This is a genomic window from Actinoallomurus vinaceus (genome assembly GCF_039542055.1).
Classification (GTDB): domain Bacteria; phylum Actinomycetota; class Actinomycetes; order Streptosporangiales; family Streptosporangiaceae; genus Actinoallomurus; species Actinoallomurus vinaceus.
The window spans coordinates 286,454-344,124 of sequence record NZ_BAABHK010000010.1; the positions used below are offsets into that span (position 1 = coordinate 286,454).

47 protein-coding genes, 2 tRNA genes and 1 riboswitch (1 of these 50 cut by a window edge) are annotated in these 57,671 nt (G+C 71.3%); of the genes, 32 read left to right on the plus strand and 17 right to left on the minus strand.

Features of this window, described 5'->3' with window-relative positions; translation table 11 throughout:
- Positions 1–274: the 3' end of a hypothetical protein gene (locus tag ABEA24_RS32300; protein WP_345435341.1), read on the plus strand. Its footprint begins 362 nt before the window's first position; the window shows 274 of its 636 coding nt (coding positions 363–636); the start codon falls outside the window, past its left edge; it ends in the stop codon at positions 272–274.
- Positions 275–535: 261 nt separating this feature from the next.
- Entirely contained in the window at positions 536–889 is a 354-nt protein-coding gene (locus ABEA24_RS32305; RefSeq protein ID WP_345435343.1) for a hypothetical protein, read from the plus strand.
- A gap of 547 nt (positions 890–1,436) precedes the next feature.
- Here ABEA24_RS32305 and ABEA24_RS32310 read toward each other — a convergent pair.
- On the minus strand, positions 1,437–1,712 hold the full coding sequence (locus tag ABEA24_RS32310; protein ID WP_345435345.1) for a hypothetical protein: 276 nt from the start codon (positions 1,710–1,712) through the stop codon (positions 1,437–1,439).
- A gap of 639 nt (positions 1,713–2,351) precedes the next feature.
- Between ABEA24_RS32310 and ABEA24_RS32315 the strand changes: the two genes are divergently transcribed.
- Positions 2,352–3,026 carry a hypothetical protein gene (locus tag ABEA24_RS32315; RefSeq protein WP_345435347.1) on the plus strand — a complete coding sequence of 225 codons (675 nt, stop codon included), beginning with the start codon at positions 2,352–2,354 and terminating at the stop codon, positions 3,024–3,026.
- Here the strand turns inward: ABEA24_RS32315 and ABEA24_RS32320 are convergent.
- Positions 2,918–3,685, minus strand: a complete 768-nt coding sequence (locus ABEA24_RS32320; protein ID WP_345435349.1) for a bestrophin-like domain — start codon at positions 3,683–3,685, stop codon at positions 2,918–2,920. The genes ABEA24_RS32315 and ABEA24_RS32320 overlap by 109 nt on opposite strands.
- A 617-nt stretch (positions 3,686–4,302) precedes the next feature.
- Between ABEA24_RS32320 and ABEA24_RS32325 the strand changes: the two genes are divergently transcribed.
- A complete protein-coding gene (locus ABEA24_RS32325; protein WP_345435351.1) occupies positions 4,303–5,613 on the plus strand; it encodes a hypothetical protein in 1,311 nt (436 codons plus the stop codon).
- Positions 5,614–6,074: 461 nt separating this feature from the next.
- Here ABEA24_RS32325 and ABEA24_RS32330 read toward each other — a convergent pair whose 3' ends face one another.
- From ABEA24_RS32330 to ABEA24_RS32340, 3 genes are all read right to left on the minus strand, one after another.
- A complete protein-coding gene (locus tag ABEA24_RS32330; RefSeq protein ID WP_345435353.1) occupies positions 6,075–6,749 on the minus strand; it encodes a cutinase family protein in 675 nt (224 codons plus the stop codon).
- A 244-nt stretch (positions 6,750–6,993) separates the two neighbouring features.
- Positions 6,994–8,190, minus strand: a complete 1,197-nt coding sequence (locus ABEA24_RS32335; RefSeq protein ID WP_345435355.1) for a PucR family transcriptional regulator — start codon at positions 8,188–8,190, stop codon at positions 6,994–6,996.
- Positions 8,191–8,396: 206 nt separating this feature from the next.
- Positions 8,397–9,338, minus strand: coding sequence for an acyl-CoA desaturase (locus ABEA24_RS32340; protein WP_345435357.1), 942 nt, complete (start codon positions 9,336–9,338; stop codon positions 8,397–8,399).
- A gap of 367 nt (positions 9,339–9,705) precedes the next feature.
- On the opposite strand from ABEA24_RS32340, the gene ABEA24_RS32345 reads away from it, so the two are divergent.
- The 7 genes from ABEA24_RS32345 to ABEA24_RS32375 all read left to right on the plus strand — a co-directional run bounded on the left by ABEA24_RS32345 (position 9,706) and on the right by ABEA24_RS32375 (position 18,277).
- On the plus strand, positions 9,706–10,587 hold the full coding sequence (locus ABEA24_RS32345; protein WP_345435358.1) for an isocitrate lyase/PEP mutase family protein: 882 nt from the start codon (positions 9,706–9,708) through the stop codon (positions 10,585–10,587).
- 137 nt (positions 10,588–10,724) lie between these two features.
- Positions 10,725–11,591 carry an SIS domain-containing protein gene (locus ABEA24_RS32350; RefSeq protein WP_345435360.1) on the plus strand — a complete coding sequence of 289 codons (867 nt, stop codon included), beginning with the start codon at positions 10,725–10,727 and terminating at the stop codon, positions 11,589–11,591.
- Entirely contained in the window at positions 11,588–12,469 is an 882-nt protein-coding gene (locus ABEA24_RS32355; RefSeq protein WP_345435363.1) for an ROK family protein, read from the plus strand. Before ABEA24_RS32350 ends, ABEA24_RS32355 begins: the two co-directional genes overlap by 4 nt.
- Positions 12,466–13,563, plus strand: a complete 1,098-nt coding sequence (gene nagA, locus ABEA24_RS32360; RefSeq protein WP_345435365.1) for an N-acetylglucosamine-6-phosphate deacetylase — start codon at positions 12,466–12,468, stop codon at positions 13,561–13,563. Before ABEA24_RS32355 ends, nagA begins: the two co-directional genes overlap by 4 nt.
- Positions 13,560–14,492 (plus strand): 1-phosphofructokinase family hexose kinase, encoded by a 933-nt coding sequence (locus tag ABEA24_RS32365; protein WP_345435367.1) that lies wholly within the window; start codon positions 13,560–13,562, stop codon positions 14,490–14,492. The genes nagA and ABEA24_RS32365 overlap by 4 nt, the downstream gene beginning before the upstream one ends.
- Positions 14,402–15,229: a class II fructose-bisphosphate aldolase gene (locus ABEA24_RS32370; protein ID WP_345435368.1), complete on the plus strand. Its 828-nt coding sequence runs from the start codon at positions 14,402–14,404 to the stop codon at positions 15,227–15,229. Before ABEA24_RS32365 ends, ABEA24_RS32370 begins: the two co-directional genes overlap by 91 nt.
- Positions 15,230–15,346: 117 nt before the next feature.
- On the plus strand, positions 15,347–18,277 hold the full coding sequence (locus ABEA24_RS32375; protein WP_345435370.1) for a transglycosylase domain-containing protein: 2,931 nt from the start codon (positions 15,347–15,349) through the stop codon (positions 18,275–18,277).
- Positions 18,278–18,322: 45 nt separating this feature from the next.
- Here ABEA24_RS32375 and ABEA24_RS32380 read toward each other — a convergent pair whose 3' ends face one another.
- Complete coding sequence (locus ABEA24_RS32380) at positions 18,323–18,688, minus strand: hypothetical protein (RefSeq protein ID WP_345435372.1); 366 nt, start codon at positions 18,686–18,688, stop codon at positions 18,323–18,325.
- Positions 18,689–18,796: 108 nt separating this feature from the next.
- A riboswitch (SAM riboswitch) is annotated at positions 18,797–18,910 on the plus strand.
- Between the two features lie 35 nt (positions 18,911–18,945).
- On the opposite strand from ABEA24_RS32380, the gene ABEA24_RS32385 reads away from it, so the two are divergent.
- From ABEA24_RS32385 to ABEA24_RS32405, 5 genes are all read left to right on the plus strand, one after another.
- Positions 18,946–20,199 (plus strand): aminotransferase class V-fold PLP-dependent enzyme, encoded by a 1,254-nt coding sequence (locus ABEA24_RS32385; protein WP_425551258.1) that lies wholly within the window; start codon positions 18,946–18,948, stop codon positions 20,197–20,199.
- Between the two features lie 142 nt (positions 20,200–20,341).
- Positions 20,342–23,980 (plus strand): SseB family protein, encoded by a 3,639-nt coding sequence (locus ABEA24_RS32390; RefSeq protein ID WP_345435374.1) that lies wholly within the window; start codon positions 20,342–20,344, stop codon positions 23,978–23,980.
- The gene (locus ABEA24_RS32395; protein ID WP_345435376.1) at positions 23,977–24,345 is read left to right on the plus strand and encodes a hypothetical protein; all 369 of its coding nucleotides are present in this window, start codon (positions 23,977–23,979) and stop codon (positions 24,343–24,345) included. The genes ABEA24_RS32390 and ABEA24_RS32395 overlap by 4 nt, the downstream gene beginning before the upstream one ends.
- Positions 24,346–24,670: 325 nt before the next feature.
- Complete coding sequence (locus tag ABEA24_RS32400) at positions 24,671–25,480, plus strand: hypothetical protein (protein WP_345435378.1); 810 nt, start codon at positions 24,671–24,673, stop codon at positions 25,478–25,480.
- 216 nt (positions 25,481–25,696) lie between these two features.
- Positions 25,697–26,215: a HEAT repeat domain-containing protein gene (locus ABEA24_RS32405; RefSeq protein WP_345435509.1), complete on the plus strand. Its 519-nt coding sequence runs from the start codon at positions 25,697–25,699 to the stop codon at positions 26,213–26,215.
- A 337-nt stretch (positions 26,216–26,552) separates the two neighbouring features.
- Here the strand turns inward: ABEA24_RS32405 and ABEA24_RS32410 are convergent, their stop codons facing one another.
- Positions 26,553–27,770 carry an RNA polymerase sigma factor gene (locus ABEA24_RS32410; RefSeq protein WP_345435380.1) on the minus strand — a complete coding sequence of 406 codons (1,218 nt, stop codon included), beginning with the start codon at positions 27,768–27,770 and terminating at the stop codon, positions 26,553–26,555.
- 31 nt (positions 27,771–27,801) lie between these two features.
- Positions 27,802–28,215: a YciI family protein gene (locus ABEA24_RS32415; protein WP_345435511.1), complete on the minus strand. Its 414-nt coding sequence runs from the start codon at positions 28,213–28,215 to the stop codon at positions 27,802–27,804.
- Positions 28,216–28,553: 338 nt separating this feature from the next.
- On the opposite strand from ABEA24_RS32415, the gene ABEA24_RS32420 reads away from it, so the two are divergent.
- Positions 28,554–29,720, plus strand: a complete 1,167-nt coding sequence (locus ABEA24_RS32420) for an RNA-guided endonuclease InsQ/TnpB family protein (RefSeq protein WP_425551259.1) — start codon at positions 28,554–28,556, stop codon at positions 29,718–29,720.
- Between the two features lie 61 nt (positions 29,721–29,781).
- Here the strand turns inward: ABEA24_RS32420 and ABEA24_RS32425 are convergent, their stop codons facing one another.
- Together ABEA24_RS32425 and ABEA24_RS32430 are read right to left on the minus strand one after the other, a co-directional pair.
- A complete protein-coding gene (locus ABEA24_RS32425; protein ID WP_345435384.1) occupies positions 29,782–31,104 on the minus strand; it encodes a carotenoid oxygenase family protein in 1,323 nt (440 codons plus the stop codon).
- Entirely contained in the window at positions 31,101–31,670 is a 570-nt protein-coding gene (locus ABEA24_RS32430; protein ID WP_345435386.1) for a hypothetical protein, read from the minus strand. The genes ABEA24_RS32425 and ABEA24_RS32430 overlap by 4 nt, the downstream gene beginning before the upstream one ends.
- An 89-nt stretch (positions 31,671–31,759) precedes the next feature.
- Between ABEA24_RS32430 and ABEA24_RS32435 the strand changes: the two genes are divergently transcribed.
- Complete coding sequence (locus ABEA24_RS32435; RefSeq protein ID WP_345435388.1) at positions 31,760–32,308, plus strand: PadR family transcriptional regulator; 549 nt, start codon at positions 31,760–31,762, stop codon at positions 32,306–32,308.
- A 109-nt stretch (positions 32,309–32,417) separates the two neighbouring features.
- Here ABEA24_RS32435 and ABEA24_RS32440 read toward each other — a convergent pair whose 3' ends face one another.
- From ABEA24_RS32440 to ABEA24_RS32450, 3 genes are all read right to left on the minus strand, one after another.
- Positions 32,418–33,083: a C39 family peptidase gene (locus tag ABEA24_RS32440; RefSeq protein WP_345435390.1), complete on the minus strand. Its 666-nt coding sequence runs from the start codon at positions 33,081–33,083 to the stop codon at positions 32,418–32,420.
- 303 nt (positions 33,084–33,386) lie between these two features.
- On the minus strand, positions 33,387–34,061 hold the full coding sequence (locus tag ABEA24_RS32445) for a C39 family peptidase (RefSeq protein WP_345435392.1): 675 nt from the start codon (positions 34,059–34,061) through the stop codon (positions 33,387–33,389).
- 314 nt (positions 34,062–34,375) lie between these two features.
- On the minus strand, positions 34,376–35,047 hold the full coding sequence (locus tag ABEA24_RS32450) for a C39 family peptidase (RefSeq protein ID WP_345435394.1): 672 nt from the start codon (positions 35,045–35,047) through the stop codon (positions 34,376–34,378).
- Positions 35,048–35,321: 274 nt separating this feature from the next.
- Here ABEA24_RS32450 and ABEA24_RS32455 point away from each other — a divergent pair, with 274 nt between their 5' ends.
- Positions 35,322–36,248 (plus strand): DUF5996 family protein, encoded by a 927-nt coding sequence (locus ABEA24_RS32455; RefSeq protein ID WP_345435396.1) that lies wholly within the window; start codon positions 35,322–35,324, stop codon positions 36,246–36,248.
- Between the two features lie 169 nt (positions 36,249–36,417).
- Here the strand turns inward: ABEA24_RS32455 and ABEA24_RS32460 are convergent, their stop codons facing one another.
- Positions 36,418–37,266, minus strand: a complete 849-nt coding sequence (locus ABEA24_RS32460; RefSeq protein ID WP_345435398.1) for a TrmH family RNA methyltransferase — start codon at positions 37,264–37,266, stop codon at positions 36,418–36,420.
- A 451-nt stretch (positions 37,267–37,717) separates the two neighbouring features.
- Between ABEA24_RS32460 and ABEA24_RS32465 the strand changes: the two genes are divergently transcribed.
- The 6 genes from ABEA24_RS32465 to ABEA24_RS32490 all read left to right on the plus strand — a co-directional run bounded on the left by ABEA24_RS32465 (position 37,718) and on the right by ABEA24_RS32490 (position 48,441).
- Positions 37,718–40,315, plus strand: coding sequence for a substrate-binding and VWA domain-containing protein (locus ABEA24_RS32465; protein WP_345435400.1), 2,598 nt, complete (start codon positions 37,718–37,720; stop codon positions 40,313–40,315).
- A 178-nt stretch (positions 40,316–40,493) separates the two neighbouring features.
- On the plus strand, positions 40,494–41,993 hold the full coding sequence (locus ABEA24_RS32470) for a sigma-70 family RNA polymerase sigma factor (RefSeq protein ID WP_345435402.1): 1,500 nt from the start codon (positions 40,494–40,496) through the stop codon (positions 41,991–41,993).
- 140 nt (positions 41,994–42,133) lie between these two features.
- Positions 42,134–43,819, plus strand: coding sequence for an AMP-binding protein (locus ABEA24_RS32475; RefSeq protein WP_345435404.1), 1,686 nt, complete (start codon positions 42,134–42,136; stop codon positions 43,817–43,819).
- 185 nt (positions 43,820–44,004) lie between these two features.
- Complete coding sequence (locus tag ABEA24_RS32480) at positions 44,005–45,447, plus strand: RNA polymerase sigma factor (protein WP_345435406.1); 1,443 nt, start codon at positions 44,005–44,007, stop codon at positions 45,445–45,447.
- A gap of 519 nt (positions 45,448–45,966) precedes the next feature.
- Positions 45,967–47,436: a sigma-70 family RNA polymerase sigma factor gene (locus ABEA24_RS32485; RefSeq protein ID WP_345435408.1), complete on the plus strand. Its 1,470-nt coding sequence runs from the start codon at positions 45,967–45,969 to the stop codon at positions 47,434–47,436.
- A gap of 216 nt (positions 47,437–47,652) precedes the next feature.
- Positions 47,653–48,441 carry an isocitrate lyase/PEP mutase family protein gene (locus ABEA24_RS32490; RefSeq protein WP_345435410.1) on the plus strand — a complete coding sequence of 263 codons (789 nt, stop codon included), beginning with the start codon at positions 47,653–47,655 and terminating at the stop codon, positions 48,439–48,441.
- Between the two features lie 202 nt (positions 48,442–48,643).
- Here ABEA24_RS32490 and ABEA24_RS32495 read toward each other — a convergent pair whose 3' ends face one another.
- Positions 48,644–49,714 carry a phosphotransferase family protein gene (locus ABEA24_RS32495; RefSeq protein ID WP_345435412.1) on the minus strand — a complete coding sequence of 357 codons (1,071 nt, stop codon included), beginning with the start codon at positions 49,712–49,714 and terminating at the stop codon, positions 48,644–48,646.
- Between the two features lie 280 nt (positions 49,715–49,994).
- Here ABEA24_RS32495 and ABEA24_RS32500 point away from each other — a divergent pair, with 280 nt between their 5' ends.
- Positions 49,995–50,684, plus strand: coding sequence for a hypothetical protein (locus tag ABEA24_RS32500; RefSeq protein WP_345435414.1), 690 nt, complete (start codon positions 49,995–49,997; stop codon positions 50,682–50,684).
- Here ABEA24_RS32500 and pdxR read toward each other — a convergent pair.
- Positions 50,608–52,038, minus strand: coding sequence for a MocR-like pyridoxine biosynthesis transcription factor PdxR (gene pdxR, locus ABEA24_RS32505; RefSeq protein WP_345435416.1), 1,431 nt, complete (start codon positions 52,036–52,038; stop codon positions 50,608–50,610). The two genes, ABEA24_RS32500 and pdxR, sit on opposite strands and share 77 nt — an antisense overlap.
- A 47-nt stretch (positions 52,039–52,085) precedes the next feature.
- Here pdxR and ABEA24_RS32510 point away from each other — a divergent pair, with 47 nt between their 5' ends.
- The 6 genes from ABEA24_RS32510 to ABEA24_RS32535 all read left to right on the plus strand — a co-directional run bounded on the left by ABEA24_RS32510 (position 52,086) and on the right by ABEA24_RS32535 (position 55,414).
- Positions 52,086–52,757, plus strand: coding sequence for a pyridoxamine 5'-phosphate oxidase family protein (locus tag ABEA24_RS32510; RefSeq protein ID WP_345435418.1), 672 nt, complete (start codon positions 52,086–52,088; stop codon positions 52,755–52,757).
- A 26-nt stretch (positions 52,758–52,783) separates the two neighbouring features.
- Positions 52,784–53,689, plus strand: coding sequence for a DUF2510 domain-containing protein (locus ABEA24_RS32515; protein ID WP_345435420.1), 906 nt, complete (start codon positions 52,784–52,786; stop codon positions 53,687–53,689).
- Positions 53,690–53,709: 20 nt separating this feature from the next.
- Positions 53,710–54,306 carry an oligoribonuclease gene (orn, locus tag ABEA24_RS32520; RefSeq protein ID WP_345435422.1) on the plus strand — a complete coding sequence of 199 codons (597 nt, stop codon included), beginning with the start codon at positions 53,710–53,712 and terminating at the stop codon, positions 54,304–54,306.
- A gap of 47 nt (positions 54,307–54,353) precedes the next feature.
- Positions 54,354–54,429 (plus strand) — tRNA-His (locus ABEA24_RS32525).
- A gap of 285 nt (positions 54,430–54,714) precedes the next feature.
- The gene (locus ABEA24_RS32530) at positions 54,715–55,266 is read left to right on the plus strand and encodes a response regulator transcription factor (protein WP_345435424.1); all 552 of its coding nucleotides are present in this window, start codon (positions 54,715–54,717) and stop codon (positions 55,264–55,266) included.
- A gap of 75 nt (positions 55,267–55,341) precedes the next feature.
- A tRNA-Lys gene (locus ABEA24_RS32535) sits at positions 55,342–55,414 on the plus strand.
- A 262-nt stretch (positions 55,415–55,676) separates the two neighbouring features.
- Here the strand turns inward: ABEA24_RS32535 and ABEA24_RS32540 are convergent.
- A complete protein-coding gene (locus tag ABEA24_RS32540; protein WP_345435427.1) occupies positions 55,677–57,074 on the minus strand; it encodes a tyrosine-type recombinase/integrase in 1,398 nt (465 codons plus the stop codon).
- Positions 57,075–57,671: the final 597 nt, after the last annotated feature.

Below are 57,671 nucleotides of genomic sequence, written 5' to 3' on the forward strand. Positions count from 1 at the left end.
GATGTCGGAGCACCCGGACGACGGGGTGTTCGGGGGCGATCCGGGTTCCGACCCGCACGCCGACTCCGACATGAGGAACGCGGCCGGCGCGCGTATCCATCCGGACAAGCTGAAGCCCGGGGAGATGGTGGTCCTCGACGTGTGGTTCGAGAACACGAAGGACTCCTCGTCCGCGAGCGTCGTCAGCCCGATGGTGAAAAAGATCGGGACGGTGCCCCCCTGCGTCCGGGTACCGGGCGGCCCGCGGTCGGGCCCCGACGGCGTCGGCGGCTGACGAGGAAGCCGAAGCTCACCGACGGTCGGCGCGCCGGGTCACGATGCGCACCGACCGCCGGTGATCTTCAAGGACCGCCGGCCGGCCGCGCTCGGGAAACAGACCCTTGGCACTCCGTAGCGGCCCTTTGCGATTACCAATACCGACATAACGGGTAACCCGGACGATGCGCGGCGAATCTGCATAGGTCTCCTGTGGCAGCACGCGCCGAGGACCGCGGACGGTGACGCAGCGAAGCAACCGCGAAAACGGAGGTGCACGATGTCTCATCCGAAGCGGCTCCTGGCCGCCATGTCGTTCGGCGCCCTCGTCGGAATCACCGTGACCGCCGCGGCTCAGGCGCTCGCCACCCGGACCGGGACACACGGTACGGCCGGCGTCGGCGCGTACGCCATGGGCACGGTACCGACCGCCCGGAGCCAGCCGACGCCGTGGCCGACGCTCACACGGAGACGTCCTTTCAAACCCCGCCCGACCGCGAGTCTCCTGCGGCCCACGCGCACCCGGCCCCCGGTGATCCCCCGCCCGACGTGGAGCCTGCCGAAGAAGACGTACATCCGCCCGCCGGGACCGATCCGCAGACCCTACCGGCCCGCCGCCCGCCGCGAGCGGTAGCCGGCTGTGCCGATTTCGAAGACAACGCCATCCTCGATCTGGCGGTCGAGACGGGCTCCCTCTTAATCGTCTCCGACGACACCGACCTGACGAGCATGTCGCCATGGCGCGGTACGCCGATCCTCCGGCCGCGCGAGTTCGCGGCGAAAGTGGACGGCATGCGCCGTCATCGCCGCGGTCGACAGCGGGGACCGCCGAAGGGCGTACCGGCCGGACGTCAGGCGTCTTCTCGGACGGGAATGCCCACGACCTCACCGAACTCGTTCATCCGGACCTCGCCGTCGCGTACGAGACGAGGGCCAGGAACTCCGTGAGGCCGATGAGGTAAACACGGTGCAGAGATCGGTCGAGCTGGCATAGCCGGAATTAAGCACCTCCCCGTGGGTGGACGCCCGCCCCTCGGGCGCGCCGTACGGCTCTCCGTCACATGGCGCTCCGTCAGATGGCTGCGAAGGCGACCCCTGCGGCGACCGCGATCATCACGGCGAGGACAACGAGGACCGTGAGGGTGGCGAGCGGCCTCTTCCGCCGCGGCAGGCGCACGGCCTCAGGCTTCTGCGGCGGTGACGCCGGCGCGAACGACGACGGAGCCGGGCGTCGGCTTGGCGTGGCCCGCGGCGGCGTGGCCGCCGACCGTGCGGGGACCGGCCGCAGGGCGATCGGACGTGCCGGCGCGACCGGGGCGGTGGGTGCGGCAGGAGGCGGAGCGGTGTGCGGTGGCCGTACGGGCGGAGGCGTCGTCGGCGGAGAGGCCGGCGGAGGAGTGGGAGGAGAAGTGGGCGGGGGCGTCGACGGCGGCTCCGGATTGGCGGGAGGCGCGCATTCGCCGACGGCAAGACGGACGTCGATGGCGTGGAGCAGGTCGAGGTCGACGCAGATCGACAGACTCAGGGAGAGGATCGGCGTCGAGACCTCGTCCTCGGCGGTGGAAAGACGCCGGCGGCCGACGTTGCCGCCGGCGGCGAGAGGCCGATCGCTCGGCCCACTGAAGTCGCCACGCCCCCCGGAACGCCGATCGCTCGGCCCGCCGGAATCCCCACGCCCCCCGGAACGCCGATCGCTCGGCCCGCCGGAGTCGCCACGATCCCCGAACCGCCGTCCGCTCGGCTCACCGGCGTCGTCGGACGCGCGATCGCCGAGACGTGCGCCGCCTGCGCGAGCCGAACCCGGATGATGGCTCTGGCCCTTATGGAGTGGGTGGACCGGGTCTGCGGCGGCCTGCTGAGCGGCGGGCAGGTTCGACGAGGCCGGTGGCCGTACGAGACCGGCGGCGGATGGGCCTTCGAAGGGCACCACGGCGGAGATGGGCCACGCCGGGTCGGGCACCTCGGCCGCCGCGAGCGAGCCCCCGGTCTGAGTCGGCCACACGTCATCCGGCGTGCGAGGCACCCGCGAGCGCCCAGGCCGGGCGGCCCTGTCGGACCGAGCCGATCCGCCCGACTCCGTCGACGGGTGCGCCCCGATGGACGAGCCCGACCTGGCCGATCCGCCCGACCTGGCCGACGCGGCCGATGAGCTCGACCTGGTCGACTCCGCCGACCCGGCCGATGAGCTCGATCCGGTCGATGACCCCGACCTGACCGACCCGGTCGATCGCGCGGATCTACCTGACCCCGCCGACCCACCCGACCCTGCCGATCCGCCCGACCCGGTCGACTCCGCCGACCCGGCTGGCGAACTCGATCCAGTCGATGACCCCGACCTGACCGACCCGGTCGATCGCGCGGATCTACCTGACCCCGCCGACCCACCCGACCCTGCCGACCTGGCCGATGGGGCTGATCCGTCCGATGAGGTCGGGTCGGCCGATCGGCCCGACGAAGAAGTCCCGGTCGATCGGGCGGACGAGGCGGACCGGGCCGAGGAAGCGGATCGGGCCGACGGGGCGGATCGGCGGGTTGCGGGGGTGGATCGGGTCGGTGTGCGGGAGCGAGTGGACCTGGCGCCGTCGTCGGCCAGCGCGGGGGCCGATGTCAGCCCGATGAGAGCGCCCGTCGCGAGGAGGCTGATGCTGCGCGTGCGCATGGGTCACCGGCTCTCGGGGATGCGGGGGAACTCCTGCTGGGCCGCCGTGAAGGCGTCCGGCTTGACGCGCAGGGCGCCCCTGAACACGTGGGAGATGTCGAACGCCACGTAGATGCCGACGGTGAGCATGGCCGCCATCGCCGCCGCCGGGATGAGGGCCATGCCCCGGGGCCGGGCACCGGCCAGGAACGGGAACGCGCACACGAGGATCGCGGTGACGACCGTGAGGGCCATGAGGCCCTGCGGCGGCTGGGACTTGGCGTCCACCGCCCGCTGACCGCGCGCGGACGACATGTCGCGGATCCGGTCGAGGAAGGTGCTCCGGGCGGTCTCCGCGGCGGTGCCCGAGACGCGGAGGTTGGTGACCTGTGCCCGCAGGGCGTCCAGGCGCGCCCATCCTTCCTGGCTGAGGCGGCCCTTCGCCATGAGCTTCCACTCGTGGTCGACGACGAAGCGGACGTAGTCGCGCAGTGATGCCTGAACCTGGGTGCCCGCCGGGGCGGGGAGGGCGGCGGCCGCCCAGTAGGCGTCCACGATCGACTGGCTCTCCGCCTCGGTGTTCTGCCGGGCGGAGTCGGCCGTAGTCCACGGGACGACGATGGCGATCGCGAAGGCGAGCAGGAACAGGGAGGACAGCATCGAGCCCGCGTGGCCCGCGGTCGTGCTGGCCGGGCCCCGGTCTTCGGCGCCGTGACGTGACTTACGGAAGAGGAACGCGGCTGCGAACACGGCCCCGACGGCCGCGACTACAGCGAGGGTGAACACGAGCATGACCGTCTCCATGGCTTGCCGTTGACGAGACACGCATACGCGGACCTGCTGCGTACCGTCACATGACTATCACAGTACGTATCCATTTTGTAGCGCCCGCGCGAACTCGCTTCCGAGGACACGTCACGGCGGACCCGACAGCCGTGCCGGGGCACCTGATGGCCGTCTCGGCACGGATCCGGGGGCCCGTGCCGGCAGCGGCCGGGAGCCGTCGCAACGGATACGAGCGCCCCACCCAACGAAGCACATCCGACCCGAGAGCACCGCACTCCGCAGAGCACCCCACCCGGCAGCGCGGCAGCGGCTGCCGCCCGGACCGTACGGGAACAGCGAAGGGCGCCGGTCATCGGACCGGCGCCCTTCGAGAGGACGTCTCCTCAGGCTGACAGGTTTCCTAGGGGGGCGCCCTGATGTTGCGTAGCGGTCGTTGGAGAGCGTCGGGTTACTGTGGTTGCTCACGATGACGAAAGCGGAATGCACTCGATGACGCTTCGCCGGTAGGCGGTCAACGTTCTGACGGGCCGGCCTCGCTCTGATTTTCGAATCACCGAGCGGAATGCGGATCCGGATCGCTACTGTGCGTACATGTCTGGTCGCGTGTCATCCGGTCGTGTCGCATGAGCCGTAAGCTCGTGCTGGCCGCCGGTCAGGTGGCCCGGACCGCGACCGCCCGCGTGCTGCTGCGTGGCGGGGTGGATGAGAAAACCGGTGAGGCCCTGACGGCGCGGGTGGTGGCCGAGCGGGTGGGCTGGGCCGCGGACCTGGTCGCCGGGATGGCCGCTGGCCTGCTGGCCGGGCACTGGAATGCCGGCGACGTGGCGAGGCCGGCGGGTGGGGTGGATGACGCGGGCCGCGCTTTACCGTCTAATGCGTGGATGGCGTTGCGCCGCCTGGGCTGGGCCGTGAGGGTCCCCGGCGGGATCAAGGTCAATGACCGGATCGTGCGGATGGCTCAAGAACAAGCCGGGCGCATCCTGCGCGGCGCGCAACACCGCGCCGAGATGGTCGCTGGGATCCTGGCGACCTGGCCCGCCGACCCCGCCAAGCGCACGCCGGCCGAATGGGACGCCGTCCGCGAGACGATCCCTGAGGGCCGGTCCCTGCCCAGCAGTGTGATCAAAGCGCGCACGAGGCAGATCAGCGCCTTTCTCGACGAGAAAGGGCGGCTTCCGGTCGATGTGTTCGACCTGGAGGAGACGCCGAACGCGGCGCGGATGCTGGTGCTGGCCGCGGTCGACCGGCAACAGGCCACCCTGGAACGAGCCGAAGACGACCCGGCCAGGGCGCTGCTGCGGCTACAACTGCCCACCCGCCCGGACCCGCACTCCTACGCCGACTGGACCTGGGTGGCCTGCCCGATCACGCTGCCGCCTACCGTCCCGGCCCGTGCGGTGCTGCACCTGCCCACGCTCCGGCCCACCATCGGGCCAGGCGGCGGTGGCAGGGTGCACGCCGACCTGGCGTTCTCTCACGCAGTCCCCAAAGCCAAGCGGAAGGGTCATACGACGGCGCTGGGGGTGGACTGGGGCCTGAACACCCTGCTCAGCGCGGGAGCCTGCCATTTGCATCCCGACGGCACCATCACCGCACTCGGGGCCGGGGCGATGTTCCGGGCCGCCGGGGTGATGGCCCGTCAGCACCGGCTGCGTCGCCACGGCGAACACCTGCACGCCAAAACCGACAGCTACGAACGTCTGATCGGCGGCGGCGAAGGCCATGCCCTGGTCGCCAAGCACGCGGTCCTGAAGGCCGAGAGCCGAACACCTCCAAGCACTGCCCGCAGTGCCTGGTCCCTTTGCGGCACTGCAAGGCCCCCGACCGGCCCACCACACCCGGCTGGAAATGGGCGATCTGCCCCGACCCGCACTGTGGCTGGCAGGGCGACCGCGACCACGGCGCATGGCGACGCATCGCCGCCCGCGGCCTGACCCACCAGACAAAGACCGTCGTCGATCGTGCCACCGGCCAGATGGCCATCGACCGTGTCATCGACACCCTCGAAGCGGGCGCGGTCGTCACGCCGACCGCGCCTTCTCAGGCCAGCGGGGGTGACCGGTCCAAGACCGGACCCACCCCGCGCCGATCCCCACGCCCCGCGCCCAGGCGACGCGGGGCACCCTCCACCCCCGAACCCCAAAGGTCGGCGGGTCAGCGTCCGGAGGGACACGCTCACACGGACCGAGGGCTGCCCCGCGCGGCCTGCCGGTACCAGGGCGTGCGCACACCCGTGCACACGATCAGCTCAAACACCCCCACCACCCGCCGGAACCAGCAACGGCACCGGCCGCGGGGGGCGGCACTGGGCGCAGGCTTCCACCTCCACGCCCACGCCACCCCACCACGGTGGACAGATCCCCCAGTCATAACAGTCAATATGATTACGGATCCCTTAACTGATCAGAGACGCTCCGGACAACCTGGTGGCCGCGAAGGTCGCGGCGGCGCCCGCGTCGTTGCCGTAGCTGAGGTGGGCGCTAACGTCCGTGCCGGCGCCGCACACGGGGTCGCCGTTCGCGCAGACGTCGTCGGTGCGCGAGGCGTACGTGCCGGTGACGGTCTTGCCGATCGCGCGGATCGGGTTGCCGAACAGGAGGACGGCGGCGACCCGGGGCTCGATCGACGCCGGGATCGTCGCGACGATCGCGCCGCCGACGACGGCGCCGTCACTGCTGATGCCGATCGAGTTGTCGACGACATTCGCGCCCTGCGAATAACCGACGAGGATGAAGCGCTGGTTCGGGCAGGCGGCGGCCTGTTTCGTCACGTGGTCGACGAGGTCGGCATTTCCCTTCTGCGCTGAATTCGGGTTCGAGTAGACGTCGAGGTTGGCCGGGTAGTCGACCGGATAGCTGCTGGTGGTCTTGTTGGTCACCTTCTGCTGGATGGCAGAGTAGACCGGGTCGCCCACGATGAGGCCGAGGGTGCCGGGTTCGAAGGTTCCGCGGGCGACGACCACGTCGACGTCGGCACAGGTTGCCGCGTGCGCGGTGGCGGTCGCGGCGACGCCGCCCGCCGCGAGGGCGACGACCGCGGCGGCGGCGTGCGCGGCGGTGCGACGGGTCATCCGAGAGCGGGGCGAGAACACGGAAATGCCACCTCCTCACACTGACGCGTGGCGTCAGTGGGGGTAGCGCGCGAATGAGCGGGAAACGCGCGCCACCTCTTTCCAGTAGGACCTCGGCCTCATCACTGAAAACAGGCCGATCGAGGAGGACGTTAATGGTTGGGAAACATATGGGTAATACGACTTTTTGACAATTAAGTCGATGCCCTTGTCAAGAAGATGACGACGGTCCGCGTACGAGGTCTCAGGTCTCGCGGGCGCGGGCCAGCGCCAGCCACGCATGCAGCGCCATCTCCAGCGCGAGCTGCCGGTCGGTGTCGTAGAGCCGCTCCCCGAACAGCTCCTCCAGCTGCCGGAGCCGGTACCGCACCGTCTGCGGGTGGATGTGCAGACGCTCGGCGGCCTCGTTGGCGTTGAACCCACGCTGCAGACAGGCGAGGAGCGTCTCCGCCAGGCGTTCGCGCTGCCCGGGGCGCAGGGCCTCCAGGGGGGCGAGCCGGTTGGCGGCGACGTTCTGGATGAAGCCCTCGTCGCGGAAGACGACGATCGTCGCCTCATGGTCGCTGCAGCGGATCAGGCCGTCGCGGGGAATGATCCCGCGGCGGGCCAGCGTGAGCGCCTCCCGTGCCCACCGCAGCGAGTTCGCCGCGCCCCGCAGGGGGACGGTCGGTCCCACGGCGGTGATCCAGTCGACGTCGATGGCCGCGAGGATGCGGGAGCGGCCCGGGCCGTCCGGGTCCGGGAGGAGCAGGTACGGCTGCGGGCAGTCGGTGTCGACCAGCACGTCCGGCGGGAGCGTCAGGGGCGTGAACTGGTCCGGTTTCCGTTCGAGGAGAGCGACGCCGGCGACCGTACGGGGCAGGGCCCACCCGGCCATCCGGGCGACCTCGGCGACCTCCTCCGGGGACGCGGGCGGGTCGGACAGCAGCAGGCCCAGCAGTCGTCGCCTGCGGCGTTCGACCTCGCCGGCGGCCCGTCCGATCGCCTTGAGGTATCCCTCCGAGGCGGCCGCGGCGATCTCGTCGAGGAAGACGAAGATGGCCTCGGCGAGCGGGCCGAGGACGTCCGGCGAGTCACACTGCTCGGCGATGCGCCGCCACGCCAGCCGGGCACCCACCCGCAGGGATCGCTGCAGGGCGTCGAGGCTCCGGCCCTGTGCGGCCTCCCAGGCGCCGATCGCCCGGTACACCGAGGCGATGCTCTCCCACGGGGCGCGCGGGTTCTCCAGCAGGTCGACGAACTGGCGGAGCGCGGCCTCCACCGCGAGCCGCCGCTGCTGCCCGAAGACCTCGTCCTCCGGGCGGTCGAACTCGGGGACCTGGCTGCCGATCTCCGCGATGACCTCGTCGACCAGCGGTCCGATGAGCGGACGCAGCCAGACGGCGATGCCCCGGGGAACGGCCAGCCACGGTCGGGACTCGGCGTCTTGTCTCCTCACCACGGTCACACCCCTTCGCCGGCCGATCGTGCAGTACGGGGAACGCGCTCCCTCCGCGACGCGGTCGACATCCGCGACGCCGTCGACGGCCCGGATCGGCCTCCGCAGCGCTGTCGCCGCCCCGGGGCGGCGTCCCCGGCTGGCCGAGGGCCAGGGCGTGCCCGGTGGATCTTTGTCCGGCTGCGCTCTAGGCCCTCGGATCCGATGGATCACTCGGCGCGGGCCCGTACGGCGAGCCGGTGTTCGTCCGGCCAGCGGACGTCGCCGACCCAGCCGAGGTGTTCGAAGAGCCAGATGAGGCGGGCGCTGGAGTCCAGCTGGCCGCGCAGCACGCCGTGCCGCGCCGAGGTCGGGTCGGCGTGGTGGAGGTTGTGCCAGGACTCACCGCCGGACAGGGGGGCGAGCCACCAGACGTTGCCGGAGCGGTCGTGGGACCGGAACGGCCGCTCCCCGCCGACGTGGCAGATCGAGTTGATCGACCAGGTGACGTGGTGCAGCAGGCCGATGCGGACGAGCCCGGCCCAGAAGAACGCCGACCAGGCGGCCGCCCCGTCCCAGGTGCCGGATCCCCACAGGCCGCCCGCCACCGCGGGGCCGGCGAAGGAGAACAGCACGATCAGCGGCTGCCAGAGCGCGACCCTGTGAAGGTCGCGGTCGGCCAGCAGGTCGGGGACGTAGCGGCGCTGGTTGGTCTTCTCGTTGTTGAAGGTCCATCCGACGTGCGCCCAGATCATGCCCTTGACGAGGGCGGGGATGGAGTTGCCGAAGCGCCACGGCGAGTGCGGGTCGCCCGGCTTGTCGGCGAACTGGTGGTGGCGGCGGTGGTCGGCGGCCCAGGTGATCGCGTCGCCCTCGACCGCCATCGTGCCGGCGACCGCGAGCGCGATCTTCAGTGGGCGCGCGGCCTTGAACGCCTTGTGCGTGAACAGCCGGTGGTAGCCGATCGTGATCCCGTGCCCGGCGATGACGTACATCACCGCGCCGATGACCAGGTCGTGCCAGGTCACGCCCCAGCCCCAGAGCACGACGACGGACACGATCACCGCGACGAAGGGGATGCCCACGAAGATTCCGACGATCACCCGGTCGCCGACCCCCATCCGCTCCCCCCAGGGAGCGTTCGCGTCGACGGCAACGGCCTGTTCCGCCATCTGACCCTCCTCCTGACGCAGTGGGTCAGCGGAACGTTACTGGCGAGTATCAGTGTGAGCTACGCAACAAACCAACACCTCGACCGCCACAATCATCACAAAAGTGACAAGCGACGACAGGGTGCCGAACATCAACGACAAAGCGTGCATCAACCCCCATAATTGCACCGATCAAAAAACAACAGGTGGCCTTTATAGGGCAACTTAATCGACAATTCCCCACCATCTCCGACTCAAGGTTAGAAACCTTTAACCGGGAGGCCAGCATCACCCCCCATTGCCGAACCTTTACGGTGGGCGCCGCACGCCATTCCGGAAAAGGAGATCGCCGAGCCTCTGAGCTCCGGCGATCGATGGGGGGAGACACATGGAATCGCGACCCGACCGCTCCGTACGACCGGCGCGGCGAAATGAGGCCGGACACCGCCTGCGGAGGGCGATCGGCGCCGAGCCGGTCACACCGCTCATCGGAGTGTTCGACATGTTCTCGGCGTCCGTCGCGGCCCGGCACTACGACGGGTTGTTCGTCTCCGGATTCGGGTTCGCCGCCTCGCACTACGGCCTGCCCGACATCGGCTTCATCGCCTGGCCGGACATGGTGGGCTTCGTGCAGCGTCTCCGGCTCGCCTTCCCCCGGCACCACCTCCTCGTCGACATCGACGACGGCTACGTCGACCCCGAGGTGGCCTGCCACGTGGTCGAGCACCTCGAGGCCATCGGCGCGTCCGGCGTGATCATCGAGGACCAGAAGCGCCCGCGGCGCTGCGGTCACGTGGACGGCAAGCAGATCCTTCCGCTGGGCGAATACCTCGAGAAGCTCCGGCTGGTCCTGGAGACCCGGCGGGACCTCGTCGTCGTCGCCCGGACCGACGCCACGGACGAGCGCGAGATCGTGCTGCGCGCCGAGGCGCTGGCCGCCACGGACGCCGACGTCATCCTCGTCGACGGCGTGCGCAGCGCCGAGTGGATCCGCAAGATCCACGCGGTGACCGGCGGCAAGCCGCTGCTGTTCAACCAGATCGCCGGCGGCAAGTCGCCGCGGTTCTCCCTGTCCGACCTGGAGGACCTCGGCGTCAGCGTCGCGATCTACAGCACGCCGTGCCTGTTCGCTGCGCAGACGGCGATGGACCGGGCGCTGCTCCGCCTGAGAGAGGAGGACGGGCGGCTGCCCGAGGTGGCCGACGGCACGGTCGGGGTCACCGACTGTCTGGCGCTCCTGGACCGCAACCTCAGTCGCCACCACCACTGACCGCCCGCCGATGAACGACGCGAATCGCCGGCCCTCTCCGGCGATTCCCTGTCCGCTCAGACTCTTGGCGATTCCATGTTCATTAGTGCATGATACGAGCACGAATCGCTCAAGAACGAGCAGATATGGAGGCGGTGTTGGCGCAACGACACGTCGTGGCCGAGATCGAGAGTCAGCCTTCCTGCTGGCGGCGGGCCGCTGACCGACTGGGCGAGGCGCGGGGGGCGCTGCCCCGCGACGGTGAGCGCGTCGCCGTGTTCGGCTGCGGCACCTCGCTGTACATGGCCAGGGCGTACGCCGCGCTGCGCGAGAGCCGGGGCCTCGGCCTCACCGACGCCTTCCCCGCCTCGGAGCTGCCCTTCGGCCGCGACTACGACCGCTACGTCGCCATCAGCCGGTCCGGCACCACGACCGAGGTGCTCGAGGCCGTCGAGCGCCTACCGGAGGTCACCGCGATCACCGCGATCCCCGACGCGCCCTTCGCGGCCGGGACGCGCACGATCGTCCTGGACTTCGCCGACGAGCGGTCCGTGGTGCAGACGCGGTTCGCCACGACCGCGCTGGCGCTGCTGCGCGCCTCCCTCGGCGACGCGGTGCCCGCCGACGACGCCGAGCGGGCCCTGACCGAACCCCTGGACCCCGCGTGGCTCGCCGCCGAGCAGATCACCTTCCTCGGCCGGGGCTGGACCGTCGGCCTGGCCGAGGAGGCCGCGCTCAAGGCGCGCGAGGCGGCGCAGCTGTGGACGGAGTCCTACCCGGCGATGGAGTACCGCCACGGCCCGATCAGCATCGCCCAGCCGGGCCGGCTGACCTGGATGTTCGGCACTCCCCCGGACGGGCTCGCCGACGACGTCGCCGCGACCGGCGCGGCGTTCGCGACCAGCGGCCTCGACCCGCTCGCGCACCTCATCGTCGCGCAGCGGCTGGCGGTCGCCCGCGGCGAGGCGAAGGGCCTCGACCCCGACCGCCCGCGGTCGCTGACCCGCTCGGTCGTGCTCAAATGATCGTCGCTCTCGACGTCGGCGGCACGTCGATGAAGGGAGCGGTCCTTTCTCCCGAGCTCGACCGCGTCGCCTCCCTGCGCCGGCCCACGCCGCAGGGCGACGCCGCCGTCGACGCCGTGCTGGAGACCGTGGCGGAACTGGTCGGGCAGGCGGGCGACGCCGAAGCGGTCGGCCTGGCCGTGCCCGGCATCGTCGACGACGAGCGCGGCGTCGCGGTCTGGTCGGAGAACATCGGCTGGCGGGACGTCCCCTTCCGCGACCTGATCGCCGAGCGCATCGGCCTGCCGGTCGCGGTCGGCCACGACGTACGCGCCGGCGGGACCGCCGAGATCCGCCTCGGCGCGGCGCAGGGCGCCCGCAACTCGCTCGTGGTGGCCATCGGCACCGGCATCGCCGCGGCGATGGTGATCGACGGGCACCTGTGCGTGGCCGGCGGCTACGCCGGCGAGATCGGGCACATGTCCGTCGGAGTGGACGAGCCGTGCGTCTGCGGCGGCACCGGCTGCCTCGAGGCGGTCGCCTCCGCCGCGGCGGTCGGCCGCCGATACGCCCGCCGTACGGGCCGGAAGGCGGCCGCCGACGCGGTCGCGGCGCTGGTGGCCGAGGGCGACGCCGACGCCGTGGCGATCTGGGCGGAGACGGTCGGCTTCCTGGGCACCGCCCTGGCCGCCGCGACCGCACTGATCGCCCCCGAAGTGATCGTGATCGGCGGAGGCCTGTCCCGTGCGGGCGACCTCCTCCTGGGCCCGCTCGCCGACGACCTCGCCGGGCGGCTCACCTTCCACCGCCGGCCGCGCCTGACCATCGCGCGGTTCGGGGACGAGGCCGGGTGTGTCGGCGCCGGACTCTGGGCACGCGACCTATTGGAGCGACGATGACGGTTCTGAGCGCGGACAAGGTCGTCACCCCCGGCGGCGTACTCGAACCCGGATGGGTGAGCGTCGAGGGCGGCCGGATCACGCGCGTCGAGCGGGGCCTGCCGGAACGGACCGACCGGCACGTCCACGTGATCGTCCCCGGCTTCGTCGACATTCACTGCCACGGGGGCGGCGGGGCCTCGTTCGACTCCGCCGACCCGGAGGAGTGCGTGCGGGCGGCGGCGTTCCACCTGGAGCACGGCACGACGACGCTGGTCGCGAGCCTGGTGTCGGCGGCGCCGGACGATCTCGAACGCCGGGCGGCCGTCCTCGCGGAGCTCGCCGACGACGGCGTCGTGGCGGGAGTCCACTACGAGGGCCCGTTCCTGTCGGTGGACCGCAAGGGCGCGCACGACCCCGCCCTGCTGCGGGCGCCGGACCCGGAGACCGTGGGCCGGCTGCTGAAGGTCCCGCACGTGCGGATGATGACGCTCGCGCCCGAGCTCGACGGCGGCCTGGACGCGGTGCGCCGCCTCCGCGACGCCGGGGTGATCCCCGCCGTGGGGCACACCGACGCGACATACGACGTGGCGCGCGAGGCCGTACGGAGCGGCGCGCGGGTCGCCACCCACCTGTTCAACGGGATGCGCCCGCTGAACCACCGTGAGCCGGGGCCGATCCTCGCGCTGCTGGAGTCACCGGACGTCACCGTCGAGTTGGTCGGCGACGGCGTGCACCTGCACCCGTCGATCGTGGCGCACATCGCCCGGACCGCGGGCAGCTCCCGGACGGCGCTGGTGACCGACTCCATCGCGGCGGCGGGCATGTCCGACGGCGACTACCGGCTCGGCGGCCTCGACGTCGAGGTACGCGACGGCGTGGCGCGCCTGGCCGGGGGCGGCTCCATCGCCGGGAGCACCGCGACGGCCGCGGCGGTCTTCCGCCATACGGTGCTGACGTCCGGTGTCGCGCTGGAGGACGCCGCACGGCTCGCCGCGACGACTCCCGCCGCGCTGCTCGGCCTCACCGACCGGGGCTCCGTCGCGCCCGGGCTCCGCGCGGACCTCGTGCTCCTCGACGCGGACCTGCGGGTGCAGACGGTGGTGACGGCGTGATCGTCACGGTCACCCCCAACCTCGCGCTCGACGTCACGTACGAGCTGCCGGAGCTGCTGCCCGGAGAGACCCACCGCGTCGAGAACGTCCACGCCCGCGCGGGCGGCAAGGGCGTGAACGTCGCCCGGGTCCTGCACACGCTCGGCCACGACGTCCTCGTCATCGGCCTGGCCGGCGGGGCGACGGGCACGGCGCTGCGCGCCGACCTGGACGCCGCCGGGCTGGCCCACGACCTCGTCCCCATCGCCGGGGAGACCCGCCGTACCGTCACCGTCGTGGCCGGCGGTGACGCCACCCTGCTCAACGAGCCCGGTCCCACGATCACGCCGGAGGAGTGGGCGGCGCTGGAGGCGCGGATCCCCGACGCCGACGTCGTCGTCATCTCGGGCAGCCTGCCGCCGGGCGTGCCCGCGGACGCCGTCGCCCGGCTCGCCCGGCGTGACGTACCGGTCATCGTCGACACGTCCGGCGAACCGCTGCGGCACGCCGCGCCGTACGCCTGGGCCGTCAAGCCGAACGCCGACGAGCTCGCCGAACTCACCGGCACGGACGACCCCGTGGCGGCGGCCCGGTCGCTCGGCGCGCCCGCGGTCGTCGTCTCACTCGGCGCCGAGGGCCTGCTGGCCGTCGTCGGCGACGACGTGCACCGCGCGGCCCCGCCCCAGGTGGTGAGCGGCAACCCGACCGGCGCCGGCGACGCGGTCGTCGCCGCGCTCGCCGCCGGAATAGGCTCGCCCTGGCCGAGCCTGCTCAAGGACGCCGCCGCGCTGTCCGCCGCCGCCGTGCTCGCCCCCGTCGCGGGAGCGTACGATCCCGTCGCCTACGAAGGATTCCGCAGATGCCACTCGTCTCCGCAGGAGAGATCGTCGTCGCCGGGCACGGCGTCGGCGCCTTCAACGTCATCCAGCTCGAACAGGCCGAAGCGCTGATCGACGGGGCCGAGGCGGCGGGCCGTCCGGTCATCCTGCAGATCAGTGAGAACTGCGTGCGCTACCACGGCGCGCTCGAGCCCATCGCGCTGGCGACCCTCGCGGCCGCCCGTCAGGCGAAGGTCCCGGCCGCCGTCCACCTGGACCACGCCACCTCCCCCGAGCTCATACGGGAGGCGGTGGAGCTGGGCCTGGGCTCGGTGATGTACGACGCGTCGGCGCTGGACTACGACGCCAACGTCGCCGCTACCGCCGAGGTGACCGCGTACTGCCACGAGCGGGGCGTGTGGGTCGAGGCGGAGCTCGGCGAGGTCGGAGGGAAGGACGGCGTACACGCCCCGGGCGCGCGCACCGACCCGGAGGAGGCCACCCGCTTCGTCGCCGCGACGGGCGTGGACGCGCTCGCGGTCGCGGTGGGCACCTCGCACGCGATGACGGACCGGACCGCGGCCGTCGACCTCGGCCTGATCGCACGGCTGTGCGCGGCCGTGCCGGTGCCGCTCGTCCTGCACGGGTCGTCCGGGGTGCCGGACGCCGACCTCACCCGCGCCGTTCAGGCGGGTATCGTCAAGGTCAACATCGCCACCCATCTGAACAAGGTTTTCACCGACGCGGTCCGGGGATACCTCGCCGACCATCCGACGGTTGTGGACACCCGAAAATATCTGGCGCCGGGGCGGGACGCCGTGGCACGCGAGGTGGCACGGTTGATCGGTACGGTGCTCACCAGGGGCTGACGGGCCTTTTATCCTTCGTGGCTTAGGATCGTCAAGCCCCCGGACGCCCGGCACGCCGATCGGTGCAGCCGCGCCCCTCAGGTACCTTCGGGGGTTCACGCAGGTCACGGGGGACGAGTGAGTGACAAGGACACCGGCGTCGGAGCCGGTGAATCGCAGATGCCCGACACCTCTGCCGACGACGGCGATCCCACGACGCCCGTGGACGGCCCCGACGGCGCCACGAGCGAAAGCGCGGCGGACGACTCCCGCTCTTCGCCGACCGCGGCGAGCGGCGCCGGCTCTCCACCGGCCGCGGCGAACGGCACCGAGACTTCGCCGGACCTGGCGAAGAGCCCTGGAACCTCGCCGACCGTCGCGAACGGCAGCAGATCCTCGCAAGACGCGACGGACGGCGCCGGTTCCTCGCCGACCTCGACGGACGACGCCGAGACATCGGTGGACCTCGTCAAGAGCCCCGCGACCTCGTCGGCCGTCGCGAAGGACGCTGAGACATCGCCGGACCTCACGAAGAGCTCCGGAATCTCACCGACCGCCGCGAACGGCGGCGGATCCCCGCAAGACGCGACGGACGGCGCCGACGCCTCGCCGACCTCGACGGACGACGCCGAGACATCGGTGGACCTCGTCAAGAGCCCCGGAAACTCGCCGACCGTCGCGAACGAGATCGGATCTTCGCACGGCGGGACGAACGGCACCGGATCTTCGCCAACTTCGGGGTCGTCCGGCGCGTCCAACAACGATGACGCCGTCGGGCTCGAGGCCGCGGCCGGACCGGAAGACGCGGCCGATCCGCGCGGCGTCGCCGTACCGGCATCTGCCGTCGAGTCCGGAGCCGCTGATCTCGATGACGCCACTCGACCCGACATCGCCCCGACCGTCGAACCCACGGCGGGTGCTCTGGTCGTGGCCGCCGAAAGCCCGTCGGCCGTGACCGCCGTACACGCCCTTCCCGAGGGCGAGAAGTCCACGGAGAAGCCGAAGAAGCCGAAGAAGAAGCGGAGCCGGCGGGTCAAGTGGCTGCGCCGCTCGGCGTACGTCCTGGGCGTGCTCATCCTGCTGCCCGTCGTCGGCTTCATCGTCGCCTACCTGATGACGCCGGTCCCGAGCTCCGCGCAGCCCGACGCCGAGAAGGAGGCGTCGGTCGTTTACTACAGCGACGGCAGCGTCATGCTCCGGACGGGCCTGGACCGGCAGCCGGTGCCGCTGTCCAAGGTTCCCAAGCCGGTCCGGGACGCCGTGATCTCGGCGGAGAACCGCAGCTTCTACAGCGACCCCGGAGTGTCCTTCAAGGGCACGGCGCGGGCGTTCTGGGCCACGGCGACCGGCGGGTCGATGCAGGGCGGGTCCACCATCACCCAGCAGATGGTCCGCAACTACTACAGCGGCCTCAGCCAGCAGCGCACCGCGTCGCGGAAGCTGAAGGAGATCATGATCGCGCTCAAGGTCGGGCGCGAGAAGGACAAGAGCTGGATCCTCCAGCAGTACCTCAACACGATCTACTTCGGCCGCGGCGCGTACAGCATCCAGTCGGCCGCGCAGGCGTACTTCGGCAAGGACGTCCAGGACCTGACGCCGGCCGAGGGCGCGTACCTCGCGGCGGCCATCCAGGTTCCGACCTACGCCGGCGACCTGTCCATGAACGGGGCGCGCGGGTACATGCAGGCCCGCTGGAAGTACGTCGTCGACGGCATGGTGCAGATGAAGACCATCACGCCGCAGCAGGCGGCCACGCTGCAGTTCCCCGTGCCGAAGAAGCCGAAGGTCAGGGACACCTACGGGGGCCAGAAGGGCTACATGTACCAGCTCGTCGTCTCCGAGCTGAAGCGCATGGGCTACACCCAGGAACAGATCGACAAGGGCGGGTTGAAGGTCCGGACGACCTTCGACAAGGACCTGATGGACGACGCGAAGCAGGCCGTCGAGGGCGCCATGCCCTCCGGCGTCTCCAGCAAGGTGATGGCGGGCCTGGTGTCGGTCGACCCGTCGACCGGCGAGATCAACGCGCTCTACGGGGGCAAGAACTACATCGACCAGCAGTTGAGCGCCGCCACCACCCAGGTGCAGCCCGGGTCCGGGTTCAAGCCGTACGTGCTGGCGGCGGCCCTGGACGACGGGATGTCGTTGGACGACTACGTCGACGGCAGCAACGGGCAGACCTTCGACGGCACCGCGATCCACAACGACGCCGGCGAGGACTTCGGCATGGTCAACCTCGTCACCGCCACAGAGCAATCCATCAACACCGCCTACGTCAACATCGCCCAGAAGATCGGGAACGACAAGGTGATGAAGATGGCGGAGAAGCTCGGCATCCCCGAGTCGCAGCTGACCGCCAACGGCGCCAACACCGCCGCCACCTTCCCGCTCGGCGTCATCAACCTCAGCGCCGAGCAGCAGGCCGCCGCGTACGCCGCGTTCGCGACCGAGGGCGTCTACCACGCCCCGCACGTGATCCGGTCGGTGACCGACCGGAACGGCAAGAAACGCGTCGTCCCGACGACCGGCAAGCGCGTGTTCAGCACCCAGGTCGCCCGCGACGCGACGTACGCCATGCAGAAGGTCATCGACTCGGGCACCGGCACCAGGGCCGCCCTGCCCGACCGGAACGCCGCCGGCAAGACCGGCACCACGAGCAGCGGCAGGCAGGTCTGGTTCAACGGGTTCATCCCGCAGCTGGCCGCGTCGGTGGCCGTCTTCCGGACCGACAACAAGGCGCTGAGCCTGCCGGGCTACACCGTGTACGGCGGTTCCCTCCCGGCCACGATCTGGCACAACTTCCTCGTCAAGGCCGACGCGGACATGCCGGTGAAGTCGTTCGGCGACCCGTCGGTGTACGTCGGCGGGCGCCAGTGGCCGACGCCGACCGCGCCCGTCCAGCCGCGACCGCATCCCACCCTTTCGCGGCCCCGGACGACCGGGCCGTCCCGCCCGTCCACCCCGACCCACATCCCGACGCACATTCCGACCCATGTGCCCACAGGCGGCCCGACCGGCGGGCCTACGGGCCGCGTGTACGACGGCGGCGACCCCAACTCCGTGTTCTGAGCGTTCTGAGCGCCCGCGGCCCTGCGGCGGCGGGCGCTCAGGCGTTCATTTGCAGGCCGTGGCCAGGGCGGTGGGCTGGCGCTGGACGACGTTCTGCATGCGGGAGATGTCGCGCGGGCTGATGCCCGTGCTGACGCCCCGCCACTCGGTCGCCATACCGCTCAGCGTCCGGGTCAGCTTCTTGTCGTCGGACTCGCGGGCGAGCGCGTCGAACCGCGTGGCGAGGGTCGCCGCCGCCTGCTTCCACTGCGTGATGTCGTCCGGCGAGATGCGGTTCAGGGTCGCGTTGTAGGACCCGACCGCCTTCACCGCGTCGTTGCAGACCCGGCCCTTGTTCGTGCCGACGCCGCATCCGGCCGCGCACACCGCGACCAGGACGACCCCCGCCGACAGCCGCCATCCACCCCGCATCGCCCCGCTCCTTTCGCCTGACTCCCCTGCCCCGTATTCAATCGTGGAGAAGCGGTCACACGACGCCGAAACGGCGATCTTCGGGCGGGTGCTCTATACTCACCGTCAGGTCACGAGTGCCAGCGCTAAGCCCCGGCTTGCTGGCCGGCAACCCTCCGTCCGTGGCGGGGTGCCCCGGGTGATGACCGGGTCCGGCACGACCGTGCCGGACAAGCGCGGACCCCTCGCGGGGTCCCAGGCCCCGCTGGAGGTGCGTGTTGTCCGCTGTCCTCGATCTGCCCCCCGTCACCCGTCCCGCTCTGCGCGTCGTCGGGGAGGGCGTCCCCGTGCCCGTCGCCGGCGGCCGGACCGTCCCGTACGCGAACCTCGACTACGCGGCGAGCGCGCCCTGTCTGGAGGCGGTGCGCGACGCGCTCGACGCCGCCCTCCCCTACTACAGCAGCGTGCACCGCGGCGCGGGATACGCCTCGCAGGTGACGACCGACCGGTACGAGCGCGCCCGCGAGGTCGTCCGGGAGTTCGTCGGCGCGTGGCGGCGCGACGCCGTGGTGTTCACCCGCAACACCACCGACGCGATGAACCTCCTCGCGCACGCCCTGCCGCGCGGCACCACGGTCGTCGTCTTCGAGTCCGAGCACCACGCGAGCCTCCTGCCCTGGGCGCGCGGCAACCACGTCGTACGGCTCGCGGCCCCCGAATCCCCCGAGGCGGCCCTCGCGGCCGCCGGTGAGGCCCTCGCCGCGGCACCGGCCGGTCCGCGCCTGCTCGTCGTCACCGCCGCCTCCAACGTCACCGGCGAGCTGTGGCCCGTCGCCGAGTTCGCCGCCGTCGCCCGCGCGCACGGCGCCCGCATCGCGGTCGACGCCGCTCAGCTCGTCCCGCACCGGCCGTTCGACATGGGCGCGCTCGACGTCGACTACGTCGCCTTCTCCGGGCACAAGCTGTACGCGCCGTTCGGCGCGGGCTGCCTCGTCGGCCGCGCGGACTGGCTGCGCGCCGCCGAGCCGTACCTCCTGGGCGGCGGCGCCACCGCGAGCGTCGGCGAGCACGTGACGTGGTCGGCGGACCCGCAGCAGCGGCACGAGGCCGGCACGCCGAACGTCCTCGGCGTTGTCGCGCTCGCAGCCGCGTGCGAGGCCCTGACCGACTGGGAGACCCTCGTCGCGGAGGAGGAGCGCCTCCTGCGGCGGCTGCGGACCGGCCTGGCGGCGATCCCCGGCGTACGGGAGCTGTCGCTGTGGGGCGACCGGCACCCGCGCGTCGGCATCGTGTCGTTCGTCGTCGAGGGCCGCGGGTCCCGCGCCGTCGCCACCGCGCTGTCCGACCGGTACGGCATCGGCGTACGGGACGGGAAGTTCTGCGCGCACCCGTTCGTCCGGCGGCTGGTCGGCGACGGGTCGGGCGGCTGCGATGACGGCGACGGCACCGCGCTGCGGGCCAGCCTCGGCATCGGCACCACCGACGAGCACATCGACCGGCTGCTGACCGCGCTGCGACGCCTTACCACCTGACGATCCGCTCCGCTGCTGGTCAGCGTCATCAAAGGTGTAGTTCGTCCGGGTAAGTCCAATCGGCTGCCGGTACTCGTGCGCGCCGCCGGTTTGCTCCCGGTACGGTGGACGCCTTGTGCAAAGAGCTTCCGGGGGGTTGCGAATGACCGGCACATGGGAGCCCGCGAACCAACTCGAGCAGCAGCTGAGCGACGCTCTGGGCGACGGCGACCAGAACGCCTATTTCAAGCTGCTGAGCACGGCGGAGCTCGTCCTTCCGCTACCACAGGTCGAGCCGGGCTCCCCCGGACAGCCGGCGTTCACGTGGCCGACCAGCACTCACGAGGGCCGGACCCACGTGCTCGCCTACACGTCGGTCGAGGCGGCGCGCGCCTGCCTCGGACCCGGCTACGAGCACTTCGTCCCGATGCCGCTGGCGGAGATGGCGAACACCTGGCCGGACACCGACTGGTGGCTCGCGGTCAACTCCGGGCTGCCGATCGAGGGGTACCTGCCCGCCTGGTTCGTCGGACAGCTCACCGCGAACCTCCCGCCCGCCCAGGAGGCGCCCTCCTCGCCCGCCGCTCAGTCACCGACGGGTCAAGAGTCGGCTTACGGGACGCACGCCGGCCCGACCGGGCAGGACGCGGTCCACGGCTCGTCCGCGCCAGCCGGGCACGAGATGACGTACGGCGCGCAGAGCGAGCAGGAGGCGGTCCACGGCTCGTCCGCACCGGCCGGGCAGGAGACGGCTCACGGCGCACAGACCGGCCAGGAGACGCCTTATGGCGCGCAGGCCGACCAGGAGGGGCGTTACGGCGCGCCGGCCGAGCAGGAGATGGCCCACGGCTCGCAGACCGGGCAGGAGAGGCGTTACGGCGCGCCGGCCGAGCAGGAGACGACTTACGGCGCCGAGCAGGAGTCGGCTCATGGGCAGGTCGCTCCCGCCGGGCAGTACACGGGCGAAGCGGCACCGGCCCACGGGTCGCTGTCGTTCCCACCTTTGTCGGAGACCTCGCTGCCTCCCGTACCACCGGCCGAGCCGTCCGCTCTGGAGCCGGGCGCCGTTCCGCCACCGCCCGGAGACGCCCCGGCGCCTTCCCCGGACGCGCATTCTCCGGCGGGCGGACCGACCCCCGCGCCCTTCGGGGACGCGCCCCCTTCGATTCCCGGCGGACCGGCCCCGGCCTCTTTCGGGGACGGGCATCCTCCGGTTCCCAGCGGACCGACCTCCGTACCCCTCGGGGACGGACACCCTCAGGCCACGGGCGGTCCGACCCCCGCGCCTCTCGGGGACGGACACTCTCCGGCCCCGGGCGAACCGACCCCTGCCACTTTCGGGGACGGGCGTCCTCCGTTCCCGGGCGAACCGGCCCCGGCATCCGTAACCGAGACCGCGCCGTTCCCCCGCCTCGCGTTCCCCACTCCGCCGCCGGAGGGTCCCCCGCCCGCGCCCGGCCCGTACCCGCCCACGCCGGCCTGGGAGGAGTCGTTCGGCGAGACGACGATCGCGGACGCGCCGACCGCGGAGGCGTTCGCCGGAGAGACGTCGGCCGGGGAGCAGCCGGCCGGCGACAGGCTGACCGGGGACAGGCCGACCGGGGAGTCGTCCGGAGGCGCGCCGACCGGTGAGCCGGTCTGGGGCGCACCGGACGGGCGGACACCGGCCGGGCAGGCGCCGCCGTACCCCTCGTTCTCCACCGCGGGCGCGGTTCCGCCCGCCCCCGCGGAGGGTGCCCCGCCGGCCGCCGCGACCGCGCCTCAGCCGATCGTCTCCGGCGACGAACCGATGCCCCCGGGACCCGGCCAGGCGGACCCCCGGCCTTCCCCGGTCGACGCACCCACGCAGGGCGAGCCGCGGCCGGTCCCCTCCGACATGCCCCTCACGCCGCACTTCACGGCGGACGCCGACTTCGTCCCCCTGGACGAAGAAGAACGCCTGCTCTACGACGCCGCCGCGCGCGACGACCGCGAGGGCATCCTGCGGACGCTCCTGGGCGCACGCCAGATCTGGGTGCCCATGGTCGAGGGCGGCGACCTCATGCTGGGCCCCGGCCGACCCGGCTTCCAGTGGTACACCCGGGAGTCCGGCGGACGGACCGTCGTGCCGCTCTTCACCGGGCCGAGCCGGATGCGCGAGGCGATGGGCGGCCACCCGTTCATCCTGTCCGACCTGGCGAAGGTCCTGCGGTTCTGGCCCGACCCGGCGTGGGACCTCGTCATCAACGACGGCTCGCCGATCGGCGCCACGATCCCTGGGGACCGCGTCACGCCGCTGTCGCGCCGCGTCGACGACGAGGCCGCCGAACGCCTGGCGAGCGACTTCCCCGCGCAGAACGACGCCGAACGGCGCCTGTTCGAGGCCCGAAACGATCCGGACGCGCACCTGCAGGTGCTGCTCGAGGCGTCGGTCTTCCTGCCGGTCTGGAGCCGTACGCCGCCGACGGTGCAGACGCCGCCGAGCGACCCGGCGTTCCCGTGGGCGGCGGTGTCCGTCCGAGGCCGCGCGTCGGTGCTCGCGTTCACCTCCTTCGACTGGATGAAGGAGGCGGTCGGCACCACCGGGTTCGTCATGCCGACCTTCGCCGACCTCCTCGCCGCGTGGCAGGAGCCGAGCTGGGACGTCGCGGTGAACCCCGGCACCCCGATCGAGATCGCGTTGTCCGGCGAGCAGATCCACGCGGTCGCCACCTCGCTCGCGAACCGCGCCGCCACGCCGGGCGCACCGCCCTCCGCGCCGGTGGCGCCCCCCGGCGACCTCACCCAGGACGCCTCCACCGAACTCCACCAGGCCCCCACCGGGCCACCGCCGGAGCCGGTCGCGGCCGCGCTCGCGACACCTGCGGCCCCGCCCGAGACGCCGCCGACCGAGCCGGAGCCGGCACCGGGCTTGGTCGGCATCCCGGGCCCGGCGGAGGCCGCACCCTCGACCGCGGAACCCGGACCGGCACAGATCCCGACCAGCATCGCCGTCCCGACAGCAACCGCACCATCGACCGCCGCGCCTCAGCCGGTACAGATCCCGACGAGCATCCCGGTCCCGGCGGCGACCACACCGCCGACCGCCGCGCCTCAGCCGATACAGATCCCGACAAGCGTCCCGGTCCCGACAGCGACCGCACCATCGACCGCCGAGCTTCAGCCGGAACTGGTCCCGACGAGCATCGCCGTCCCGACGGCGACCGCACCGCCGACCGTCGAGCCCGAACCGGCGCAGATGCCAGCTGGGGTCCAGGTCCCGGCCGAGACAGCGCTGCCGACCGTTGCCCAGGCGGAACCCCAGGCCGTCGTTCAGGCGGAGTCACGCACCCCCGCCGACGGGGCGTTCACGATCATGCAGAAGGTGCTGGTCCACGACCAGGTCCCCTGGTACCTCGACAAGGCGTATGACCGGGTCGCCGGCTTCGTGCACCGCGTCCAGGACGTCATCGACCTCAACACGCCGCAGCGGCTCTATGAGTGCCTCGGCCTGATTCGTGACGGGTCGCCCTTCACCGTCGACGACCCGGAGGTGTACGTCATCCGCTGGGCGGCGTACCGAGCCGGGCTCTACCGCACGCCGTTCGGCGGCACGAACGAGGACGCCCTCAAGGAGTGGGGTAAGGACGGCTGGGTGGTGGAGCCGCCCCCGTTCACGGGCGACGGCTTCGCCTCCGGCAGCGCGGGCAGCATCCCCGAGTACAAGGCTGAAAGTTTCAGGCTTCCGCACAGCTCGGAGATGTACGTCATCAGCAGCGACGGGTCCGAACGGTTCGTCGCCAGGTACGACGCGGATCGGCTCGTGTGGGAGAAGGACAATTGATCAGGGACGGCTACGTCGCTCGTTGGCAGGGCACCGACTACGACGCGGTGCCCGGTGTCGACGGTGAGGTCCGGCTGTACTCCACCGTGCCCGTGGACGGCTTCACCGAGGTACGGCCCGACCGGTTCCTGCTGGTCGTCCGCGAGGACGAGGTCGACGGCCTGCGGTACGTCCGGACCCGCTGCACCTGGCGCGGCGAGCCGTTCGTCGTCATCGGCGAGCACGAGGGCTGGGTACGCGTCGAGTACAGCGGCGGTCGCGCATCCGTTGCCGCAACTCTCGGGCTCGAACGCGTGGACATCGGCGTCTACCAGGCCTGGGTGTCCCGGGACGAGATCACCGGACTTCACCAGGAGCTCATCTAGAGGTTGCTGCGATATAACTCTGTTAGCACGGTTGATTGATCGGCTTTCACGTGATCGCATGATTCATGTCTGACTCCCCGGGGTAAGCCGGGGTGGGTGTCTTTGCGGTGCGATGGGGAGGTTGTGAGCAGTGCTCGCACGATCGGCACGAAACCCGCTGGTCATCGTCCTAGGCGCAGGGGTCGTCCTGATCGTCGGCAACGCTCCCCCAGCCCTGGCAGCGAGCGACACCCCATCACCGACGCCCAAGACGGAATCACCGTCCACGTCGGCGTCACCGACGAAGAGCGCGACGGACACTCCGACTCCGACACCGCCGGCGCCGGTGCTTCACGTAACACTCAGCCGTACGAGCAGTGGCGCGATCCATGCGGGTAGTGCGGTCTCCTACACGGCGCATGTCTACAGCGAGAAGACCAGCGTCGACGACGTCAGGTTGAGCCTCGGCGCGAATCAGGGGTCCAGCCTTAGCGCTCGGTGCACGACGTCCGCAGGGCTGTGCAAGCTCGGCAGTGTCGACTCCTCAGGCGAGAACATCGACCTGACGATCACGGTCTCCTCCAAGCTGACCAGCGGGACGGTCACCGTGTCGGCCTATGCGTTCTCCGGGTCTGTTCACCGCTCCACGTCTTCAGCGTTCAAGGTGACCAAGAAGCCGACGCCGACCAAGTCCGCGACACCGAAGCCTTCGCATTCCAGCGGATCGGGGTCGGGCAGTGGGTCGGGGTCCGGGAGCGGGAGTGGGTCGGGGACGTCGACGCCGACGGGAAACCTGAACTCCGGCACCGGGACGAACGGCGCGAACACCTCGCCGTCGGTCGCCGCGCAGAACAACCCGGCGCTGCCGAACATCGGGCAGGGCCAGAACAACACTCAGGGGCAGGATCCGGCAACGGCACCGATGCAGAATGCCGGCAACTCGCAGTCGATGCAGAACGCCGCCGACGGGCCGGACGAGCTGACGTTCGACAAGCTGGCCAGCACGCAGGCGGCCTGGCTGGCCGCGCTGCTGGTGGCGTTCGGGCTGCTGCTGACGCAGGTGCGGCTCGGCAAGGCGAACACCAAGGACGCCAACGCCGTCGCCAAGCCGAAGGGCGCTCACCGTAAGATCCGCGGCCCCCGCCGCGCGCGCTGACGGACCTCGCGTAACGAACGGCCCCCGCTCCCGACGACAGCGTCGGGAACGGGGGCCGTTTCGCACACAAAATGCTGTCGGATCGCGCATCCGTCCTGGTCGGCAATGGGCCTGAAGGCCGTTTGTGTGCAGGCGGGACCGAACGTCGCCACGCGGCCGGGGAAAACCGGTTGGCGGAGCTCTGCGAAGCCGGTGAGGCTCGGCTCCGTGAGCCCGATGCTGCCACCGACCGCTACCGACGACGACCTGGTGCGGGTGCTGGGGAACGCCCCTCGCGCGACCGCGGCGTACTTCACGCTGCTCGGCAGGGGCATGACGGCGGTTCCAGCGATCCGGCAGCGTCTGCGGGACGCCGACGCGGGCGTGCGCGAGCAGTGCTGCCGCCTCCTCGACCAGTTGCTCGTCGAGGACGCGCTGGACGACCTGGTCGCGATGCTCGACGAAGAGAACGCCCGGGTACGCGTCGCCGCCCTCCACGCGCTGTCGTGTGGCCGCTGCAAGCAGGATTCCTGCCGCCCCGCCAAGGGCTCCGTGCTGCCCCCAGCGATCCGGCTGCTGGCGCAGGACCCCGATCCGCACGTCCAGGCGATGGCTGTCGAGCTCGTCGGTCGGTTGGTTGGTGCATCGCAGTGCCGACGCGGAGGCGGCACTGGTCCGTTCGCGGGACGGAGACGCGTCGCCGACCGTACGGAAGAAGGCGGGCTGGTACGCCCCTGGCGGGACGATCCACCGTAAGACCCGCGGGCAGGCCCGTCGCCCGCGTCGCCCCGGCAACCCGCACGAGCCCTCCCGGCGGCCGGAAGCATCGGTGGCCGCGCGAAAGCGCGCGGCAGCCAAGAGGCGGCCCGCCTCATGCCGCCGACATCGCCGTACGGCCGACGCTCGCGGCTTAAGTCCCGGCGGCCGAACGAGCCGTGACCGCACGAGCCGCCCTGGCGACCGCACGCGCCGTTCCAGTAACCGCACGAGCCATCCCGATGACCGAACGACTCGGGCCGAGGGAGACCGGGACGAGTCAGCGCGCCGACGCCGTCCGCCTCCGCCGTCTGCGGTGTCGCGTGTCAGGGCGAGGTCACCGGTCGTTCGTGAGACGGGCGGCTCGGGCGTTGAGGTAGCGCTGCTGGGGAAGGCTGGTCGTGCGCCGGGCCGCCGCCGCGTAGGCCGTACGGGCCTCCGCGGGATGTCCGGCCATCTCCAGCAGGTGCGCGCGGACCGCGGTCGGGCGGTGGTCCGCCGGGAGCCGGTCCTCCTGTTGTTCCAGCCGGGTGAGCAGGTCGAGGGCCTCCTGTGGGCTGTGGGCCATGGCGACGGCGACGACGTGGTTCAGGCGCACGACGGGGTTGTCGCGGATCCGCAGCAGCAGTTCGTACAGCGCGAGGATCTGCGGCCAGTCGGTCGCCTCGGCGTTCGGCGCCTCGTCGTGCAGCGCGGCGATCGCCGCCTGGAGCTGGTACGGGCCGGGTGCCCCCTGGGAGAGCGCCCGGGTGATGAACGCGAGGCCCTCGGCGATGAGGTCGGTGTTCCATAGCGTGCGATCCTGTTCGGCCATGGGGATCAACGTGCCGTCCGGCCCGGTGCGCGCGGCGCGGCGCGCGTCGGTGAGCAGCATGAGTGCGAGCAGGCCCGTCACCTCGCCGTCGTCGGGAAGCAGCCGGTGGACGAGGCGGGCCAGCCGGATCGCCTCGGCCGCCAGGTCGGGCCGCTGCAGGTCCGGGCCTGCGGTGACGGCGTAGCCCTCGGTGAAGACGAGATAGAGGACGTGGAGGACGGCGCCCAGCCGGTCGGCGCGGTCGGCGGCGCCCGGCGGTTCGAAGGGGAGGCCGCTGTCCCTGATGCGCTGCTTGGCGCGGGTGATGCGCCGGGTCATGGTCGCCTCCGGCACGAGGAACGCGCGGGCGATCTCCGCGGTGCTCAGGCCGCCGACCGCCCGCAGCGTGAGCGCGATCTGCGAGGCGGGCGACAGCGCGGGGTGGCAGCAGAGGAACAGCAGGATGAGCGCGTCGTCCGCGTCGGCGGGCCGGTCCGCGGCGGGCGCGAGCCACCGATCGGGCGGGATCGACCGGGCGACGAGGTCCTCGCGGCGGCGTCGCGCCTGTTCGCTGCGGAGCAGGTCGGTCAGCCGACGCGAGGCGACGGTGATCAGCCACGCCCGCGGGTCGGCGGGGAGACCGTCCTTCGCCCACTGGGCGGAGGCGGCGAGGAACGCCTCCTGCACGGCGTCCTCGGCCGCGTCGAAGTGACCGTAGCGGCGGACGACCGCGCCGAGGACCTGCGGCGCCAGTCGACGCATCAGGTCCTCGGTGCCGCCCTCGGTCACGAGCTCACAGGTCCGGCTCCGCCGCCGAGCCGACGATCGGCCGGATGTCCACGTGCCACTCGTTGTCGAGGGTGGCTCCCTTCGGATGGGGGGTGTCCGCCAGGCGGGCGGCGATCTCGGTCGCCCGGTCGAAGCTCGCGCAGTCGACGATCGTGTACCCGGCGAGAACCTCCTGGGTCTCGGCGTACGGCCCGTCGGTGACCACGGGGACGCCGTCCCGGAGACTGACCCTCCGGGCGTGCACCGGGGCGGTCAGGCCCTGGGCGTCGACGAACTCTCCGGACTCGACGAGGTCGTTGTTCCACTTACCCATGAACGCGTGCAGCGCCGCGGCGTCCTCCGGCGACCAGGCCGGCCGGTCGCCTGACGTCCCACTGATGGCGTCGTAGTCCCGCTGCGATCCATAGATCAAGATCATGTACTTCACGATCTCTCCTCTCCGCCGGCACCCGTTCCGGTGCCTCTCACCCGGGATGTCGGAGCCGGCGGCGCGATCCGGACACGTAGTTCGCGGATCCACTGAGGCCACCGTACGGACTCCGCCGCGACCTGGGGAAGCGCCCCCGTTCAGCGTGTTCTTGCGAGAAACCCCGGGCCTTCACTTCAGGCCCGGGAGGAATCGCATCCTGATCTTTGCGGTGCGCAGCGCCGCAGCAGCGTTCTGGAAGGCTATGGCCAGCGCGCTCCTACTTTCCCTGCGAATAGGGGTTCGATTTCCCAGTACAGTGACGTAAAGCGATGATAACGTCGCGGTCCGTGAAGGTTGTGGTGCAGGTGAAACTGGTGCCGACGCCTGTGCAGGCGGCGGCGCTGAAACACACCCTGCGTACGGTCAACGAAGCCGCATGCTGGGTCTCTGGTGTGGCCTTCGCCCGGGGTGTTCCGCGTGAGTACGAACTGCGTAAGCACACCTATGCCGAGCTCAGGGAAACTGGTCTGGGCGCGCAGGTCGCCCAGCATGTGATCAAGAAGGTCCGGGACGCCTACACCAGCCTGCACGCCAACCTGCGGGCGGGGAACCTGGGCAAGAAGGGCTCCAAGCGGCGGATCAAGGTCGAGTCCAAGCCGATCGCTTTCCGGCCCCAGGCGGCCCAGCCGTATGACGATCGGTGTCTCAGCTGGCAGTACGACGCCCAGACCGTTTCGATCTGGACCACCGCGGGCCGATTGAAGGGCGTGCACTTCGCCTGCTCACCGAACGCGCTCAAGCAGCTGACCACCCACCGCAAGGGCGAGAGCGACCTGGTCGAACGCGATGGAATGTTCTACCTGATCGCCACCTGTGAGGTGCCCGAAGCCGAGACGCGTGAGCCGGGCGGCTTCATCGGGGTGGATTTGGGCATCGTCAACATCGCCACGACCTCCACCGGTTACCGGGCCGCCGGACGCAAGCTGAACCGTTACCGCAGGCGGCAGCTCGCCCTGCGGGCCAAACTGCAGAAGAAGGGCACCAAGTCCGCCAAGAGACTCCTGGCCAAGCAGCGCCGGAAGGAATCGCGGCGGGCCAAGGACATCAACCACCGCATCTCTAAGACGATCGTGACCGAGGCTGAACGCACCGGACGCGGAATCTCCCTGGAAGAACTCACAGGGATCCGTGAACGGGTACGGCTCCGCAAGCCCCAACGGGTCGCGCTGCACTCCTGGGCCTTCGCCCAACTTGGAGAATTCATCGTCTACAAGGCACGCCGGGCCGGTGTTCCTGTCGTGTTCGTCGACCCCGCCTACTCTTCCCAGCAGTGCGCCGAGTGCGGGCATGTCGACCGGCTCAACCGGGTGTCTCGAGCGGTGTTCACTTGCCGGGGTTGCGGCGTCGTTGCGCACGCGGACCGGAACGCTTCCCGTGTTCTGGCCCGAAGGGGCCAGGGCGCGTGGGATGCGGGGCGGACGTCACACGTCCCGGCCACCAGCCCACGAAGCTGATGGCCAAGACGCGGCAGACCACCTCACAGCCAGTGAGGCTCTAGCCGCAAGCTCGGCCCTTTCAGGACCGAGAAGCTGACTCGCCGAGCCAGTTGCCGTGGAAGCCCGCCGGCACGCGGCGCGGGAGGCGTACGGAGGCGACGAACTCCAGCTCGGCGGCGTCGAGGACGAGCAGTTCCGAGCCGTCGCCGGCGCGGTCGGTGACGATCGACAGCAGCCATCCGGCGTCCTCGGCGCGGGCGTCGGCCGCGGGGACGAACACCGCCTCACCGGGAGACCTCCCCAGGTCCCGTACGTGGCTGCCGCCGGTGCGGGTGTCGTACTTGACGATCGCGTCGCCGGTGACGGTGTAGAGGAAGCGGCTGGCCCTGCCGAGCCGTTCGTCGTTGAGGGTGGGGAACTCGACGTTGCGGTCGTCGAGCGGCTCCTCCTTGACCGCGCCGGTCGCCGGGTCGAGCGTCCACCGGTAGAGGGACGCGCCTCCGCTCGCCGCCGCGGCGGCGGCCGGATCGGGTGCGCCCCCGATGCGCCCCCAGGAGCCGGTGAACCCGGCGCGGGTGTAGCGGACGGCGTCGAGGGTGATGCGACCCTCGGCGTCCTCGCAGGCGTTGCCGACGTGGAAGACGTAGCAGGGGTCGATGGGGTACCAGCGGGTCTCGCCGCCGTCCCGCGGCATCACCCCGAGCCGCGCGCCGTACGCGTCGTCCCAGCGGTACGGCATGCCGGATCCGAGAAGGTTCATGTCGAACACCACCGGCAGGTCCAGCCAGATCACGTGGTGCTCGGTGATCGTGAAGTCATGGATCATCGTCGGTCCGGGGACGTCCACGACGCGGCTCTCCACCAGCTCGCCCGCCGCGGAGAGGCGGTGGTAGGTGAGGTACGGGGGGACGAAGCCGTAGCCGAAGAAGTGCAGCTCGCCGGTGACCGGGTCGGTCTTCGGGTGCGCGGTCATGGCGGTCGTCAGCCGGCCGCCGAAGTCGTACGGCCCGACGGTGTCCAGCTCGGGCGTCATCTCGTACGGCAGGCCGGTCTCGACCAGGGCGAGGATGCGGCCCGCGTGCCGGATGACGCTCGTGTTGGCCGGCGTCGCGGTCAGGTCCACGCCGTCCGGGCCGACGAACGGCGCGCCTTCCAGCTCACGGGTCCGGACCCAGCGGTTGCGGTACCACTCTGCGCGGCCGTCGCGGAGCCGTACGCCGTGGAGCATGCCGGCCCCGGCGAACCAGTGCCCGGGGTCCTGGCCGGGGAGGGGGTTGGGGCCGTTGCGGAAGTAACGGCCGGTCAGTTCGGGGGGCAGGGTGCCGGTGACCGGCAGGTCGACGGCGTCGACCTCGTCGGGGACCGGGGCCTTCAGGCCGGTGAGGTAGTCGGGGAGGTTCATCGGGCGGCGGCCTTCTGGTGGCGGGCCTGGACGGTCTCGGGGTAGCGGGCGGTGAACAGCGCCGGGAGGACGAAGCCGGCGACCTTGACGGCGATGCTCAGCCCGGTTGAGTGGGGGGCGACGTCGACCAGTACGGCCAGCACGACCGCCATCGCGGTGAAGGAGAGCGCCCACGCGGCGGTGATGACGGCGTTGACCCGGTAGAAGATCGGGCTGTCGTGGATCTCGGGCGGGGTCATCGTCCGGGCGATGCCGAGGGTGAACGGCTTGCGGATGGCCAGGGATCCCCAGGCGACCAGGGCGAGCCACGCGTCGGAGACGGCCGAACCGTAGGCGCCGAGGGGCGCCTTGGCCACGGCGAACGCCGCGATGGCGAGCGCGCCGAAGAACGCCGCCGAGGTCATCTCGATGATCAGAGCGTCCCAGGGGCGACCCTTCCGGCGGTCGGCCGCGACGAGCAGGACCGCCAGGACGGCGCCGACGAGCGCGCCGTACCGGGAGTCGTGCGAAGTGCTGATCACCGCGAAGGCGATCCAGGGGAGGAAGGTGCGGAGGTAGCTGAGCACGGGAGGCTCCTGGTGACGTTCCAGTAGTGACAGGTCGAAAGTAGAACCTCCACTAGCGACATGTCAACTGTGGAATGTAAGCTCGGTCCATGAGCCTCCGACATGCCGTACTCGGCCTACTGTCCGAAGGGCCCGCCAGCGGCTATGACCTGCTAAAGATATTCGAGATCTCCCTGGCCAACGTCTGGCCGGCCACCCAGAGCCAGCTCTACGGCGAGCTCGGACGGCTCGCCGACGCCGGGTTCGTCACGGTGGTGGCCGAAGGCCCCCGGGGACGCAAGGAGTACGCGATCACCGACGCCGGCCGGGCCGAGCTGCACCGCTGGCTGGTCGAGGTCGAGCCCACCCCGGTGGCCCGCCGCAGCGACATGCTGCTGCGCGTGTTCTTCCTCGGCGTGCTCGAGCCCGAGGAGGCCCGCACGTACCTCCGCCGCCGGGCCGAGGCCGCGGACGAGAACCACCGCAACCTCAGCGAGCTGCGCAAGGTCGTCTCCGAAGGGGAGGACTCGCTGTCGGTGTACGGCCGGATGGCCCTCGAATGGGGCCTGCGCTTCACCGCCACCCAGCGCGACTGGGCCGAATGGGCCGAGCAGGAGCTCGACCGGATCCGGAAGCCGCAAGGCGCCTCGGAGTCGTGATCCCCTAGATCCTGGAGACGCGGAAGGCCGGCCCCTTCCGGAACGTTCGGAGAGGACCGGCCGGACAAATCCGCCCGCGTCGGATCGACCGCCGCGGCGGGCCGCTGGATCAGGTGTGGGGCTGGGCGGTGAGGTACCGGTTACCCGTCTTGATCGCGTTCCACGAGGCGGTCAGCGACGCGGTGTGGACGGTGTTGTTCGCGGGGTCCCACCAGATGAGCTTCTTCCCGGATGTGTTGTAGCCGAAGATGACCATGAAGTGCCCGGCCTTGTCACGCGAATGCGGCCCCCACGGCTTCGCACCGACCAGCACCCGGGCGATGACCCCGTGGTGCCTCTTCCCGACATTGTCGACCACCACGTTCCACACGAAGCCCGCGTTGTTGGGGTGGAAGTTCTGATATCTCTCGTCCAGCCGCGGGCTGAGGGCGCGGTTGAGACCTTCCGGAAGCTTGTCGGAACCGGTTCCGTTCTTGTTGGTCTTCATCCACCCGGCGAGCGTCTTCTGGCTTGGCAGATGGCGCCCCCAGGTCGATATGACCGCCCGCACCGACGCTGGACCACACCAGACGGACGTCTGCTGTTTCTGCCCGGTGAGCTTGAGTTTCTTCACGGCCGCCGTCTCGACCGGCGACGCCGACGGGGCTTGCGCCACGACTACCGTGCGCACGGCGGCCGACGAGGGGACGGTGGCCGCCTGGGCTCCGGCCGGGAGGGCCAAGAGCAGTGGCGGGGTCAGGACGAGGGCGGAGGCGAGCAAACGAGCCTTTGCCACAAGAGCCTCTTTCGGGGAGGTAGAAGGCGGTGGAAAGGACCGGTCCGGGTGATCAGTATTGGGGGCTCATAACGCCACAGACAGGGCCTGACGCCTCATTTCGCATTGGGCCACCGGACCCACCGCGGGCCTGGGCGCGACCGGCCCGAGCAAGGGAAATCGCATGGAGCGGCCCGCCGCCCCGAACACGCCGATGACCGGCCCGCCCCAACACGCCGACGGCCGGTCCTCTCCGGTGTCTCGGAGAGGACCGGCCGTTGCCGTATGGGTTCCGCGTATGCCGCGGTCAGGCGGGCGTCCGGCTCAGCTGGGGTAGAAGCCGAGGAGGTTCTTGCCGCCCTTCGAGATCGCGGTCCAGGACGAGCTCAGCGACGAGTGGTGGAAGGTGTTGTCCGCCGGGTCCCACCAGTACAGCTGCTTCCCGTGGGAATCGGAGTGGTAGCCGTAGATGACCATGACGTGGCCGGTCTTGTTGCTCGAATGCGGCGACCAGGGCTTCGCACCGGCCAGCACCCGGGCGACGACCGCGTGCTTCTGCTTGCCGACGGCGTAGTTGACCGCGTTCCATACGAAGCCCGCGGACGTGGGATGGAGATTCTGGTAGTACGACCCGCGATGGATGACGCGGTTGATGCCGATCGCGACCCAGGCGGTGCCGGTCCCGTTCGGCGCCTTGGTGTGCATGTACCCGGCGATCGTCTTCTGGCTGGGCAGAGACTTCTTCGGCATCCACGTCGACGCGACGGCACGCCCGGCGGCCGGAGCACAGTAGTAATAGTTCGACTGCTCCTGCGTGACCAGCTTCACCGTCTTCGTGACCGCGGCCGCCGACACCGTGCCGGCGGGCTGCGCCGGAACGGCCGCGGACGAGGAAACGGCGGACGAGGAGACGGTGGACGCCTGGGCACCGGTCGCGGCTGCGAGGAGGAGCGGCGACGTGAGGGCGAGGGCGGAGGCGAGTATGCGAACCTTTGCCACAAGGGCCTCTTTCGGGGGTTGACAGGCGGGGGAAAGGACCGGTCCGGCTGATCAGTATTGGGTTCGGATAACGCCACAGACAGGGCCTGTAGCCTCATTTCGGATTGAGCCGCAGGACCCATGGGAATCGCGCGCGTCTGGGCACCCTCGGTCCTGGGAAGGGGGATCGCGTGGGGCGGTCCGCCGCCCCGAACACGCCGATGACCGGCCCGCCCCAACATGCCGATGGCCGGTCCGCTCCGAACCCGTCGGAGAGAACCGGCCATGACGGATCCGCCGCAGAGGCGGATCGATCACCGCGGCGAGCCGCTCGATCAGGTGTGGGGCTGGGCGGTGATGTACCGATTGCCCTTGTTGATGGCGTTCCACGACGCGGTCAGCGAGGCGGTGTGGCGGGTGTTGTCCCACGGGTCGTACCAGTAGAGCTTCTTGCCGGCGGTGTTGTAGCCGTAGATGACCATGACGTGGCCGGTCTTGTCGCCCGTGTGCCGTCCCCACGGCTTGTAGCCGAACAGCACGCGGGCGATCACCGCGTGATGCCTCTTCCCGACGTTGTCGACCACCACGTTCCACACGAAGCCCGCGTTGTTCGGGTGGAAGTTCATGTACCTCTCGTCCAGCCGCGGGCTGAGGGCACGGTTGAGACCGTCCGGAACCCGGTCGCTGGCGGTTCCGTTCTTCTTGGTGGTCTTCATGTAGCCGGCGAGTGTCTTCTGGCTGGGCAGATGCCTTCCCCAGGTCGAGATGACGGCCCGTACGGAAGCGGGAGCACAGTAGTAATTCGTGCTCTGCTTCTGCCCGGTCAGTTTGAGCTTCTTCAGGGTCGCGATCTCGACCGGCGACCCCGATTGCGGGATCTGTACCGCGGCCGCCGCGGGCGCGGAGGCCGACGAGGGGGCGGTGGCCGCCTGGGCTCCGGCCGGCAGGGCCAGGAGCAGGGGCGGGGTCAGGACGAGGGCGGATGCGAGCAGACGAGCCTTTGCCACAAGGGCCTCTTTCGGGGGTTGACAGGCGGGGGAAAGGACCGGTCCGGGTGATCAGTATTGGGGGCTCATAACGCCACAGACAGGGCCTGCAGCCCTATTTCGCATTGGGCCCCCGGACCTTCTTCCGGGGCGGGGACGGCGAGTGGCCCGGGCACGAACGGCCGCCGGCGGAACCGACGTGACGGACAGCGGAGATGAGCGACGCTCACCGAGTCGCTCATCCTGGAGCGGATCCGGGAGTCTGGGCGCGACGCGTCCTGGGAAGGGAGATCGCATGGAGCTGTTCCCCGCGATGCCGCTCGCCGAATGGCAGGACACCAAAGAGACCATCCACCGATTCGCCCAGGTGATCGGGAAGGTACGGCTCGCCGCGGGAATCCGGCGCAACCACTGGTGGGGCGTTCCCTTCCATCTGACGGGACGCGGGCTGACGACCCGGCCGACGGGCAGGGCCGACGGCGGTCCGATCTTCACCATCGACTTCGACTTCGTCGCCCATCGGCTGATCGTCACCACGCTGGACGGCGAGGCGGCGTCGTTCTCGCTGTACGGCCGGTCGGTCGCGGCGTTCTATCGGGACACCCTGCGTGTGCTGGCCGATCTGGGGATCGACGTCGACCTGACCATCCCGCGGCCGTTCGACCTGCCGGACTCCGGCCGGCCGTTCGCCGAGGACACCGAGCACGCGGCGTACGACCCCCTGCTGGCCACGCGGTACTGGCGGGTGCTGAGCCAGGTCAACCTCCTGCTGGAGGAGTTCGCCGCGGAGTACTCGGGGAAGATCAGCCCGGTCCACCACTTCTGGCACACGTTCGACATCGCGTGCACGCGGTTCTCCGACCGCCGGGTCGACCAGCCGCCCGAGGTCGATCCGGTGACCCGCGAGGCGTACTCCCGCGAGGTGATCAGCTTCGGCTTCTGGTTCGGTGACGAGTCGTTCCCCGAGCCGGCCTTCTACTCCTACACGGCCCCCGAGCCCGGCGGGCTGGCCGAAGAGCCGCTGGCCCCCGCGGCCGCGCGCTGGACGCCGTTGCGGGGCGGCCACCTGGCCGTCCTGCGGTACGACGACGCGCGGGCCGAGCCCGATCCCCGCGCCGCCGTGCTGGCGTTCTACGAGAGCGCCTACCAGGCCGGGGCCCGCCTCGCCGGCTGGGACATCGCCGGGCTCACCTCACCCGGCGGCGTCACCGACCCGCACTGAAGCGACCCGCCGCCCAGGTGACGACCGCGCCTCGAGGCCGCCGGAAACGGTGGCCCCCCGGGGGGCCGGCGGGTTCCCTGGGAGCCCACGGCTTCCACGGGAGCTGGGGTCCCCTCGGGGACTGGCGGGTTCCCCGGGAGCCGGCGGGCTCGGCGGCGGGCCGGTGGGCTCAGTCGCGCATCAGTTCGTGGCAGGCGATGGCCGTGGCGGCGACCACGTTGAGGGAGTCGACGCCCAGCTCCATCGCGCCCGCGCTCATGGGGATGCAGACCGGATGGTCGGCCTCCCGCAGCCAGCGCGAGGACAACCCGTCGCCCTCCGTGCCGAGCAGGAGGGCGGCCCGCTCTCCCCGCGGCACCTTGTGCAGGGGGACCGCCGACTGGTCCGGGGTCAGGGCGAGCAGCGTGAACCCGGCGGCGCGTACCTCGGCCAGGCCGTCGCGCCAGTCGCCCATCCGGGCGTACGGAATGGCGAACACCGCGCCCATCGACACCTTCACCGACCGCCGGTAGAGCGGGTCGGCACACCGGGGCGACAGGATCACGGCGTCGATCCCCAGTGCCGCCGCACACCGGAAGATGGCCCCGACGTTGCCGTGGTCCACCAGATCCTCGAGCACGAGGATCCGGCGCGGGACCTCGCCGCGCCCGCCGGTCCCCTGGCCGGGCAGGTCACCGGCCAGCACGCCGGCGACCGAGGGCAAGGGCAGGCGCTCCATCGAGGCCAGCGCCCCGCGGTGCACGGCGAACCCGGTCACCGCCTCGACCACGTCATCGTCCGCGACGTACACGGGAGCGTCGCCGAACACGTCGGACAACGGCTCGACCCATCGCCGTGCCGTCAGCACCGACCGCACCGGATATCCGGTCGCCACCGCCCGCCGGATGACCTTCTCCCCCTCGGCCATGAACAGTCCGTGCTCGGCCTCCAGGCTCTTGCGCAGGTTGACGTCGCGCAGGCGCACGTAGTCGGCGAGCCGCGGGTCGGCGGGGTCGGTCACGGTGATCAGGCGGGCCATGACCTTCAGTATCGCGCCACGCCGGGAGTGAACACGATCGTGACCGCTGCCCGGCGCCTCGGACGCGGCCGAGACGCTCGCCGTGATGGCCGCGGACGGGAATGTGGACGAGAGTCACCAAAGGGTTGACGCGCGCTTGACAGGCCGATCCGCGCCGTCAGTGCGGAGCGGCCGGTGCGACTCAGAGTGACGGAACGACCGCATCACGGGGGCCGACGATGAACGGACGGTGAGAACGGTCGACGCCCCGGTCCGGCGGGGTCTCGGCGCACGATGGCGCGCTCCGGATACCGGAAATACGCTTCCGGAACCGGACACCGCAGGGTTTGCAGTTGATCTTTACTGGACTGACCTGCGGCATCATCGTATTTGATCATCTTTGTTACGAATTGCGAAGACCGCTACAGTTCCGCTCTACACTCAGCCCTGACCGCCGGGAGATGGGACAGCTGTGAGCCGACGTCGCCGCAACGACATGCCCCCGGGTGAGATGCCCGGCGACGGCCATCCGCCGTCGGGAGACGGTCACGCCACCGGACCCCGGGCGTACGGCGACGGTTCCGGTCCCTTCGCGCCGCGCCCGTCCGGGTGGGGCGCTCCCGGCAACGACGCGCAGGGCGCCTACGGCGCCGCCGGCGGCCCGGGCCCGAACGAGCGGCCTGGTCAAGGCAACGTTCCCTACGGCGCCGGCAACTCCGGCCCGAGTGAGCGCGACGACAACGGCAGTGGCTCGTACGGTCCGGGCGGCGGCCGGCCGAGCGAACGCGACCCTTACGGCAACGGCTCGTACGGTCCGGGCGGCGGCCCGCCGAGCGAACGCGACCCCTACGGCAACGGCTCCTACGGGACCGGCGGCGGCCCGCCGAGCGAACGCGACCCCTATGGCTCTTACGGACCCAGTGGCGGCCGCCCGGGTGAGCGCGACCCCTACGGCAACGCCCCGTCCGGGGCCGGCGGCCGCCCGGGTGAGCGCGACCCGTACGGCCGCGGCCCCTCCGGAGCGGGCGGCGGCCCGCCGGGCGAACGCGACGGCTACGACAACGGCTCCTATGACTCCCCCTCCTATGTGGCGAGCGGCGGGTTCTTCGGCCGGCAGGGCGGCGGCCTGGCCGGGCCCGGCGGTGGCTCCGGTTACGACGGCGGTCCCGGGTACGGCGGTGGGCCGGGGCAGCCGGGAGGCGGCACCGGTTCCGGTCAAGGCGGGCAGGGCCGCGGCCCGGGAGAAAGCGGTCCCGGAGGTCCGGGGCGTCCGGGCTCCGGCGGGCCGGGACAGGGCGGCTTCGACGACGGCCGATCGGGGCCTCCCCCGTCCGGCGCGGGTCGGCGCCGGGCTCAGCGGCGGCGCTCCATCAGCGCCCTGGTCGGCCCGCTGGCGGGTGCGGTCGGGCTGGCCATCCTGCTCGGCGCGGGCGTGTACGCCCTCGCCGACAGCAGCAAGTGCGGCGGCACGCCGATCGATCTCAAGGTCGCGGCGGCGCCCGACATCGCGCCGGCGGTCAGTGACATCGCCACGTCGTTCACCAAGGAGAGGCACTCCGTCGACGGCAAGTGCGTCAAGGCGACGGTGAAGGCCGCCGACCCGGCGAGCACGTCCACCATCCTGTCCGGTCAGGGCGTGGTGCCGGGCGACGTGTCCCCGGACGTGTGGATCCCGGACTCGTCGCTGTGGATCACGCTGATGCGCAGTTCCCCGAAGGGCGCTGCCGCCGTCCGCAGCACGCCGACGAGCGTGGCCGAGACCCCGCTCGTCGTCGCGACCACCCGGGCCTTCGCCAACAAGATCCACAACCAGGGCATCCGGCCGACCTGGGACATGCTGCTCAAGGCCACCGACGCCCTCGCCGCGGGCGCGGTCAGCAAGAACGACATGCTCCCGGCCGACTCCGTGCACCTGCAGATCCTCGACCCGGGCCGCAACGCGGGCGGGCTGGGCGCGGTCGTCATGACGCGGATGCTGCTGCAGGGCGACCCGAACGCCGACGCGATCTTCACCCAGATCACGCGCAAGGTGCAGAACAGCATCTCGCCGAACACCCAGGCGCTGTTCGCCAGCTTCCACCGGAACCTGCACGGCCGGGCGCCCGTGGTGATCGCTCCCGAGCAGGCGGTCTGGAAGTACAACCAGGGCAAGCCCGCCGCGCCGGCCAGCGCGATCTATCCCAACGAGGGCATGCTCAGCCTCGACCACCCGTTCGCGCTGACCACCGACGATGACGCGAAGGTCCGCGCGGCGGCGCTGCTGGAGAAGGCGATGAGCACCGAGCAGGCCCATGCCGCGGTGCGCGCTCTCGGGTTCCGCACGCCCGACGGCCGGGCGGGCACCGGGTTCGGCAGCGCGAACGGCCTGAGCCCGCGGATCCCGCGAGCCCTCCCGACACCGGCGTCGAACGACGTCACCGACGTCATGCAGGCCTGGACGAAGCTGTCGCTGCGCACCCGGATGCTGACGCTCCTCGACGTCTCCGGGTCCATGTCGCAGCCGGTCGGCAAGGGCGTCACGCGGATGGAGGCGACCGCCCAGGTGGCCCAGGGCGGCCTGGCGATGCTGCCCGACGACACCGACCTGGGGCTGTGGACGTTCTCCACGAAGCTGCAGGGCACGCAGGACTACCGCACCGAGGTGCCGATCGGCCCGCTGTCGACCCGCCTGGGATCGGGAACGCGCCGCCAGGCGATCTTGTCCGCGCTCGGCCGCGTACGGCCGAAGCCCGACGGCGACACCGGGCTGTACGACTCGGTGCTGGCGGCGTTCCGGTCGATGAAGAAGACGTACAAGACGGGCTACTACAACTCCGTCCTCGTGCTGACGGACGGCAAGGAGGACGACACCAACGGCATCTCGCTGAGCAACCTGCTCCGGACGCTGCGCAAGGAGCAGGACCCGACCGAGCCGATCATGATCCTGTTCATCGGCTTCGGCCCGGACGTGGACATGGCCTCCATGCAGAAGATCGCCGCGGAGACCGACGGCGCGGCGTACCAGGCGATGAAGCCCCAGGAGATCCAGCGGATCTTCCTGAACACGATCGCGCGGCGTATCACGCACTGACCTGCGGAAATCCGGCTCGGCGACCCGCCTGCCGAGTCGGCTGAAAAAAATCTGGAGATCGTGTGAACCAAGGTCTCCGAAGCGGCGTCTTTCATGTGGAGGCCCGACGGGAGCGGGGCGTCGGGCCTCCTTCTCTTTTCCGGGGGCGCGTCCGACACCACACCTCCGGGAGGTCGCTGTGGCCGGTTGGCCCAGTCTCGGTCGCGTCGATGACCGCCGGTTTGCGCAGGAACTGCGCGCCGGCGACGCCACGGCGCTCGCGCAGATCTATGACGTCTACGCGCCACGCCTGTTCGACTACTGCCACGCGCTGTTGCGCGATGAGGATCTGGCGGCGAACGCGCTCCATGATTCCCTGATCGCCGCGCTGACGCATATTGAAAAACTGCGCGAGCCGGAGCGGTTCCGCAGCTGGCTCTACGCGCTCGTACGCAACGAGTGCCTGCGGCTCCTCCGCGACCCGGAGACGCCGGAGGAGCGGCACCCTGCGGCCGAGGAGGCCGACGACACGTTCCTCGACGTCGAGGAGCGCCGCCAACGCCTGGAGACCCGCCGGCTCGTGCAGAGCGCCCTCGCCGGGTTGCCGGGCCGGCACCGCGAGGCGGTGGACCTGGCCGTTCGCCACGAGTTGTCCGCCGAGGAGCTGACCGGCGTTCTCGGCATCTCCGCGCAGCAGGCGATCGACCTGGTCGCCGAGTCCCGCGACGAGCTCGAGGACGCCATCGCCGCCGCCATCATCGCGCGCACCGGCCGGGGCGACTGCCCGAGCGTCGCCGCGCTGGTCGACGAGCACGAGTGGCCGCTGCCGCCGGAGGTCTCCCAGAAGCTCATCCGGCACATCGCCTCCTGCCCGACCTGCCGGGACCGCCGCAACCGCAAGGTGTCGACGAACCGGCTCCTGCAGGTGCTGCCGGTCGCGGCGCTCCCCTCCGGCCTGCGCGAGGCCGTTCTGTCCCTGGCCGCAGCCCGGGACCGGCACGAGGCCCGGACGCACATCGCCCATCGCGCCGAGCCGTTCGACGCCTGGGGCTGGCCGGCGAACGTGGAACGCGTCCGGCCGGCCCGCGAGGACACCCGGAAGGGCGTGCCCCCGCTGTGGCCGACCGTGGGCGCCGCCGCGTGCGTCCTCCTGGTGGCCGGCGCCATCTTCCTGGTCGCCGGCGGATCGTCCTCCCGGCACCCGTCCGGCGACGCGCGGCGCCCCGTCGCGGCGGGGACCGACGCCGTCCCGTCCGACAGCCCGTCGGCCGAGGACAGCCCGGACTCCCCCGAACCGACCCCGACGCCCACGACGCCCACCCCGACCCCCACGCGTACGTCCAGGACACCGACGCCGAAACCATCGACGACCAGGCCGAAGGCGACACCGCGGCCCACCCGCAGCCGGAGGCCGACCACGAAACCCACTCCGGGCACGCTCGCCGTCGAGTCCACCGGGACCGGCGACTCCCGTACGGTGAGGCTCACCGCGCGGGGCGGCACCGTACGCTGGACGGCGAGCTCGGGGTCCTACGTCAACATCACCGGCCTGCTGCGCGGCACGCTCGCGGCGGGGCAGTCGGCCGTCCTGACGGTCACCGCCGACACGGCCTCCGCGTGCGCCGCGACCCCGCCCGTCGAGAAGTCCGGCGTCTCCTTCTCCCCGAACGGCGCGGTCGCGCTGTCGTGGACCTGCTGACGCGGCTCACGAACGGCGCGGACAGGCGCCCGGCGAGCAGGGCCACGGCTCGGCGCCGGGCCGTCTCCGGTGGCGAAGAATCCCGGTCGGGGGTGACGAGGTCCTTACGAACGCACGGGTGTGGTGCCAAGATTCGCGACATGACTCCTGACGTCGCGACATTCCGAGCCGCCCGCGACTTCCTGCTGGCGAACGCCGAAGACTACGAGACCGCCTACCGGGACTTCCGCTGGCCGGACGTCACCGGGTTCAACTGGGCGCTGGACTGGTTCGACGGCGTGCTGGCCGCCGAGACCCCCGACCGGCCGGCCCTGTGGATCGTCGAGGAGGACGGCTCCGAGCTGAAGCTGACCTTCGCAGAGCTGGCCGACCGGTCGAGCCGGGTCGCCGGCCGGCTGCACGAATGGGGCGTGCGCCGGGGCGACCGGATCCTGCTCATGCTCGGCAACCAGGTCGAGCTGTGGGAGACGATGCTGGCGGCGATGAAGCTCGGCGCCGTCGTCGTCCCGGCGACCACCCTGCTGACCGCGGACGACCTGGGCGACCGGATCGAGCGCGGCGGCGTCTCTCACGTCGTGACCGGTGCCGCCGACACCGGGAAGTTCGCGGGCCTGGAGAGGGACTGGACGCGGATCTCCGTGGGCCCGGCGGAGGGCTGGCTGACGTTCGGCGACGCGTACGGGCACGAGCCGTACGACGCGGTCGGCGAGACGACGCACGCCGGCGACACGCTGCTGCTCTACTTCACCTCCGGGACGACCGCCCGCCCGAAGCTGGTCGAGCACACCTACGCCTCGTACCCGGTGGGGCACCTGTCGACGATGTACTGGATCGGCCTGCGCCCCGGCGACGTGCACCTCAACGTCTCCTCGCCGGGCTGGGCCAAGCACGCGTGGAGCAACGTCTTCGCGCCGTGGAACGCCGGGGCCTGCGTGCTGGTCCTGAACTACGCGCGGTTCGGCGCACCCGCGCTGCTGGAGGTCATGCGGCGGTGCGAGGTGACGACGTTCTGCGCGCCGCCGACGGTGTGGCGCATGCTGATCCAGGAGGACCTGACGGCGTGGCGGCTGAGCCTGCGCACGGCGGTGGCGGCGGGCGAGCCCCTCAACCCGGAGATCATCGAGCAGGTCCGCGAGCACTGGGGCCTGACGGTGCGCGACGGCTACGGCCAGACCGAGACGACGGCGCAGATCGGCAACCCGCCAGGGCAACCGCTGAAGCCGGGATCGATGGGCCGTCCGCTGCCGGGCTACCGGATCGCGCTCATCGATCCGGTGACCGGGGAGCCCGCCGGCGAGGGGGAGGTGTGCATCGAGCTGGCGGACCGCCCGCTCGCGCTGATGGCCGGGTACCGCGACGACGCCGGGCGCACCGACGAGGCGATGTCCGGCGGCTACTACCACACGGGTGACGTCGCGTCGAAGGACGCCGACGGCTACGTCACGTTCGTGGGCCGTACCGACGACGTCTTCAAGGCCTCGGATTACAAGATCTCACCGTTCGAGCTGGAGAGCGTGCTGCTGGAACACGACGCGGTGGCCGAGGCCGCCGTCGTGCCCGCCGCCGATCCGGTGCGCCTGGCCGTGCCGAAGGCGTACGTCTCCCTCGCCGCCGGGCACGAGGCGACGGCCGAGACCGCGCGCTCGATCCTCGCCCACTGCCGGGAGCGGCTGGCCCCGTACAAGCGGGTGCGCCGTCTGGAGTTCGGCGAGCTGCCGAAGACCATCTCCGGGAAGATCCGGCGGGTCGAGCTGCGGGGCCTGGAGGGCGAGGAACGCCGCGCCGGCGAGTACCGCGAGGAGGACTTCCCGGACCTGACGACCTGACGGGTTTCGGTCACTCAGCGTCAGGGTTTCTCGCACGACGCAGAAAAAGATGACTCACCGTTGTCTGCTATGCCACATTTGCTACCAAAACTGGCCCTTGGGCCGTCGATTGGTGGCAGGATGCGTAAACCAACGATGCCCATGGGGCGTCTGTGTCCTTTTCGGCGAGCACAACGGGAGGATTCGTGGCCGGGTGGCCGACCATCGACAGGGCCGATGACCAGCGGCTGGCACAGGCTCTGCGAGCGGGTCACACCACCGCCATGGCGGAGCTCTACGACGCGTACGCGGCGCGGCTGTACGACTACTGCCACGTGCTGCTCCGCGATCAGGATCTGGCCGCGCAGGGCCTGCACGACTCTCTGATCATCATCCAGGAACGGATCGGGAGTCTGCCGGACGCGCGGCTGTTCCGGGGATGGCTGTACGCCGTCACGCGGGGCGCATGCCTGCGCCGCCGCGCCGAGTCCGGGATCCCCGAGAACCGGCAGAAGGCGCGCGAGGCCGAAGGGCTCGTGGAGACGGACGAGTCGACCCGGCGGCTGGTCCACGCCGCCCTGATGGTGCTCGGCGGCCAGCAGCGCGAGCTCCTCGACCTCGCGCTGCGGCACGAGCTCGACCCGCACGAGCTCGCCGAGATCCTCAACGAGACGCCGCAGAACGCGTCGGTACTCCTCGAACAGGCCCGCAACGACCTGGACGACGCGTTCGCGGCCGTGGTCGTCGCGGCGACCGGGCGCGACGACTGCCCCAGCGTCGCGGCGCTGGCCGGCCCGGAGGGCCGGCCGCTGGACTCCGAGACCTGCGGCAGGCTTGCCCGCCACATCGGGAACTGCCCGATCTGCGGCCTGCGCGCGAACCGGAAGGTGGCGACCGCCCGGCTGCTGCACGCGATGCCGATCGCCGCCGTGCCGGACGACATGCGACCCCGCGTGCTCGGCACGGCGACACCCCAGTACGCCGACATGCGGGCGACGGTCGCGATGCGGTCCGACCCGCCGCGACCCGAACCCGAGTACGAGTCCGACGACGAACCGCGCCGCAGGCCGGGCGTGTGGGTCGCCGTCGGCGCGGCCGCCTTCGGCGTCCTGGTCCTCGCGGGGATCCTCCTCGTGCTGCCCGGCTCGGGTGGCAAGGAGAACTCCGGCAACCAGGCCATCGCCGCTCCGCCCAGCGGGTCGCCGAGCGAGGACCCGTCCGACTCCCCGGGCAGCGCGTCGCCGAGCAAGACCAAGAAGTCGGGCACCCCCACGCCGACGCCCACGCCGTCGAAGAGCAAGACCCCGAAGCCGAAGCACAGCAGCAAGTCGCCCGGGAACACCCAACCTCCCGAGACGACGCCCACGCAGCCGCCCGCGACCACGCCGGGCACACTGACCGTCTCCGGATGCGACATGAAGTGGTCGAGCCACTGCAGCGTGACGGTGACCGCGGAGGGCGGGCCCGTGTCCTGGTCCGTCTCCGGCACCAGCGGAGCCATCCGCGCCGGCGGCAGCGGCGACCTCGGCACCGGCGAGTCGGCCCACGTCACCGTGTCCCGCACGTACTCGGGCATCTGTATCGGCGGCGGCAGCGGCTCGGTGTCCTTCTCCTCCGGCGCGTCGGCCGGCGTGCAGTGGAACTGCTGACGGACCCCGGATCGACCGGCCCCGTCGCGCCGATCGGAAACCGCCGACGGAACCGAGCAGAAGGGAAACCCCTGACCGAGCCCCCACGGTCCCGTCCCGCTGACGGGGTCGGCCACGGCCCCACCGCGCTGATCGCGAGCCACTGACCGAGCTGGCCACGGTCCCGTCCCGCCGACGGGGAACCACTGACGGGGCCGGGCACGGTTCCGTCGCACTGGTCGCGAACCGCCGACCGAGCGGGCCATGGTCCAGTCCCGCCGGCGGGGAACCGTCGACGGAGCCGGCCGCGGTCCCGTCCCGCTGATCGGGAACCGGTGGCCTGGCCACGCGAGATTTCGGCCGCCCGCGGCCGGGCTCCTCCGCCGCCGGAACGGGCCGGGCGGCGCTGTCGGCATGAACACATTCATCGCGGAAGACGGCGAATCTCCGGCCCGTTGATGGCAGGATTCGTGAACCGTACGGTGCGCCTGGGACATCCGGGCTCTGGGGGACATGAACCGATCAGCGGGGAGGATCAACGTGGCCGGTTGGCCGGGTATCGACAGGGCCGACGACCAGCGGCTGGCACGGGCACTCGACGCCGGCGACACGAACGCCCTCGCTCAGCTCTGCGCCGCGTACGCCGCGCGGCTGTTCGACTACTGCCACGTCCTGCTGCGCGACCAGGAGACGGCGTCGCAGGCCGTGCACGACTCGCTGATCATGGTGCGGGAGCGCATCTCCACGCTGTCCGACCAACGGCTGTTCCGGGGATGGCTGTACGCCACGACCCGTGCCGAGTGCATGCGCAGGCGGGCGAACGCGGAGCTCCCGGCCGAACGCCGGCGGGCGCCGGAGGCCGACACCGAGGGCGGCATCGACGAGGCGACCCGCGCGCTCGTGCACGCCGCCCTGCTGGCGCTCAACGGACAGCAGCGCGAGGCGCTCGACCTGGCCGTACGGCACGGGCTGGACCACGAGGAGCTCGGCCTGGTCCTCTCGAAGACGCCGCACGAGGCGTCGGTACTGGTCGAGCAGGCCCGCAACGACCTGGACGACGCCTTCTCCGCCGTCGTCATCGCGGCGACCGGCCGCGACGACTGCCCCAGCGTCCCGGCCCTGGCGGGCCCGCCCGGACAGCCACTGGACGCGGAGCGCTGCGCGACGCTGGCGCGGCACATCGCCGGCTGCCCCATCTGCGGCCTGCGGGTGAACCGCGACGTCCCCACGGCGCAGCTCCTGCGTGCCATGCCGGCCGCCGCCGTCCCGGAGAACCTTCGCGGCCGCATCCTGGCCACGGCGTTCGCGCCGGAGCACGCTCCGACGAGGGCGACGATCGCGATGCGCCTCGATCCCCCGCCGCCCGCGCCGACCACGCCGCCGGAACCTGAGGGGCGGTCGCGGAAGGCGTCGCGCGTGTGGGTCGTCGCCGGAGCGGCGGCCTGCGCGGTCCTCGTCCTGTGCGGCTTCTTCCTCGTATCGCCCGGATCGAGCGGGTCAGGCGGCGAGCGGCCCACGGGCGGTGACGCCGCCGCGGCCGCTCCCGGCGACTCTCCGTCCGGTGACGGCGGCACGTCCTCCCACTCCGCCGGCGCCTCGCCGACCGCCAAGACCGGCTCGCCCACGCCGACGCCGACCCTCACGCCGACACCGACCCCCACGCCGTCCAAGACCAGCGCGCCGGCCCTGCCCACGCACCACACGCGGCCCGGCCCGCATCGGCCGCACCCGACGGCGCCCTCCTCGCAGCCGATCAGGTTCACCGTCACCGGGTGCTCCATGGACCACGGCGACTACGACTGCCAGGTGACACTGGTCGCCGAGGGAGCCCCGGTGAACTGGGCCGTCACCGGCGCCAAGGGCGTCAGCACGGGCGGCAGCGGCAGCGCATGGCCGAATCATCCCGTGTACCTCAACGTCAGCCGCCCGCGCGAATGGTGCTGGGGCGATGGCAGCGGAGCGGTCTACTTCAACACGGGTCAGGTCGCCCGCGTCACCTGGCACTGCTGACCGCGCACGGCGACCTCCCCGGACGGCACCCGGTCCGGAGACCTCCACGAGGCAACGGCCGATCGCGAAGATCCCCATGGGACGGCCGGCTGCGGAGATCCGCGCGGGAGCGGCCGGTCACCGAGTCGCCGCGCCGTCCGAGCGGTCGACTGGTTCCCGGCGGCGGCCGCCGAGTGGCCATTCCGGCGGCCCGCGCCGGCCCGTACGGTCGGCGTCATGGACCTGTCTGCCAAGAAGGCGCTGCTGCGCGCCCTGCACGACGAACACCGTCCCCTGATCCTGCCGAACGCCTGGGACGCGGCGAGCGCCCGCGTCCTCGTGGACGCCGGGTTCCCGGCCATCGCCACCGCCAGCCACGCGGTGTCCGCGAGCCTCGGCTACGGCGACGGCGAGGCGGCGCCGTCCGAGGAGATGTTCGCCGCGGCCGGACGGGTGACCCGCAGCGTCGATGTACCGGTCTCGGTGGACGCCGAGGCCGGGTACGGCCTGCCGTCGGCCGAACTGGCCGACCGGCTGCGCGAGGCCGGTGCGGCGGGCTGCAACTACGAGGACACGCTGCATGGCGAGTCGGCCGACGCGGGCCGCGTCCTCGCCGACGTCGACCGGCAGGCCGAGCGGATCGCCGCGCTACGGGAGGCCGACCCTGAGCTGTTCATCAATGCCCGGGTCGACGTGTACGGCGCCGGGGCGATGCCGGACCTGTCGGACGCCGAACGCCTGGAGGAGGCCGTCCGCCGCGCCCGCGCCTACCTCGACGCCGGCGCCGACGGAATCTTCACGATCATGGTCGCCGACGAAGCGGTGATCGCCGCCCTCGTCGAGCGGATCCCCGCGCCGCTCAACGTGCTGCACCACCCCGGCATGCCCTCCCTCGCCCGGCTGGGCGAGCTGGGGGTCCGGCGGGTGACGTTCGGGCCCGGTCTGCACCGCGCGACACTCGACCTGCTGAGCCGCCTCGCCGAGCGCCTCCACGCCGGCGAGGCCCCGGACGTGCTCACATCCTGAGCGCGCTCAGCGAGCTCCGTCCTCGAGCCGGTTCCCCGATGGCGAGCGTACGGTGCGGGCAGGGCGGCGGCGAGACCCACGGCCGGTCACCGGAAGCTCGGCGGGCATCCTGGCGACACGGGCGGCGGGACGGTGGGCCACCGCCGGATCTCGGCAGGCGCCCCCGCCGTTCGGGGTGCGGGCGGTGGGGTGCCGCCGGGTCTCAGCGGGTGCCGTCGTCGAGGGTGCGGTGGGCGCGGTCGAGGAGGATCGGAACGGACGCGCCGATCCCCTCGAAGCCCTCGCCCACCGTCGCCTTCTGCAGGTACCGGACGTGGATGCCCTCGAGCACGACGGCCAGCTTGAAGCAGCCGAACGCCACGTAGAAGTCCAGGTCGGTGAGGTCGTAGCCGGTCGTCGCGGCGTAGCGTTCGGCGAACTCGCCGCTCGACAGGAACCCGGGAGCGGTGGTGACGGTCGAGCCCACCGGGATCGATCCGCGCTCGTCGTCGCCGGGATCGGTCCAGTACACCAGCGTCAGGCCGAGGTCGGACAGCGGGTCGCCGAGCGTCGACATCTCCCAGTCGACGACCGCCGCGATCTCGGGCTTCGGCCGGAGCCGTACGAGCGCGTTGTCGAGCCGGAAGTCGCCGTGGACGAGCCCGGTGAGCCCGTCGCCGGGCAGGCGCGTGGTGAGCCGTTCGACGAGCCGGTCGTACGAGGCGCGGGTGGCGTCGGCGAGGGTGGCGTCGGCGGGGATGGAGGCGTCCCACTGCTTGCGCCAGCGGGCGAGCTGGCGCGTCATGTACCCCTGGGGACGGCCGAACCCGGCGAGACCCGCCTTCTCGACGTCGAGGGTGTGGATCGCGGCGAACGCGTCCGCCAGGCGTTCGCTGAGGGTGCGGGCCTCCTCCGGTGTGACGTCGGCGGCGTCCTCCACGGTGCGCAGTACGCGGCCGTCGACGTGTTCCATGAGGTAGAAGGGCGCGCCGATGACGTCCTCGTCCAGGCACAGCGCCAGCGGCGTGGGCACCGGGACGTCGGTGCCGGCCAGCGCGGACAGCACGGTGTGCTCGCGGCGCATGTCATGGGCGGTGGGCAGTACGTGGCCGAGCGGTGGACGGCGCAGCACGACGCGCCGGTCGCCGAGGCGGATGAGGTAGGTCAGGTTCGACCGGCCGCCGGCGAGCAGTTCGATGCCCGTGATCGGACCGCCGCTCGACAGGTTGTCCGCCAGCCAGGACGACAACCGCGGAACGTCGATCCCGGGAACTCCGGTGACCTGCTCGGTCATGGACCCTCCACTCCGTTCCATGGTGACGCGCCGGACGACGTTCGCCGGTCACGCGCCTATTAGAACGCGACTCGGTAGCGGGACGCCAACCGGCCCCGTCCGGCCGGATCCGGCCCCGGTTGGGTACCGGCGGGTCACCAGGGGTAGGCATTCGGCCCGTTGGGGTATCAGAAAGGCGAAAGGTGACCGTAACCCCAAATGTCCTATCAGTGGGACAAACTTCCTAATAAAGCGGAACACCATCCGGGCACGGATCCGACCCGATGGAGGGAAACCGATAGTGGCCGACGCTTGGCTGCCTGGAGCCGGACGCCTGCACACCGCGCATGACGGTGGATCGCCCAAGGGAGGCGCGCCCCGTGCGGTCTGGCACACCAGCGAGAACGACCCGCATCAGATCTCCGCACGCTCGGTGGCCCAGCGTCTGGATCACGAAGGACGCAGCGCCCACCTCGTGTGGAACCCCTGCACCGGCGAGATCGTGCAGATGGTGCCCGCCACGCGGGCAGCGAAACTCCTCCCCGGCGAGGTCGGCCGGGAGGGCCGCGCATGCTTCCAGATCATGGTCGTCGGCGTCTCCCGCGAACCGTTCACGGCGGGTCCGCTGAAGGGGCTGGAGAGGATCGTCGGCTGGCTCGACGGCTGGCGCGTGCCGCGCCGCTGGCCCGCCGGCGAGCCGCTCCCCCGGCCGGAGGCGTACGACGCCGTCCGCGGACGCCGGCCCTGGGCCCGCGGCGGGCACTACGGGGCGTCCCAGGTGCCGGGGGCGACCTCCTCGGACCCCGGCCGGATCGACATCCATAAGATCACCGGCCCGGAGGCTCCCGTGGGGATCCCGCGGCCTCGGATCGCCCCAGGTGAGGAGACCGGACCGGTCGACCCGGACGACCTGCTCAGCCGGCGGCCGCATGCGCTGGGCCGGATAGAGCCTCCTGGACCAGCGCACGCACCAGCGAGCAGCCACTCCTGACCTGCGCGAGCGTGGCACCGCCATAACCGATCTCGAGTCCGTGCACCACCGGTGGTCCGTCGAACCGCCGGTCCAGCGTGGCGAGGAGGACGCCGCGTTCCGCCGCGCGCTCCACCACCCGCGCGGCGACGTCTTGGGGCAGAGCCACCACGATGTGCATCCCGGCGGTGTCCCCCAGGAGCGGAAGGTGGCCCAGTTCCTCGACGACGGCGGCGCGGCGGCGCGCGTACTCCGTCCGCATCCGCCGTACGTGGCGGTCCAGGTCACCGCGTTCCAGGAGAATGCGCACGGCCTCCTGCGGCACCACCGCCGTACGGTCGTTGACGTGCTCGCGCACGCCCGTGATCGCCTCGACGAGGTCGGGGCGCGCCACCAGCCAGCCGACGCCGACGTCGGGGGCCAGCGTCTTCGACGTGGTGCCGAGGTAGACCGTCACCTCCGGGTCCAGCCCGTACAGCGCGGGCAACGGCGCCACGTCGTACCGGAACTCGCTGTCGTAGTCGTCCTCGGCGATCAGGGTGCCGTTGCGCCGCGCCCAGGCCAGCAGCGCCTGGCGGCGGGGCACCGGCAGCCGGCCGCCGAGCGGGTACTGGTGCGACGGCGTGGTGTAGACGATGCGCAGCCCGTCGGGGAGGGAGTCGACGATCAGGCCGGACTCGTCCACCGGGCACGGCACCACCTCCGCGCCCCGCATGGCCAGGGTCGACCGGGCCTTGGTGTAGCCCGGCTCCTCGACGCCGACCCGGTCACCGGGCCGCAGGACCACCGCCCCCAGCAGGTCGAGGCCGTTCGTCGCGCCGCGGGTGACGAGCACCCGTTCGACCGGGCACGTCACGCCGCGGCTGCGCCGCAGGTAGTCGACGAGCGCGGCGCGCAGGCCGGGCAGGCCGCGCGGATCCGGCCGTCCGTCCGGGGGCACGGTCGCCGCGAGCCGCCAGGCGCGCCGCCACGCGGGCGTGTCCAGCCCGTCGACCCACGGCACGCCGGGCCGCAGGTCGATGGCCGTGCCCGCGTCCCGGGAGCGGTCCTCCGGCGCCGGACTGAGGGCGCGGTGCGACCCGCCGCGCGGCGGTGCGATGTCGGCCACATAGGTGCCCGAGCCGTGCCGGCCCTCGATCCAGCCCTCGGCGTACAGCTGCTCGTACGCCTCCGTGACGACCGTGCGGCTGACCTCCAGCACGGACGCCAGCGCCCGGCTGGACGGGAGCCGCTCCCCCGCCTTGAGGCGCCCGTCGTTCATCGCCGCGCGCAACTGCCCGCCGAGCTGGACGCTGAGCGGCGTCTTGGCCCCGCGGTCGACGGTGAGGGGCAGGTCGAAGTGGTCCCGCGACAAAGTGGTTCCCTTGTTCCGCAACGAAGTGGCCATACTCGTCAGGCCACTTCGACCTTACCGTCATGAGCATGACGACCTCTCCGCCGCACGAGGCTCCTCCGCCGTACGACGTGGCCTCTCCGGGCACGCTGTCCGGCACCGAGCGCACGCGCGTCCGCCGTCTCTCCGAGCGCGCCGCCACCGACCGGCAGGCGCTGTACGACGTCCTCGACGCCGGGCGGATCTGCCACCTCGGCGTGATCGTCGACGGGTGCCCCCGGGTCCTGCCGACCGGGTACGGCCGGGACGGCGACACCCTGTACCTCCACGGCTCCACGGGCGCCGTGAGCCTGCGCGCGGGCGGCGAGATCTGCGTCACCGTCACCCACCTCGACGGCCTCGTCCTGGCCCGCTCGGTCTTCCACCACTCGATGAACTACCGCAGCGCCGTGATCTACGGCCGGCCCCGGCTCGTCACCGACCCGGAGGAGAAGCTCGCCGGGCTCCGCGCCATCGTGGAGAACCTCGCGCCGGGCCGCTGGGACGCCGCTCGGCGCCCGACCCGCAAGGAACTCGCCGCGACGGCCGTCGTCGCGCTCTCGCTCGAAGAGGCGTCGGTGAAGGTCCGGCAGGGACCGCCCTCCGACGACGAGGAGGACCTCGGGCTGGATGTCTGGGCGGGCGTGTTGCCCGTACGCGAGGTCGTCGGAGACCCGGTCCCCGACCCGCTGCTCCGGCCCGGCATCGGGTATTCCAAATAGTGATATGAGCCACATACCCTGACCCCATGACTCCTGCGGGCTGGTACCGCGATCCGTACGGCAATCCGAGTCTCCTGCGCTGGTGGGATGGCTACACCTGGACCCAGGCGACGCAGCCCGCAGGCGAAGGTCAGCCGACCGCCTGGGAAGGGCAGCAGACGGTCGGCGAAGGTCAGCAGGCCACCCGGGACTGGAGCGGCGTTCAGCCTGCCGGCGAAGGCCAGCAGGCAGGCTGGGGGTGGAGCGGCGCTCCGCCGACGTGGGCGCAGACCGCGCCTGCGCCGCCCACCGGCCGCCGCTCGCGGCTCCCTCTCCTGGTCGGCGGCGGTGCGGCCGCTGTGATCATCATCACGGTCGTCGCGATCCTGCTCGCCACCGACGTCTTCGGCGGGGGCAAGAGCGGCCGCTCCCCGGTCGCCGGGACGGTCACCGACGCCCAGGCCGGGGTCTCCTACCCGAAGCTGGGCGGAAAGTGGCACCTTGAGGCCGTCACCGCGACGAGCCCCCTGGGCAAGCTGGGCTTCGACCAGGGACAGGCCGCCGAGGTCATGGCCAATTACCAGAACGGCCAGCCGTACCTCGCGAGCGTCTACAGCGGAGCGGCCACCGACACCACCTCCGCCCCGCCGGAGACCAAGGCCAAGGGGCTTCTGGCGGCGCTGGAACCGGTCGCCTACCCGGCGCACACACGCCAGGACCTCGCGTCCGCCGCCCACCCCGTCGACGGGCACGACGGCTGGCTCCTGAAGGTGAAATTCACCTTCCCGCAGGCAAAATCCGAGGGCTGGAACTTCCGTACGGAGACGGCCGCGATCCTGATCGTCGACCGCGGGAACGGCCAGTCGCCTGCGGAGTTCTACGTCTCGATCCCCGACAGTCACGGGCACCAGGGCGACCTCGATCTGCTCCTGTCCTCACTCAAAGTGTCCTGACAGGACTTATGGTGAAGGTCATGAACGACCGGCTGGTCTGGATCGACTGTGAAATGACCGGGCTCGACCTGCAGCGCGACGCGCTGATCGAGATCGCCGCCCTGGTGACCGACAGTGAGCTCAACATCCTCGACGCGGGCATCGACCTGGTGATCAAGCCGCCCCAGGAGGCCGTGGAGCAGATGTCGCAGGTGGTACGCGACATGCACACGACCTCCGGGCTGCTCGATGCGCTGCCCGGCGGCATCACCCTCGCCGAGGCCGAGGACCGCGTCCTCGAGTACGTCCGCACCCACGTCCCCGGGGTCAAGAAGGCCCCCCTGTGCGGCAACTCCATCGCGACCGACCGGTCCTTCCTCGCCCGCGACATGCCCGCCCTGGACGCCCACCTGCACTACCGCATGATCGACGTCTCCTCGATCAAGGAGCTGGCCCGCCGCTGGTACCCGCGGGCGTACTTCGCCAGCCCCGTCAAGAAGGGCGGCCACCGGGCCCTCGCCGACATCACCGAGAGCATCACCGAGCTCCGCTACTACCGAGAGACCGTCTTCGTCCCGCAACCAGGGCCCGACTCCGAGACGGCACGCTCCATCGCGACGAATATCGGTGACCGATGAGGTCCGAAGAACCGCTACACTTCATGACGCCGCCTAGTGCGGACATGGTGGGTGTAGCTCAGTTGGCAGAGCACCAGGTTGTGGTCCTGGGTGTCGGGGGTTCAAGTCCCCTCACTCACCCCAAAATGACGGCCCCAGCGCACACGCGCCGGGGCCGTCGGCCTTTTCCGGCCCACCCCGGCCTTCGAGCTCCTTCGCCGACCCGCTCCGGTCTTCGACCTCCCGCCCTCACCCGGGTCCGTCCCCCTTCGAGGGCGCCCAGGCCGGCCTTCCATCGGAAACCATCCGGGCCCCTCTCCCCTCGGACGCCGCCCGGGCCAGCCGTTCCCCGGACACCACCCGGGTCCGTCTCCCCTCGGACACCGCTCGGGTCGCGCCCCGCCGTGACAGGCGCCCCCCGGAGGCAGGATGAATTCTGACGGTCCACTCCCCCTACGGGTCATGGTCGTCGACGGCGACCCCGCACTCCTCTCGTTGCTGCAGGAGAGCGACGAGCTGGATGTGGTCAATGAGCCCGTTGATGCCAACGAGCCCACAGAGGCCCTGGAGGCCGCCGAACGCCTCCGGCCCGACGTCGTGATCCTCGGCCCCGAGTTCGCGGCCCACACGGCCCCTCTGAGCCGCAGAGCACGCGTCTTCGTCGTCTGCAGCGAGCCCACCGCCGCGTCGGCGGCCCTCCGCGACGGCGCGACCGGCCACCTCACCCCCGGCCGGTTCACCGCGGGAGAACTCCTCCAGGTCTTCCGCGACGCCGGCCGCGACGACCTCGACCTGTCCGCCCGCGAGGCCGAGGTCATGGACCTCATCTCCAGCGGCCGCTCCAACGGCGAGATCGCCCGGGAGCTGTTCCTCAGCGAGAAGACCGTGAAGAACCACGTCAACCGGATCTACGCCAAGCTCCGAGTGGGCTCGCGAGCGGCCGCCATCACCCTCTGGCAGGCCCGCCGACAGCCCCTGTGACCTGGCCCTCCGGCCGTGTGGATCATTCGATTCGCAAGCAGGGCAAGGGGGCTGCTAAAGTTACGGACGTCGCAAGCGCCGTTAGCTCAATTGGCAGAGCAGCGGACTCTTAATCCGCGGGTTCGGGGTTCAAGTCCCTGACGGCGCACCGGCAGTGATCGGCGGCGATGCCCCAGACGGGCATCGCCGCCGATCTTGTATGGGGCCAAACTGAGGCCGATATGAGGCCCGAATACGGACGACCTGCTCAGGTCATTTCAGACGTCCGTGAGTAGTGCGACGACGGGCAGGCCAACCAGCGCGCCGAACCTTTCGTGTCGGCGCTTCCCTGAGGTGTTCAGTTGGCCCTTTCCGGGATGTCGGCCAACGGCAGTGGGCTCAAGTGAGCCGGTGATCGCGGGGGCTGGTCGTCAGAGCCGGGGTTTGTGTCGTCGGCGGCGGTGAGGCCGGCCGATCTGGCGCCCCGGATGCGCCCGCGACCTACCTGGCACCGTGCGCCGGTTACGACCGCGTCGTTTCCGGCCACGGCGCTTGGGCCGGCCGGTCTGGCGGCGCCGGACCCGCGTCGTGCCCGGGACGAGACGGCCGGCCCGGACGATGAGGGCGGCGACCTTCTCGGCCGCCGCGTGCGCGACATCGGGCAGCACCGAGGTGTAGGTATCGGCGGTCACCACGATGCTGGAATGCCCCAGCATCTCCTGGACCACCCGCAGGTCGACCCCGGCGGCCAGGGCGAGTGTGGCCGCGCCGTGCCGCAGGTCGTGCAGGCGGATCGGCGGCAGCCCGGCCGCGACGGTCAGCGCCCGGAAGATACGGGTGAGCCGGTCCGGGGCCATCGGATCACCGTTGAGGTTAGTGAACACGTAGCCGCTGAGATGGTACTTCTCGCCGAACGCGACGCGCTCGGTCTCCTGGCGCTCCTTGTGAGCGCGCAGTGCGGCGATCGTGGTGTGGTCCAGCGCGATCACCCGGGCGCTGTGCGCGGTCTTGGGCGGGCAGACCTTCAGGCACCCGTCGTACTGCTGCAGTTGCCGGCAGATCACCGCGACACCGCTATCGAGGTCGACGTCGCACCAGCGCAGCCCGGCCGCCTCACCACGGCGAAGGCCCCGCAAGGCGATCAGGTGGTAGGCCGCATACAGCCGGTGGTCTTCGATGCCGTGCAGGAACTCGGCCGTCTGTGCGGCGGTCCATACCGCCACCGCCGGCCGCTCACCGCTTCGCCGCCAATGCTCTACACGGCTGGTCGTCCACACCACCGCCCGTGGCCGCCGCGCCCCTGGCAACTCCACGCGAGTTGCGGGGTTGTCGGCGATCAGCCCCCGCCGGATGGCGGCGTTCAACGCCGCCCGCAACGTCGCACGGATCCGATGCAACGTCGCCGCCGACACCGGCGCACCCAACGCCTCATGCTGACGAATGATCGCCGTGAACATCGCCTGAACCTGCCCCACCGACAGATCGGCCAGCAGGATCCGCCCCAGATACGGCGTCAAATACAACCGGACATGACCGGCGTAGCCACGCACCGTCGACGACGCCGGGGATGTTCGCGAGGCCAGCCAGTGCGCCAGCCACTCCCCCACCGTCAACACCCGACCGCACCCATCCCCCGGCGCGGGTGCCCGCAACCGGCGCAACACCTCCAGCGCGGCCTGACGCGTCGGATACCCGCCCCGCCGAATCCGACGGCGACGACCATCCACCCCGACCGGAAGCTCCAGCCGGACGTACCAACTGCCATGCCGACGCCCAGCCACCAACCGCGGACACCGATCCCCCAGCGCCTTACCCGACACCGGATCCACACACCCACACCGCCGATACACCCGACCCGACGAACGCATAACCCTCACCCCCTCCACACGCTCGCTCCTGAACACAACCAGCGTGCGCCCAGAAACCGGAATCAGGAAGGGGGCAGCGAGTCCGACCACCCGGAACCCTATGTGGCACTCACCCGACGCTCCTGGAGATCGATTGCAGAGACGACCTCAAATTCGAATATCAAGATCTACAATATCTTTTACCTTATCCACTCTTGCTGATAGGCAACCTGTTCTCCGACGGTCCCGAGATACCGAACTATCGGCTTTGCCATTCGGCCTTGGGTGCGTCCAGCCCAGCGGCTTGACGCACCCTATCTAAGCATTCCAGCCTGAGGATCAAAGCAGACCAGTCCAAACTGGTCAGCCACATCTGCAACGAAGGCCGACACTTCTTCTGCCGCAGACCAAGAGATACTGAGATAAACATATGGACCGCTCGCACCCTTCAATAGGGGAACTCCCGCCCACGGCGTGTCATCTCCAGTATTAGTATCTGGCCACTGTCGCGTGAGTACCTCTACAAAGCGCCGCACGACATCCAAAACTGGCTCGATTTCGTCAGCGTCGAGGTAGTCC

Coding starts and splice junctions, on each gene's coding strand:
- ABEA24_RS32305 (WP_345435343.1), top strand. CDS start 536: ATGTCTCATCCGAAGCGGCTCCTGGCCGCCATGTCGTTCGGCGCCCTC.
- ABEA24_RS32310 (WP_345435345.1), bottom strand. CDS start 1,712: ATGCGCGCCTCCCGCCAATCCGGAGCCGCCGTCGACGCCCCCGCCCAC.
- ABEA24_RS32315 (WP_345435347.1), top strand. CDS start 2,352: ATGGACGAGCCCGACCTGGCCGATCCGCCCGACCTGGCCGACGCGGCC.
- ABEA24_RS32320 (WP_345435349.1), bottom strand. CDS start 3,685: ATGCTCGTGTTCACCCTCGCTGTAGTCGCGGCCGTCGGGGCCGTGTTC.
- ABEA24_RS32325 (WP_345435351.1), top strand. CDS start 4,303: ATGAGCCGTAAGCTCGTGCTGGCCGCCGGTCAGGTGGCCCGGACCGCG.
- ABEA24_RS32330 (WP_345435353.1), bottom strand. CDS start 6,749: ATGACCCGTCGCACCGCCGCGCACGCCGCCGCCGCGGTCGTCGCCCTC.
- ABEA24_RS32340 (WP_345435357.1), bottom strand. CDS start 9,338: ATGGCGGAACAGGCCGTTGCCGTCGACGCGAACGCTCCCTGGGGGGAG.
- ABEA24_RS32345 (WP_345435358.1), top strand. CDS start 9,706: ATGGAATCGCGACCCGACCGCTCCGTACGACCGGCGCGGCGAAATGAG.
- ABEA24_RS32355 (WP_345435363.1), top strand. CDS start 11,588: ATGATCGTCGCTCTCGACGTCGGCGGCACGTCGATGAAGGGAGCGGTC.
- nagA (WP_345435365.1), top strand. CDS start 12,466: ATGACGGTTCTGAGCGCGGACAAGGTCGTCACCCCCGGCGGCGTACTC.
- ABEA24_RS32370 (WP_345435368.1), top strand. CDS start 14,402: ATGCCACTCGTCTCCGCAGGAGAGATCGTCGTCGCCGGGCACGGCGTC.
- ABEA24_RS32380 (WP_345435372.1), bottom strand. CDS start 18,688: ATGCGGGGTGGATGGCGGCTGTCGGCGGGGGTCGTCCTGGTCGCGGTG.
- ABEA24_RS32390 (WP_345435374.1), top strand. CDS start 20,342: ATGACCGGCACATGGGAGCCCGCGAACCAACTCGAGCAGCAGCTGAGC.
- ABEA24_RS32405 (WP_345435509.1), top strand. CDS start 25,697: ATGCTGCCACCGACCGCTACCGACGACGACCTGGTGCGGGTGCTGGGG.
- ABEA24_RS32410 (WP_345435380.1), bottom strand. CDS start 27,770: ATGCGTCGACTGGCGCCGCAGGTCCTCGGCGCGGTCGTCCGCCGCTAC.
- ABEA24_RS32415 (WP_345435511.1), bottom strand. CDS start 28,215: ATGATCTTGATCTATGGATCGCAGCGGGACTACGACGCCATCAGTGGG.
- ABEA24_RS32425 (WP_345435384.1), bottom strand. CDS start 31,104: ATGAACCTCCCCGACTACCTCACCGGCCTGAAGGCCCCGGTCCCCGAC.
- ABEA24_RS32435 (WP_345435388.1), top strand. CDS start 31,760: ATGAGCCTCCGACATGCCGTACTCGGCCTACTGTCCGAAGGGCCCGCC.
- ABEA24_RS32455 (WP_345435396.1), top strand. CDS start 35,322: ATGGAGCTGTTCCCCGCGATGCCGCTCGCCGAATGGCAGGACACCAAA.
- ABEA24_RS32460 (WP_345435398.1), bottom strand. CDS start 37,266: ATGGCCCGCCTGATCACCGTGACCGACCCCGCCGACCCGCGGCTCGCC.
- ABEA24_RS32475 (WP_345435404.1), top strand. CDS start 42,134: ATGACTCCTGACGTCGCGACATTCCGAGCCGCCCGCGACTTCCTGCTG.
- ABEA24_RS32490 (WP_345435410.1), top strand. CDS start 47,653: ATGGACCTGTCTGCCAAGAAGGCGCTGCTGCGCGCCCTGCACGACGAA.
- ABEA24_RS32495 (WP_345435412.1), bottom strand. CDS start 49,714: ATGACCGAGCAGGTCACCGGAGTTCCCGGGATCGACGTTCCGCGGTTG.
- ABEA24_RS32510 (WP_345435418.1), top strand. CDS start 52,086: ATGACGACCTCTCCGCCGCACGAGGCTCCTCCGCCGTACGACGTGGCC.
- ABEA24_RS32515 (WP_345435420.1), top strand. CDS start 52,784: ATGACTCCTGCGGGCTGGTACCGCGATCCGTACGGCAATCCGAGTCTC.
- orn (WP_345435422.1), top strand. CDS start 53,710: ATGAACGACCGGCTGGTCTGGATCGACTGTGAAATGACCGGGCTCGAC.
- ABEA24_RS32530 (WP_345435424.1), top strand. CDS start 54,715: ATGAATTCTGACGGTCCACTCCCCCTACGGGTCATGGTCGTCGACGGC.